Source organism: Streptosporangium sp. NPDC006930 (assembly GCF_040635605.1).
Classification (GTDB): domain Bacteria; phylum Actinomycetota; class Actinomycetes; order Streptosporangiales; family Streptosporangiaceae; genus Streptosporangium.
This window is the reverse complement of the sequence record NZ_JBEYID010000006.1, coordinates 173,015-229,497: the sequence shown is the minus strand read 5'-3', so window position 1 is coordinate 229,497 and position 56,483 is coordinate 173,015. Positions and strand designations below refer to the sequence as shown.

The window sequence follows — 56,483 nt, the reverse complement described above, 5'->3', positions numbered from 1 at the left end:
GGGAGCGGGCCCGGCACGCGCTCTCGGCGCGGTACGCGGCATGGTCGGCGCCGACAGGAGCGCCACCCAGGGCGTATCGGTCGAAGTGGGCGAGCGGCAGGCCGCCGCCGACCTGGAAGTGGTCGTCGAGTACGGGATCGCGATCCCCGACCTGGCCGCCGCCGTACGCCGCAACGTGATCACGGCGGTCGAGCGCATGACCGGCCTTGAGGTCACCGAGGTCAACATCAAGGTCTCCGACGTCCGCATGCCCGACCAGGACAGGGACTCCTCGGAGGAGTCGTCCGAGTCGGAGCCCCGCGTCCGGTGAGAGGCCCGGAAGGCGGTGCGGCGGGACCGGGTCGCGAGCCGAAGGACCCGGGCCGCGAGATCATCACGCCCCCGGCACCGGCTGATCCCGGCCGCGGGACACCCACGCACGCGCACGGGGAACCCGGACGAGGAACAACAGAGCCCGCGCGCGGGCCGGAAGCGCATAAACCGGAGGCACGAAGACCGGACACCCCGACACCCGCGACGGCCATGCCGGCTCACAGGCCCGAGGATCCGTCCCGCAGGCCGCCCGCCATACCCCGGCAGAAGGCCGCACCCACGCGCGGACCGGAGGCCTCGGCCCGCGAACCGGCCGGTCGGAGCCGGGAGGCCACGAGTGCGCCGCGCGGGACGGTCGCCACCCGTGAGCAGGAGGCGCCGGCCCGCGAGACGGCCGGCCTCGCCCACAGGATCGCCGACGCCGTACTGCGCTGCCCCGACGTCGCGGATCTGTCGGGCGGGCCGTTCGGGACCGTGGCGACCTATCTGCCCGGCGAACGGTTCCCGGGTGTCGCGCTGCGCGAGAACGAGGTGGAGGTCTCGGTCGTCGTCAGGCTGGGGCGCCCGATTCCGGAGATCGCCGACGCGGTGCGAGCGGCGGTCGCCCCAATGGTGGGCGATCGACCGGTAAACGTCCATATCGGAGGTTTGAGATGAGCAGTTTCCCAGTGTGGTCCGTAGTCGGCATGATCGTCGGTGTCCTTCTGGGCTTCGCCGCGGCCTTCGGCGGCCTCAGCGCGTTCCTGCTGGTGCTCGTACTGGGCGCCATCGGACTCCTCATCGGTCGCTTCGCGGAGACCGGAGAGGTCGACCTCTCCCGGCTGGCGGCGAGACGGCGATGAACACCCCCGTCGAGCACCGTCCCGCGTCCTCGGGAACGGCCGCGCCGCCCGCAGGGCGAGAGGACCCCGTTCCCGGCGAAACCGGGCTGCCCGCCGTGCCCGCCCAGCCGTCATGGCGGGGCGTACCGGCCGAGCGACGCGGCAGGACCGAGATATCCGACCAGGTGGTGTCGCGCATCGCGGCCCACGCGGCCGGAGAGGTGCCACGGGTACGGGAGGTCGGTGAGTGGAAGCCGCTGTTCTTTCGCGGCGGCACCCACGCCACCCTCGACGGTGAGCTCGCGACGCTCCAGCTCGACGTGACGGTCGAGTATCCGGCCCCGATCCGTGAGGTGGCCGAGGAGGTCAGACGCCACGTCGCCGAACGGGTCATGACCCTCACCGGCAAGGACGTCGGTCACATCGACGTCAACGTCACCAGCGTGGCTCCCGCCCGCGGCGACCGTGAGACCTCGCGGGCCCCGGACGCCGTACCGGCCGAAGAGAACCCGCAGGAGCGCTCACCGGAACGCTCGGCGGAGAACCCGCAGGAGCCACCGTTGGAACGCTCGGCGGAGAACCCGGCGCGCGACACCGGGCAGTCCGTCGCCAGGCCCTCGCAAGGGGCCGCGACACCCACCGACGATCCCGACGACAACCCCACCGAGGACATCGTCCCGCTACGTGAGGAGCGATGATGGCCAGGCAGGTACCCGACCCGGCGGAGCCGGTCCCCGGCGCGGAACCGGCCGGCGAGACGACGCCCCCACCCCGTGCGCGACCGGCCGCACCACCGGAGTACGACACCGGCACACCACGGGCATACGGCGACACGGAACCCGCCACATCACCGGCGCACGGCACCACCGAACCCACCACGCCGGCGTACGGCACCGCCGCGCCGATGTACGGCACGACGGAACCGGCGCCCCCGACGTACGGCACGGTGGCGAAGAACTCCTCCGCGGATCGCGCGGCGATCAGGGCCTTCCGCCCGCGCCGGGTACTTCCCTCGGTCATCACGGCCGTCCTGATGACCGTGATCGGCCTCCTCCTCGCGCTGGAGGTCATCTCCGCGCTGCTGGGCCGCCCGCTCCGCCTGGTGCCGTACGACCGGATCCTGGCCTGGGCGACGTCGACACCGTGGAACGACCCGCGAATGATGGCGGGCGCGGGCCTGGTCGGCCTGCTCGGCCTGCTGCTGGTACTGCTCGCGATCATCCCGGGGAGGCCCACGATGATCCCGGTGAGGACCGGGGACAAGGATCTGGCCATCGGCATGCAGCGCCGGGGCTTCGCCCGGTCGCTGGCTCACGCGGCCGAACAGGTGCAGGGGATCGAGCATGCCCGGGTACGGCTGCACGGGAAGGCCGTGCACGTCGCGGCCGACAGCGGCATGCGGGACACCCGCGGGCTGGCCGACGCCGTACGGGAGGCCGTGAACATGCGGATCACCGCGCTCTCCCCCGTCTGGAAGTATCCCGTCCACGTGCATCTGCGAGAGAAGTGAGCCTCATGGACGACAAGACCGCCCAGGGCAACCGGTTGGGACTGCTGATCGTGGGGCTGGCGCTGATGGTCCTCAGCGCCCTCGCGATCGCACGGGGCGCGGGAGCGTTTCCGCGGACGGTGGCTCCCGCGGACAGCCCGCTCGTGGACAGCCTGGTACGCCAGCCGTTCGCCACCTACGACCCGTGGATGTGGTGGCTGATCGCGGCGGCGGGCATCGTGCTCGCACTGTTCGGCCTGCGCTGGCTGCTCGCACAGGGACGTCGCGGGAAGCTGGGCGGCATGCGCCTGGACGGCGGCCCCGGCGGGGTGACCGAGGTCGACACGGGCAGCGTGACCGACGCGGCGGCCGCCGAGGCGGGCACGCACCCCGCGATCATCAACGCCACCGCCGCGATGGTCGGTACGAGCGAGCACCCGGCCGTACGAATGCGGATGACGGTCGCCGAGGACGCGCCGATGAGCGCGGTCCGCGAGCAGCTGGGCGGAGTGGTCATCCCGCACATGCGCCAGGCCCTGGAGACCGAACACATACCCGCCGTCGCCCGGGTGAGCCTGGAGAACGCGCCGCGCCGCTCAAGGACCGTCGTCTGACCCGCGTGACGGAGCGCCGATCATAGAGTGATCAGGGAAACCAACGCTTCGAGGAGACGATGTGCCTTCGGTCGTGAAGATAAACGTGCTGACGGTGCCCGAGGAGATGCGCGAGCAGCTGGAACGCCGCTTCTCCGGGCGGGCGGGGATCGTCGAGTCCGCAGACGGATTCGAGTGGTTCGAGCTGCTTCGCCCGGTGGACGGCGGCGACCGGTATCTGGTCTACACCCGCTGGCGCTCCGAGGAGGACTTCAAACGCTGGACCGAGAGCCAGGCCTTCCAGCGGGGCCACGCCCAGGCCGCCGCCGAGGCGGGCGAGGGAACAGGACAGGGCGACGCCCACGGCACGGCCCAGGGGCACGGGCACGGCCAGGGCGCGGGTCCGGCCCAGGGACACGGCCACGGGCAGGGGCCCGCCGCCACCGAAGCCGAGCTGTGGTCCTTCGAGGTCGTCCAGAACACCGGTCCCGCACCGGGAGCCTGACGGGGGCGACGAGGGCTCCCGGTGGGGAGTCCTCAGCGGTCAAGGGGGTTGGCGGCGATGCGCTCGGCGACCCCCGCGCGGACGAACCGCCCGGCCAGACTGTCCGGCTTGCGCGCGGCCTGGTCGACGAAGCACGCGGTGAACTCCGGGCCGATGCCCAGCCGGGGGTGGCGTTCCAGCACCTCGGCGCGGAGCTCCGCGGGAAAGTTCTCCACTCCCCGCCCCGAGATGTCGAGTCCGGTGGACAGTTCGAGAAGGTGCCCTTCGGGGTCCTGCTCGGGATCCACCTTGTCCCACATATGGCGTACGACGATCTCCGACGCGCGTATGCGGCGCTCCACGGGCCACCCGGCCCCGGCGGCGAAGACCCACGCGACGTGACCCCCCGCCTCCTCGAACGGCACGGTGTGGCTGTCGAACTCTTTCACGAGGCCGATGTCGTGCATCATCGAGGCGACGTACAGCAGCTCGTCGTCGAAGGCGATACCGTTCATCGCGCCGTAGGCCGCCGCCCACAGGTAGGCGCGGACGGAGTGGTTGAGCAGGGCGGGCGAACAGTAGGCGGTCGCCACCTCCAGCGCGCCGCGTGCGGCCGGTGTGCCGGGGATGACGATGTCGGCGAGTCTCATGCCCCGAGCCTGCCGAAACGCGAGGACCTGCGCGAGTGGTCGGAGGGCCATCGATCGATGGAATCACGCCACGGAACGAACGTGGGCCCATCGCCCGTACCGTGAGGGTGGAGAGCGGCGCAGGCGACACCGGACGCGGCGCGGCGACACGAGCGGGCACAGACAAGCATGGGCAAGCATGGGCAAGCACGGGCAAGCATGGGCAAGCACGGACATGAGCGGCGCGGACGATACAGGCAGCACGGCGACACGAGCGGCACCGACCGCACCGACCGCACCGACCGCACCGACCGCACCGACCGCACCGACCGCACCGACGCTGTGACCTCTGTGGATCGCGTGACGGCTGTGAGGAAACTGGGAGACCCGCATCTAGTTGCTAACGATGTTCCGGAAGGGACCATCCCAGCTTGACCGGTTTGGTGGGATTCGGACAGCATGATCCACCTCCCTCGTTCGGCCCGGAAGGAACTGGCGTGCGCCGCCGCACACAAGCACTCGCTCTCTCCCTCATCCTCCTGATGACCTGCGGCGTCACAGCCGGTACCGCGGAGGCGAGGGAGGCGAAACGCACCACCGAGTGCCAGGGCGACTGGCTCCCCGCCACCCCGACGGGGGCGGACATCATGAACGGCGAGCTCGCCTTCCTCGCCCTGGACCCGGTGAAGATCGGCAAGGACGTCAACTGGCGTACCGACCCCTACCGCAACCGCTCGTGGAGCATGGTCTTCCACTCACTGCGCTGGATGGGCCGTCTCGTCGCCGACTACGAGACGAACGGCAACGAGGCGTACCTGGCGCGCGCCGTCGAGATCGCGAAGGACTGGGTGGCGGACAACCCCCGTGGCGGCGCGAAGACCAGCCCGTACGCCTGGCAGGAGCACCCGATCGCGCTGCGCGCCCCCGCCCTGGTCTGCCTCAGCAAGCACGTCAGTGGGTCGTGGCTCTCCGGCAGCCTGGCCGAGCACGCGAAGATGCTCTCCGACCCCAAGCTTTACGAGAAGGGCCACAACCACGGGATCGACCAGGACATCGCGCTGCTCGGCATCGGCTGCCGCTACGGCCGCGACCAGTGGTCCAGCCTCGCGATCAGGCGGCTCACCGAGACCGTGAAGCTCGACGTCGACTCCCAGGGCGCGCTGCGCGAGCAGGCCCCCCGCTACGCGCTCTACGTCTACGACCGCCTGAAGGTCGCGATGGACGACATCAGGGCCTGCAAGCGGAAGGTGCCCGCCGACATCTCCAGACGCTGGAAGTCGCTGGAGGACTTCATCTCCCACTCCACCCAGCCCGACGGGTTCATGGTCCCGATCGGCGACGGCGGCGCGGACGTGCGGCCGGTCGGCTACAGCCACCCGAAGCAGGCCGTACGGGTGTTCCGGGGCGGCTACGTCTACGGGCGCACCGCCTGGGACAAGCCCGAGTCGGCGTTCTACTCCATCCGCTTCGGGCCCGGCATGAAGTATCACGGCCACGAGGACCACCTGGGCGTGACCTACTACGCCCAGGGCCGTAACGTCCTGGTCGACGCCGGCTTCGACTCCTACGAGAACAGCGGCTACCGCCACTGGACGATGTCCCCCGAGGCCCACAACACCTCGATGGTGGCCGGGGCGAAATTCCGCGGCAAGACCGCCACCGCACTGAGCAGGTCCTCGATCGGGACTGACCGGCAGAGTTACCGGCTCACCGACAGGGCCTACGGCGTGCCCAGGACCCGCTCGGTGCTCGTCAACCACCGCGAGGACGTGATGGCCGTGCTGGACACGGTTCCCAAGGGCTCGAAGGTCCGCAACCTCTGGCACTTCTCCCACGAACTGTCCACCGTCTCCAGCAGTGGCGGCCAGGTCGTGGTGAAGGACAAGACGGGCTGGAAGGCGACGCTCGTCCAGGTCTCGATGCCGTCCTGCAAGCCGGTCTCGGGACTGAAGGTGGTCCAGGGGCAGAAGAACCCCTACCAGGGCTGGGTCTCCTCCTCCTACCTGCTGAGACACCCCGCCCCCACGGTCGTCTCGCCCGCCTCGGGCAACGCCGTGCTGACCGTGGTGGTGCCCGGCACCAACAGGCCGTCGCTCTCCTGCTCGGGCGGCAAGGTCAGCCTGGAGACCTCGGAGGGCCAGGTGAGCTTCCGCGTGCGCGGTGCCGACCTCTCCTGACGGCCTTCCCCGCCGCCGCCCGAGAAGAGTCCTCTCCGGCGGCCTTCCCGCCGAGCCTGACGGCTCTCCTCGCCGGAGACGACACGGGCGGATGCCTACCGGCACCCGCCCGTTCACCGTGGGGAGGTCTCCCAGCGGCCCTTTCCCGACAGCGCCCGCCGCCCCCGAGGGCTGTGGCGGGCGGCTGTCAGACGGCGTGACCCGCGCGCAGGAGCCCGAAGGTCACCGCCTGCTCAAGCGCCTGCCAGGAGGCCTCGATGATGTTCTCGTCGACGCCGACCGTGGACCACTCCCCGGCCGCGTCGCTGGAGGTGACCAGCACGCGCGTGACGGCGTCGGTGCCGTGCGTACCCTCCAGGATCCGCACCTTGAAGTCGATCAGCTCGACCCCCGCCAGCTCGGGGTAGAGCCGCTCCAGGCCCAGCCGCACGGCCCGGTCGAGGGCGTTGACCGGGCCGTTGCCCTCGCCGGTGGCGATGATCCGCTCCCCCTTGGCGTGCAGCTTCACGGTGGCCTCGCTCACGACCTCGCCGCCTCGCGCCCGCTCGACGATCACCCTCCAGGACTCGACCTGGAAGTGGCGCCTGCTCTCGCCCGCGACGGTGTCGCGCAGCAGGAGCTCGAAGGAGGCGTCGGCGGCCTCGAAGGTGTAGCCCTTCGACTCCATCTCCTTGACCCGGTTCACCAGCTCCCGCGAGGTGTCGGAGGACAGCTCGTAGCCCAGCTCACGCCCCTTGAGCTCGACCGAGGCGCGTCCGGCCATGTCGGATACGAGCATGCGCATGTCGTTGCCGACCTCGGCGGGGTCGATGTGCTGGTAGAGGTTGGGATCGACCTTGATCGCGCTGGCGTGCAGCCCGGCCTTGTGCGCGAAGGCGGAGACGCCCACGTAGGGGGCGTGGGAGTTGGGGGTGACGTTGGTGACCTCGGTGATCGCGTGGGCGATCCTGGTCATGTCGGCCAGTGCCTCCTTGGGCACAAGGTCGAATCCCCGCTTGAGCTGCAGGTTCGCCACCACGGTGAAGAGGTTGGCGTTGCCCGAGCGCTCACCGTAGCCGTTGGCGCAGCCCTGCACGTGGGTGGCGCCCGCCTTCACCGCGGCCAGGGAGTTGGCGACCGCGCAGCCGGTGTCGTCGTGGCAGTGGATGCCGATCCTCGCCGACGTCCCGACGGCCGCGTGCACCACCTCGGCCAGCTCGTCGGGGAGCATGCCCCCGTTGGTGTCGCACAGCGCGATGACCGAGGCTCCCGCCTCGGCGGCGGTGCGCAGGACCTCCAGCGCGTAGTCGGGATTGGACTTGTAGCCGTCGAAGAAGTGTTCCGCGTCGAGGAAGACTCTCTGGCCCTCCGCACGAAGGTGGGAGACCGTGTCGCGGATCATCGCGAGGTTCTCCTGAAGGGTCGTGCGGAGGGCCAGCTCCACGTGCCGGTCATGACTCTTGGCGACAAGGGTCACGACCGGCGCGCCGGATTCGCGCAGCGCGGCCACCAACGGGTCGTCGGCTGCCTTCACACCTGCCCGGCGGGTCGCGCCGAACGCGGCGAGCTGCGCGTGCTTCAGGTCGAGCTCTGTTTGAGCGCGCCTGAAGAATTCCGTGTCCTTGGGGTTGGCTCCCGGCCAGCCTCCCTCGATGAAGCCGACGCCCAGACCGTCCAGGTGACGCGCGATGGCCAGCTTGTCGGCCACCGTGAGGTTGAGCCCTTCCTGCTGGGCACCGTCACGGAGAGTCGTGTCGTACACGTGGAAACGATCGTCGGCCATGTCAATCTCCTTCGCGGTTCGATGATTCGCCGCGCGCTCTTCGGCTTCTGGAAACAAAAATGACCCCTCACGGACGTGAGAGGTCTGCGCGCCGGCGGTGTCCCTTTTCAGCCGGCGCGCCTGCCGATAATGAGCAGACCGTAGAACATGATGCTTCGGAGTCTGCCACACGCCGACGCCATCTGACACATTGATCTCAGGATCCGAGACCTACGGCGTGCCCGCACGGCACCGGACACGACCTGGAATCACCCCCGTCGCCGTCCGGCACGGGCGAGAATGGGCCCCATGAAGGCGACTTACCTCGACCCCACCGTGGGGCAGTATCTGCTCGCGCACACCAGCCAGCCCGACGACGTCCTCGACGCCCTCGCCGTCGAGACCCGCGAGCTGACCGGCGACAACGCGTCCATGCAGATCTCCCCCGACCAGGGGCGTTTCCTTACCATGATCGCCCAGCTCTGCGGCGCCAGGAACGCGGTGGAGGTGGGCACCTTCACCGGCTACTCCTCCATCTGCCTCGCCAGGGGGCTCGCCCCCGGCGGCGGGCTCACCTGCTTCGACGTGAGCGAGGAGTGGACGGCGATCGCCCGGAGTTACTGGGAGAAGGCGCAGGTCGCCGACCGCATCGAGCTGAGGATCGGGCCCGCGGCCGAGCGGCTGCGCGAGCTTCCAGAACACCCGGCCGTCGACCTGGCGTTCATCGACGCCGACAAGGTCAACTATCCCGTCTACTACGAGATCCTCATGTCGCGTCTGGCCCCCGGCGGGGTGATCCTCGTCGACAACACCCTGTGGAGCGGGCACGTCGCCGATCCCACCAGGGACGACGAGACCGTGCGACACATCCGCGAGTTCAACGACATGGTGAGCGCCGACGAGCGAGTCACCTCGATCATGCTTCCCATCGCCGACGGCCTCACCATGATTCGAAAGCACTGACGAAAACTTTCCCCAATCGTGGGCAGAAGAAAACCCTTCCGATTACTGTAAGCGATGTGACAAACACGTTGCGCCCACCCGCGCGGAGGGAAGGATGAGCTCATGGCCAAGACCCTGGAACGCCGCGAGGCGAAGCTCGTGTCCACCAACCATCAGGAGCTCGAAGCGCACTACCAGAGGACCTGCGACCAGTGGCCCGACCGTAAGGTCGAAATCATCAACGGCCGGATCGTGGTGAGGGAGTTGCCCACACTCAACCACGCCAAGAGCATCCTGCAGTTGTTGATCCAGCTCATTCCGTTCGCCACCGAACAGGGCTGGCACCCCGTATACGACGTCAAGCTCTTCCTGGGCGTCCAGAAAGATCGTTATCGGCCCGATCTCCTTGTCGTGCCGAAGTTTCCCCGCATGTGGGACGAGGAGAACGTCTATGCGGAGGAGACGCTGCTCGTCGTGGAGGTGGTCTCCCCCAGCAGTCGGAGCGACGACCACGTCACCAAACCAGAAAACTGCGCGATCGCGGGGGTTCCGCTCTATCTGGTGATCGACGCCACCCAGAATCTCGCCCGGCTCCTCAGCCATCCCGGGGAGAGGGGCTACCAGCAGCAACACCAGGTGACCCTTGGAGAGCCCCTCGAGCTCCCCGCTCCCTGGAACCTCACGATCGACACCGGCAAGCTGACCGAAGGGTAGGCCCGCTCGGTGGGAGACCCGGCCGGGTGGGAGGCCGGGGCTCCTGCCGAGCGAGGTCCCCGGACGCCTCGACCGGGCCCCTCCTGCACGGGATCGGCCCTGTACTCCGCACGCGACCTCGATCAACCTGAAGCGATCACTCGTCGCACCGGATCGGACACGACCGCTGACCGGCGACGACGCGACGCGTGCGGAAAACGGGGGCAACGGATCGTGTGGACCCAGCCGCACGCTCCGTCGCCCTCGACGTCGATGGAAGGTGGTCAGCAGATCTTGTGGACCCAGCTGTGCGGGTCGGGACGGGTCCCGTACTGGATCCCCACGAGCTCCTCGCGGATCTTCGAGGTGACCGGCCCCTGGGTGCCGTCGCCGATCGTCCAGGCGCGGTCGGCGCCCTTGACCGAGCCGACCGGGGTGACGACCGCGGCGGTGCCGCAGGCGAAGACCTCGGTGAGCTCGCCCGTCTCGCAGCCCTGCTGCCACTCCTCGACCGACAGTCGCCCCTCCTCGGCCTGGAGGCCGAGGTCGGAGGCGAGGGAGAGGATCGAGTCACGGGTGATGCCGGGCAGGAGCGTGCCGGTGAGTGCCGGGGTGAGCAGGCGGTCTCCGTAGACGAAGAACAGGTTCATCCCGCCCATCTCCTCGACGTAGCGGTGCTCGCCCGCGTCCAGCCAGACCACCTGGTCACAGCCCTGCTCGACGGCCTGGCGCTGGGCGACGAAGGCCGCCGCGTAGTTGCCGCCGCACTTGGCGAAACCGGTGCCGCCGGGGGCCGCGCGGGTGTACTCGGTGGAGAGCCAGACCGTCACGGCCTGCCCGCCCCCGAAGTAGGCCGCCGCCGGAGAGGCGATGACCATGTACTTGTAGCTCCTGGACGGGTAGTTGACACCGAGCGCCGGCTGCGTGGCGATCATGAAGGGGCGCAGATAGAGGCTGTGCCCCGGCGTGGTCGGGACCCACTCGCGGTCGGTCTGGACGAGCAGCTCCAGCGACTCGACGAACGTCTCCTCGGGCAGCTCGGGCATGGCCATCCGCAGCGCGGAGCTGTTGAAGCGGGCGGCGTTCGCCTCCGGCCGGAAGGTCACGATCGCGCCGTTCTCCTGGCGGTAGGCCTTGAGTCCTTCGAAAAGCTCCTGCGCGTAGTGGAAGACCGACGTCGCGGGGTCGAGACTGAGCGGGCCGTACGGCATGAGCCTGGCGTCGTGCCAGCCCTCCCCCTCGGTGTAGTCGATCGAGATCATGTGGTCGGTGAAGACCTGACCGAACCCGGGGCTCGCCATTACCTGCTCGCGCTCTGCCGCGGTGCGAGCGTGGTCGGAGAGCTGCACGTCGAAGCTGAGCTTCTGAGCGGTGGTCATCGCACGGATCCTTCTCTTGAGGTCTGGCTTACCCTTGGGTCCATTCTGCGTCGGACCGGGTAACGGGAAACTACTCCATCTATGCCGAAAACCGGCAGTGCTGGAGAAACAAAAAACGCGCCTGGCGGCTCAGGTGAGCCGCCAGGCGCGTCGGGGTCGAGGGAGGCGGCTTCCTCAGCCGGCTACTCGGGCGGTGATGTCGTCGCCGATCTCGCGGGTGGTCCGGCCGGCCCGTCCGGCAGCCCGGTCGACCAGGTCGTCGGCGACGGCCTGCTCGACCCTGGCGGCCTCGGCGGCCATGCCGAGGTGGTCGAGGAGCATGGCGACCGACAGGATCGTGGCGGTCGGGTCGGCCTTGCCCTGGCCCGCGATGTCGGGGGCGCTGCCGTGAACCGGCTCGAACATGCTCGGCGCGGTGCGGTCGGGGTTGACGTTGCCGCTCGCCGCCAGGCCGATGCCACCGGCGATCGCCGCGCCGATGTCAGTGAGGATGTCGCCGAAGAGGTTGTCGGTGACGATCACGTCGAAGCGCTCCGGCTGGCTGACGAAGAACATCGAGGCCGCGTCGACGTGGCAGTAGTCGGTCTGGACCTCGGGATATTCCAGGCCGACGCGGTCGAAGGTGCGGGCCCAGAGGTCGCCGGCATAGGTGAGCACATTGGTCTTGTGGACCAGCGTCAGCTTCCTGCGGGGGCGGCCGAGCGCCTTGTCGAAGGCGTAACGCACGACGCGCTCGACGCCGTAGGCGGTGTTCAGCGACTCCTGGGTGGCGATCTCGTGCGGCGTGCCCCTACGCATCACGCCACCCGCTCCGGCGTACGGGCCCTCGGTGCCCTCGCGGACGACGATCATGTCGATGTCCTCGGGGCCGGACCTGCCCAGCGGCGTCTCGACGCCGGGGAAGAGCTTGACCGGGCGCAGGTTCACGTAGTGGTCGAGCTGGAAGCGGAGCTTGAGCAGCAGGTCGCGCTCCAGGATGCCCGGGGGCACGCTGGGGTCGCCGACCGCGCCGAGCAGGATCGCGTCGTATCCGCGCAGTTCGTCGAGGACCGGGTCCGGCAGGGTCTCGCCGGTTTCGTGGTAGCGCTTGGCACCGAGGTCGTAGGTGGTGGTCTCCACCTTCGTGCCGACCGCTTCGAGGACCTTCAGCCCTTCGGCGACGACCTCGACTCCGATCCCGTCCCCGGGGATGACCGCCAGGCGAATGTTACGCGAATCCATGCAGGCACCTTACCGGCCCGTCTCGGTGATCGAACACCGGTCTCACTCTGCGGACGTGTCCACATGGCGAGCTCTCTGATCGTTTTATCCTTTTTTGCTATGCATTGACCGTTTCGGGAGGTTTCGTTATTGTCCTCCCATTCACATCACTGCCTAATCCGTACGGGCCACCCCCTGACCGAGCCCACACGGAGCCGGGGAACCACTTTTTTACGGGATCTACCGCATCCCGAGAACGCCGCTCCTCCCCCGGAGCGCGTTCCCGGTCGTCATCAGGTGGATCCCTTGGGGCGAATCAGCGCGTTCTCGCGCCGTAGGGCGACCTCCACGCCCGAGCCCGACAGCTCACCCGGCCGGCCTTATGGAAGGAATCATCCTGTCCGGCACAGTTCTCCCCCGCATCCTGTCCATCTCCGCCTCCCTGATCCTCACCGGCGCCGCGGTGTGCGCGACCTCGACCGCCGCCCTGGCCGCCTCCCCGCCCCCCGCCCCCGGGCCCGCGGCGCTCAAAACCCCCACGCTGAAGGAAACGCTGAAGGCCATGGCTGTCAGGCCCGCCTGGCAGAAGGCCGTGAAGTGGGCCATGTCCAAGCGCGGAACGCCCTACGTCTGGGGCGGCACCGGCAACGGCGGCTTCGACTGCTCCGGCCTGATGCTCCGCGCCTACGGCGCCGCCGGGATCAAGCTCCCCCGCGTCACCAACGACCAGTACGCCGCCTTCTCCAAGAAGATCGCCTGGAAGAATCTCAGGCCCGGTGACCTGGTCTTCTTCAGCGGCCTCGGCCATGTCGGCATGATCACAAAGCCCGGCTACATGGTTCACGCCCCGCGGAGCGGCGACGTCGTCAAGGAGGAGAAGCTCAGCTCCTGGCGCCGCGCCGCCTTCTCCGGCGCGGTCCGCCCCGACCCGCAGGGGGTCCAGCTGGCCAAGCGGGTCGAGCTCGCGACCGAAATCGTGCCCGGCGGATGAGACACGCCGGAGGATCGCCGCCGGGAGGCCGTGGAGACCCCGGTGACGGCGAGAACGGGCTCAGCGGGTGGGGGCACCACCGTTGTCCCTGCGGTCCAGAGCGGTCTGGAGCGCGTCGATGGCCTCGTCCTCTGTCTCCTCGGGACGGTTCCAGGGATACATGTCGTACATGGCGAATCTCGTCTCGGTCGCACGCGAGCAAGGAAGGTGGTCAAGTCTCCGGTCGGGACTCCGACCAGGCCTGATGTCGAGGGCCCGGATCACGGACCGGTGACGGGGGCTTGGAGCCGGCAAGCGCCACGACACCGCGGCGAGTCGCCGGCCTGCCCCTGTCAGGCCTCGCCGCGGCAGGTAAGAATTACGAGAACCTGGCGCATTTGATTCCAGGTTACCTGCTCACGGAAACACCGTCTCGTCCGGCGTACACACTTCTCACATACTGAGACGAGGTGTGGCCGCCGCCCCGGTCATCGGGGCGGCGGCCACACCGGTGGACCACCGTCGCGTTTCCCGCACGCGCTCCCCGATCGGTCCGGGGTGATCGCATGTCGTCCTGGATCAAACCGCGACGACGCGGCACGCGCGGGAAACGGGGCTAGTCGGCCAGGTCGGCCGAGCGACCGCTGTCGGCGCCGATCTCCGCGCTGATCTGGTCGATCACCTCGGCCGGGATCGCGGTGTCGACGGTGAGGGCGATCAGCGCCTTGCCGCCCTTGGCGTCACGGGCCACCTGCATCGAGGCGATGTTGATCGAGTGGTCGCCGAGAATGCGGCCGACCACGCCCACGATGCCGGGACGGTCGGTGTAGGTGAAGAACGAGAGGTGGTCGGTCGGCTCGATCTCCATCTGGTAGCCGTTGACCTCGACGATCTTCGTGATCTGCCTCGGCCCGGACAGGGTGCCGGAGACCGAGACCGTGCGGCCGTCGGCGAGAACGCCGCGGACCGTCACGACGTTGCGCCAGTCGGGGCTCTCGGAGCTGGTAACCAGCTCGACCGACACGCCCCGGTCCTTGGCCAGCAGCGGGGCGTTGACGTAGGTGACCGAGTCCTCGACCACGTCGGTGAAGACGCCCTTGAGCGCTGCCAGCTCCAGCACGCGGACGTCGTGGGAGGCGATCTCGCCGCGTACCTCGACGTCGAGCTTGGTGGCGACCTCGCCCGCGAGTGCGGTGAACACCCGGCCGAGCTTCTCGGCGAGCGGCAGACCCGGCTTGACGTCCTCGGCGACGGCACCGCCCTGGACGTTGACCGCGTCCGGCACGAACTCCCCGGCGAGGGCGAGCTTCACGCTGCGCGCGACCTGGGTGCCCGCCTTCTCCTGGGCCTCGTGGGTGGAGGCGCCCAGGTGCGGGGTGACGACGACCTGGTCGAGCTCGAAGAGCGGGCTGTCGGTAACCGGCTCCTTGGGGAACACGTCGATGCCGGCGCCGGCGACGCGGCCCTCCTTGATCGCGGAGTAGAGGGCGTTCTCGTCGATGATGCCGCCCCGGGCGACGTTGATGAGGCGCACGTTCGGCTTGACCGCGTGGAGCTCCCTGTCGCCGATGAGACCGATGGTCTCCTTGGACTTGGGCAGGTGCACCGTGATGAAGTCGGCCTCGCTCAGAGCCTCCTCGAGCGAGACCAGCCGGACGCCCATCTGCGCGGCGCGGGCCGGCTGCAGGTAGGGGTCGTAGGCGATCAGCTCGACACCGAACGGCTGGAGGCGCTGCGCGACCAGCTGGCCGATCTTGCCGAGGCCGAGGATCGCGACGACCTTCTCGTCGAGCTCCACCCCGGTGTACTTCGAGCGCTTCCACTCGCCGCCCTTGAGCGCGGAGTGCGCCTGGGCGACGTTACGGGCGGAGGCGAGGATGAGGGCGACGGTGTGCTCGGCGGCGCTGGTGATGTTGGAGGTGGGCGCGTTGACGACCATGACACCGGCCTTGGTGGCGGCCTCCACATCGACGTTGTCCAGGCCGACGCCCGCGCGGGCGACGACGCGGAGCCTGGGAGCGTTGGCGATCGCCTCGGCGTCGACCTGCGTGGCGCTGCGCACGATGAGCGCGTCCACGTCGGCGAGGGCGGGCAGGAACTGGGCGCGGTCGGCGCCGTCGGTGTGGCGGACTTCGAAGTCCGCGCCCAGAACCGCGAGACCAGCCTCGGAAAGTTCCTCAGCGACCAGTACTACGGGCTTGTTCACAGGCTGGATCCTTACTAGACGGTGAGGGGTGCACGGACCTCACGTAGTCTATCGGCGCTTGTGAACGCGTTCACGAGTGTCCCGCGATCCGAGACGCCTCGCGCCGACGGAGAACCCCTCGGAAAGGCTCCGGCGACTCGTGGGACGTGAGGGGACCTCGCGACCCACGAGGCGATTACCCGTCCTTGACAGATCTCATGCACCAAAACTCAAGTTGGTATTGATCCCAAGAAAACTTCGCGATTACCCTGATAAGCCGTGGTCCACTACCTATCGTTCCTCATATGAGCATCGGGAACCCCGCTCTCGGCAACGTGCTCGCGCAGCACGGCGACCCGCACCGGCTGCTTGCGGCGCTGGCCGAATGGGGACTCCTGGTTGCCGTGCGACCCGACCGATCCGTCGTGCTCGGCACGACCCAGGCCGGTGATCGTGTCCTGCTCGGATACACCTCGGCGGACACCTACGCGCGGCACCGCGGCAGCCACTCGCTGTCGGCGTGCGACGCCGACACCATCCTCGACATCCAGCGCGTCACCGGCGTGCGGGAGATCGTGATCGACGCGGCGGGTCCGGCGGCCGCGGCCGTGCCGATCGAGGACCTCCAGCGATACCTGCTCTCGACGCGCAGCGGCCCCACGCCCGCGCTGTCGAGCGCGGCGCCGACGGCGTACGCGACCGGGGCGATGGCCACGGTCTCGCGTCCCGCGCCCGCGCGCCCGCAGAGAACGCCGGTGCCGGCGGCGCCCTCCCAGCCGTGGATCCCGGCGCCTCGGCCCCACCTGTCGGGCCCGATGCAGATGGTGGACCCGGGATACCGCCGGTGCGACCACCCGATCCTGCCCGCGCTGCGTGCCGCGATCTCGCACCTGCTCGTCGACTACCCGCTCGTCCACCACGTGTGGATCTCCGAGGCCGGCACCTCCTCGGGCGCCCCGGGGATCATGCTGCACGTGAAGGTCCACATGTCGGCGGCCGAGGACGTGGTCAGGGACATCCACCGCGGGGTGCGCGCCAGGCTGCCCCAGCTCGCCGCGAGCGAGGCGCCGATCCTGATGGCCAGGGTCGCCGACGCGCGCAGCGAGCAGCGGATGGTCGAGCTGGGCGCCCACGTGGTCTGCGCCGACGTCACCGACTGACCGGTCACCACGGCGCGTCCCACGGTGGTGACGTGCTGGAAAGGCGGTCCCGGAGAACGGCCGCGGACGAGGTGGCGCGAGAAGGCGCCTCCTCGTCCGCCACGAGACGTCACGGCCGCTAGCCCGGTTTTCCGCATGTGCCGCATCATTGCGGGTCAGAAGCCGTATCCGATCCGACGGGGCCGGGGCATCTCCGGTTCGGACGGCGGCACGTGGGGCTAGCCGGTTCTGCGGGTCAGGGTCACCTTCGGCCGGGTGAACGCCCCCGCCACCAGGGCGGCCAGCACCGGCAGGCCGACCACCACGGCCGCGAGGAGGAGCCAGGGGATCTCGACCGTCGGCGACATCGGTGAGAAGGACGAGAGCTCGCCGGACCGGATGAGGACGGTCCCGGGTGCCCCAACCGTGAGGGGCCAGGTGGCGGCGATCCCCGTCACACAACCGGCCACCGTGCCGACCAGGACACCGAGCCCGGCGATGAATCCGGCCTGCCCGGCGACGACCAGCCGGTGCGTGCCCGGCGGCGCCCCGACCGCGGCCATCGTCGCGAGGTCGGGCCGCATGTCGGCCGCGGCGAGCCCGGTGGCGACGAAAGTGCCACCGAGCACCAGGACGAGCGCCGCCCCCAGGAGCAGCACCAGCCAGGAGGTGTTGTCGTCCTGGAATCCGCTCGTGACCTCGACGTAGAACTCGGCTTTGGGGACCGCCGTCACAAGATCCCACTCCAGCGTCGCCACCTGCTTGGCGGTGAGCCTGTGCGCAGCCGGGTCGATGTACAGGACGCGCGGTTCGGCTCTCAGCCCGGCGTTCTCCGCGACGGAGAGCGGCAGCACCGCCACACCGTACCCGGGGTCGGCGGGACGGGCCAGGACGGCGGGAACCGCGATCTCAACAGGATCGGCTTCCCCTCTCCTCCCTTCCAGGATCAGGGTGATCTTTCCGTTCCGTACCATCCCGGGGTCGAACACCACGGCCTTGCCCGAGGCGAACGCGGCCGCCGCCGCCGGGTCCCGCCGCCCCTGCACGAGGGTGAGCAGCCGCTCGTCCCCGATCGGAAGACCCGCGACGGAGTACTGCGGACCGTACTCGTCGGCTCGCTGGATCGCCATCTCGACGTTCTCCCCTTCGGCGTTCCTGAGCTTGGCGGCCTCGATGAGCGGCACACCGGGCAGCGTCCGCTCGACGGCGGCCCTCAGCGCACTCCAGCGGTCGGCGTCGAGTCCCTCGCCGTCGATCCTCGTGGTTCCTGCTGGGGCGATCACCTGGAAGGCGTCCCGGCGCTGGGCGAAGGAACTGGTGGTCGCGATGCCGGCCACGACGACCGTGGCCGTGGCGGTCATGACCGCCGCGACCGCGGACGCGGTGCGAACGCGGTGGCGGGCGGCGTCGCGTGCGGCCAGGCGTAAGGGCAGCGAAAGCCGCGCGACCAGGCTCGCGGCCCCCTTGACCAACCTCGGCGTCAGCGCGACCAGTCCCAGCTGCGACAGGACCGCGGCGGCGAGGACCCAGATGACGTCGTACCTGACGGCGAAGACGGTCGCCGCGACCCCCGCGGCGACCAGGACCAGGCCGAGCACCGGGCGGCCCACCCGGTCGCGCACCGCGCTCCGGCGCCCGCCGATCACCGCCGCCGCGTCCTGCCTGGCCGCCTGCACCGCGGGGATCAGGGCCGCGATGAGCCCGCTGCCCGCCCCGAGCAGGGCGACGGCCACGACCGGAATCCAAGGGATCTCCAACGGGCCGACCGCGCCGACCAGCCTGCCCGCCCCCAGCGCGGCCGAGAGCGCGACCAGGCCCAGGCCCAGGATCAGTCCCGCGAGCGCGGCCCCGCCGCCGAGGACGACGCCGTCGGCCAGGACGATGAGGCGCAGGTGGGCCGGAGAGCCGCCCTGCGCGGTGATCAGTGCGAGTTCCCTGCGGCGGCGGCGCAGGCCGACCGCGAAGGCGGGGCCTGCGAGCAGCACCACCTCCAGCACGATCATGACCGCGGCCAGCCCGATCGCCACGGTCCTGTCCACCTGGTAGGAGTCAGGGGTGAAGAGCCAGACGCGGTCGGGCGGATCCTCGATGACGGCGCGGGACCCGGCCAGCAGCCCGGCCGCGTTCAGCCGCTGGACGGTGGCCCAGGTGACCGGCTGCGGCGCGTCGGCCAGCCAGCCGGTGCCGCGAAGGCCGTGGCCGGCGAAGAGCAGGGTGCCGGGGAGTCCGACGATCTTCGCCCCGCGGGTCCGGTGCGGGTGCTCGACGACGCCGACGACCCTCATCGCCTTCCTGTCCCGCGTGACCTGCAGCGGGGCGTCGAGGCGGGCTCCCCTCTCCAGGATCTCCGGAGTCACCGCGATCTCCTGGGCGGAGGCCGGGAAGCGGCCCCGGAGCAGGTGGTACATGCCCGTCGTCATGGGGTCCCGCAGGTCCGTCTCCAGCACGGAGACGTGGTCACGGCCATCACTGCTCAGGTAGTCGACGCTGCCCTCGTTCAACGGGAGGAGCCGGGTGCCTGGCTCCAGGAGTTTCGCCACCTCCCCCTGTGTCCAGGGCCGCGTCGCGGTGTGAGGGGGCTGGCCAGAACCCACCCATATCCGACCTTCGACGTCCTGTTCCACCTTTCCCCGGACTCCGCTCACCGTGATCCGGGCGTCGGCGGCGCCGATGTTCGCGGTGAGGCCCTCGCGGGGGTTGATGTTCGAGGTCTCGAGAAAGGCCAGGAGGCCCGTGATGACGAGGACCGGCAGGCCGATCATGACCATGATCAGGGCGCTGCGCCCCCTGGCGCGCCGGATGTCCCTGCGGGAGATGCGCAGCGCGGCGAGCAGGGCGCTCATGCGACCGCCCCACCCGGTGACCGGAGGGCCGCTTCACCGTACGGTGGCCGGAGATCCGCACACGTGTCCCGCGCGTCCGTTCGCTCGCTCATCGGGCGCTCTCCAGGGGGGTGACGGTGGAGTCGGCGATCTCGCCGTCGCGCAGGAAGACCACCCGGTCGGCCCAGGCGGCGTAGCGGGGTTCGTGGGTGACGAGCAGCGCGGCGGCTCCCGCGTCGCAGCGGGTGCGCAGGAGCTGGAGGATGTCGTCGCCGGTCGGGGTGTCGAGCGCGCCGGTGGGCTCGTCGGCCAGGATCAGCCGCCGCTCCCCCACCAGCGCGCGGGCGATGGCGACCCGCTGACGCTGGCCGCCGGAGATCTCTTCGGGGAAACGGTCGGCGATCTCGCCCAGACCGACCTCGGTGAGCACCTCCATCGCCTCGCGGCGGGCGTTCCCGAAGGCGATCCCGTCCAGCTCGCGCGGGAGGGTCACGTTCTCCAGCGCGGTGAGCGACGGGATCAGGTTGAGGTCCTGGAAGACGTAACCGACGTGCCTGCGCCGGAGCCCGGCCAGTTCCCCGGCCCGCAGGCTCGCCAGCGGCGTGCCCTCCACGACCACGGAGCCCGAGGTGGGCAGGTCGAGGCCCCCGGCGAGGTTGAGCAGGGTGGACTTACCTGATCCCGAGGGGCCCATCACCGCGACGAGCTCTCCGGCGCCGACGTCGAGGCTCACCCCGCGCAGCGCCGTCACGCGCTGTGGCCCGTCGCCGTGCGTGCGGGTCACGTCCGCGAGCCGGACGACCGGTTCGAAGGTCATCTGGGCACCCCCGGCGCGCGGGTCCCTGGCCGTGGTCGTGGTAAGGATGTCAACTGTCCGTCTCCTGTGTCTGGGGATCACGCGTCGGGAGGTCACCCGCACGGGGATCTCGCATCCGGAACTTCCGTGTCCGGGACCTATGCGTCCGGGACCTATGCGTCCGGGTTTTCCGCGGCCGCGGGCCTTCGCGGCCGAGGCGAGGCCGTGAGCACGGCCTCGCAGTGGTCGAGCCAGCGTTGCTCGGCCTCGGCCTGGAAGATCATCGAGTCGAGTACCAGCCGCTGTGCGGGGTTCTCGACGCTCGCGCGCCTGGCCTGGACGAACGCCTGCAACGTGCGCATGGTCGCGGTGCGCTGGGCCTGGATGATCGGCCGCACGTCCGTGGCGGCGGTGACCGCCAGGGCGAGCTTGATGACCAACTCGTCCCGAGGCCGGTCCGACTGGGCGACGGGGGTGCTGAACCATCGCCCCATCTCGGCCAGACCGGCCTCGGTGATCGAGTAGACGACCCGGCCCTGCTCGTCCTGCTCACCGGGGCTCACCAGGCCGTCGCGTTCCAGGCGGGAGAGCGTTGTGTAGACCTGGCCGATGTTGAGCGGCCAGGTCGCCCCCGTCGACGCCTCGAACTCGGCACGCAACTGATAGCCGTAACGAGGCCCCTGACTCAGCAGGGCGAGAAGCCCCTGTCGGATCGCCATGGATACCGAGTATGCATACGCAGTATTCATGACGCAAGAGATCTGCATATTCTGGACAGGCTCCGCCCTCGGGGCCGATACTCGGAGGATGAGCTCGACGCATCCCCCGGCCCGTGCCTCCGACGGGGACCGTGATCGCGCGATCAACGAGCTGCGCGACCGTGCCGTCGAGGGGCATCTGTCGCACGACACCTTCCTCGGCCGCGTCGACATGGCCCTGCGCGCACGCAACCAGGGCGAGCTCGACAATCTGGTCGCCGATCTGCCGCAACGCGGCCGGTTTCGCCGCATGGTCACCGAGGCCGTCGCCTCGGCCTCCGACTTCACCAAGCGGGTGGAGTCGGCCTGGCGGCGCCCTCGACTGCCCCGGCTCGCGCTGCCCGGCGACGGCAGGACCCGCTACGTGGTGGGCCGGGGGTCGGCCTGCGATCTGGTCCTCGCCGACCTGACCGTCTCCCGGGTGCACGCCGAGCTCCGCCGCGACGAGGAGGGCTGGGTCCTCGTCGACCTCGGCTCGCTGAACGGCACCCGCCTGAACGACTGGCGCCTGGTCGGCCCGGCCAAGGTGCGGCCGGGCGACGTCGTCTCCTTCGGCGACTGCGGCTTCCTGATGATCACGCCTTAGACGCTTTGGCCGGCCACCTCCCGGCCGTCCCTGGATTGATCTCCGCCCTGGACCCGCGTCCGGGCCGCCCTGAGCCGCACACCGCGTCCCCTGGCCGGGACCCGTGCGCGACTACGGGCTTTGGGTGGGAGCCCTCTCAGCCCTCCTGAACCTCGGCCGCTCCGGCCTCCTGAGCCTCCTGGGCTTCCTTGATCTTCGCCGCCGTCAGGGTGTAGCGCATGGTCAGCAGGATGCTGAGCCCCATCAGGATCGCGGGCAGCAGCGTTGAGCCGTACAGTGCCGCCGTGGTCGCCGACTCGGGCTGGGCGACCGGTGTGGAGGGGTCGGACTCGACGAATCCGGTCGCGCCCAGCAGCCAGCCGAGTACGAGCGCGCCGAACGCGAAGACCACGGTCTCCGCGGCTGTCCAGAGCCCGGTGAACACCCCTGCCCTGCGCTTGCCGGTGACCAGGGCGTCGTGGACGATCACGTCGGAGAGCATCGAGAACTGCAGCAGCTGCAACCCGGCGTAGCCGATGCCGACGAGGAACACGCACGCGTGCGCGTACGCCCAGCCGAGCGGACCGGCGAAGGCCATCCCGACGGCGCCCACCATGAACAGCGCCGACGCCAGGATCATCGCGCCGCGCTTGTCGTAACGCTTGGACAGCCGGACCCAGAGCGGCATGGTGATCAGCAACGGGCCGACGATGCCCAGGAAGAGCGTGGTGGTCGCCGCCGGGTCACCCAGCGTGTAGGTGGCGAGGTACGGCGCTCCGGCGAGCATGGCTCCGGCGGCGAACATCTGGGCGCAGCTCAGGCCGAGCAGCACCATGAACGTCGTGTTCGAGCGGGCGGCGGCGAACTGGGCGGCGATCGACGGCTCCGTCTCGGCCCGCGCGATCATCGGGGCCCGGGCCGTGCCGAAGAAGGCGCCGAGCATCGACAGCAGCAGCACGGCTCCGACGACCAGACCCATGGTCCGGTAGCCGGAGGCCTCAGTGCCCGCGATCACCGGCGCGACCGCCCCGGAGAGCAGGATCCCCAGGCCGACGAAGACCATCTTCCACTGCAGCAGCGAGGAGCGCTCGTGGTAGTCGTCGGTCATCTCCGCGGGCATCGCCTTGTAGGGAACCTCGTAGAAGGCGTAGGCCGTCGCGGTGAGGAAGTAGAAGAAGGCGACGTACAGGGCGGCGGACAGGCCGGTGAGCGGGGGGCCCGCGAAGGTGAGGGCGAACGTCACCGGCAGGGTGACCGCGCCCATGAGCAGCCAGGGACGGCGAGCGCCGAAGCGGGAGACCGTCCGGTCGGAGCGTTGCCCCACCCAGGGGTTGATGAACATGTCCCAGAGCTTGGGCAGGAAGACCACGATGCCGGCGATCCACGCGGGAACCGCGAGCACGTTCGTCATATAGAACAGCAGCAGCAATCCGGGGACCGTGGAGAAGGTCGCCGTGCAGATCGAGCCGACACCGTAGCCGACGCGCACGCCGCGCGACACGGTGACGACGGCGGGTGAGGGCGCCGGGGAGACCATGCCACATTCAATCGCAGCGAGTGTGCGCCCGGTAGGCCCCGGAACCTCGTGATCGCCGGAAGGCGAGAATATTTCGCCTCTTGTCGGTCCGGGAGAGTCCGGCGACGAAGCAGCCGTCCGGCCCGGGTGATCCCCACGGGACCGCATCCCTCCATACGGCATATATCCAGTTCAGGGGGTCCGTGGAGGGATATTTCAGCTCTCGGGCGTCCCTGACGCCGACAGGGACACCACCGGCCCCAGACGCCTGGGCGATCACTCTGGTTTACCTGGGGCTCACAGTAAATGTCCGGAATTTGCTGACAAGACGGATCTGTCACCGACAGAATGCGGGGGCCATCCAGCGTCTAACCAACCGGAGGAACCGACATGCGCAGACCGCTAGGGGCGGCACTGCTCTGCCTCGGGAGCCTGGCGGCCATCAGCACGCCGATCGCCACGGCTCACGCCGCGTCCGCTCCCCAGGCCGAGTGCCGTGTGTACGCCGCCAAGCCGTACGTCACCGCGGCGGGACGGATCCAGGCCTCCGCCGCGCGACTCGGCTGCGACGACACCGCCCTGGTCCGCATCCGCGTCAAGCGCGCCGTGCCCGGGGCCGACCCGATCGTGAAGAGCGCGTCCCGGAAGGGCACCAACGGACGGGTGACGGTGAGACTGCGTTGCGCTCCCGGCGTCTACTACGCCGTCGTCACCGACTACCGGGGAAACAGCGGCCGCTCCAAGCCCGTCAGGCTCGGCTGCTCCCCCACCGACGCCCCGGCCCCCGCCCCCACGCCGACCACTACCACCACCCCCAGGCCGACCCCGACCCCGTCGGCCACCCCCACCAAGCCCACCACCGCTCCCACCCCCGCCCCCAGCTCCACTCCCAGCTCCGCACCGGGATCCTCCCTGTCCGAGGAAGTGGTGCGCCTGACCAACGCCGAGCGGCAGAAGGGCGGCTGTGGCCCGCTCATCTCCGACCCGCAGCTGCGTTCGGCCGCGCAGGGCCACTCGGACGACATGGCGGCCAAGAACTACTTCAGCCACACCTCGCAGGACGGCCGTGACATGACCGCCCGGATCAAGGCGAGCGGATTCAGCCCGATGCGCGCCTGGGCCGAGAACATCGCGATGGGCCAGCGCACCCCGGCCGACGTGGTCACCGCCTGGATGAACAGCTCCGGGCACCGGGCCAACATCATGAACTGCGCCTACACCCACCTCGGGGTGGGCGTGGCGAACAGTTCCCGGGGCATCTACTGGACCCAGAACTTCGCCAAGCACTAGAGATCAGGCACAACCGGACCGCGAGGCACCCGGTGTGAAACGGCCCGTGCCCCTGGTGACGAGAACTCGTCACCAGGGGCACGGGCCGCTGCTTTCGGCTCGGCGCCGTCACATGAGCGCCGTCACCCGAACCTTTACTTGAGCCAGCTCATCATCGGGCGGAGCTTGGCGCCGGTCTTCTCGATCGGGTGCTCGGCGAGCTCGTCGCGGTAGGCGGTGAACTTCTTCTGGCCGCCGTCGAACTCGTCCACCAGCTCCTTGGTGAACTCGCCGGACTGGATCTCGGCGAGGATGCGCTGCATCTCCTTCTTCGTCTCCTGCGTCACGATGCGCGGGCCGCGGGAGTAGCCGCCGTACTCGGCGGTGTCGGAGACCGACCAGTACATCTTGTGGATGCCGCCCTCGTACATCAGGTCGACGATCAGCTTCATCTCGTGCAGGCACTCGAAGTAGGCGACCTCGGGCTGGTAGCCCGCCTCGATCAGGGTCTCGAAACCGACCTTGATCAGCTCGGAGACGCCGCCGCACAGCACGGCCTGCTCACCGAACAGGTCGGTCTCGGTCTCCTCCTTGAAGGTCGTCTTCAGCGCGCCGGCGCGGGTGCCGCCGATGCCCTTGGCGTACGACAGGGCGAGCTCCAGGGCGTTTCCGCTCGCGTCCTTCTCGACCGCGACGAGACACGGCACGCCGCGACCCGCCGTGTACTGACGGCGTACGAGGTGACCGGGACCCTTGGGAGCGACCATGGCCACGTCCACGCCCTCGGGCGCCTCGATGAGGCCGTAGCGGATGTTGAGGCCGTGCCCGAAGAAGAGCGCGTCGCCCTCGACGAGGTTCGGGGCCACGTGGTCGGCGTACAGGTGGCGCTGGATGTGGTCCGGCGCGAGGATCATGGTCAGGTCGGCCTCTTCGACGGCCTCCGAGGGAGTGAGCACGCGCAGGCCGTCGGCCTCCGCCTTCTCCTTGCTCTTGGAGCCCTCGGGCAGGCCGACCCGCACGTCCACACCGGAGTCGCGCAGCGAGAGCGCGTGGGCGTGGCCCTGGCTGCCGTATCCCAGAACGGCGACGTGCCGGCCCTGGATGATCGACAGGTCGGCCTGGTCGTCGTAGAAGATCTCAGTCACTTGCTTAACCTTTCGGGTTTCTCGTAAGCGTTACGCGGTCCGGTCCAGGGCCCGGAGAGAACGGTCGGTGATGGAACGGGCACCGCGGCCGATGGCCACCATGCCCGACTGGACGAGCTCCTTGATGCCGAACGGCTCCAGGACCTTGATGAAGGCCTGCAGCTTGTCCGGAGTGCCGGTGACCTCGATGGTCACCGCGTCGGAGGAGACGTCGACACAGCGTGCCCGGAACAGGTTGACCAGCTCCAGCACGCTGGACCTGTTGTCGGAGTCGGCCCGCACCTTGATCAGCGTGAGCTCGCGCTGCACCGACTGCGCCGGGTCGAGCTCCACGATCTTCAGCACGTTGACGAGCTTGTTGAGCTGCTTGGTGACCTGTTCCAGCGGCAGGTCGGCGACGTTGACCACGATGGTCATCCTGGAGATGTCCGCGTGCTCGGTCGGGCCGACCGCGAGCGAGTCGATGTTGAAACCCCTGCGGCTGAACAGCGCCGCGACGCGCGCGAGCACGCCGGGCTTGTTCTCCACCAGCACGGAGAGCGTGTGCCTGCTCATGCCTAGTCCTCGCTGTCCCAGACCGGCGCCATGTCGCGCGCGAACTTGATGTCATCGTTGCTGGTCCCGGCCGCGACCATCGGCCACACCATGGCGTCCTGGTGCACCACGAAGTCGACGACCACCGGCACGTCGTTGATCTCCATGGCCTTCTTGATCGTCGCGTCCACGTCCTCGGGACGTTCGCAGCGCAGCCCCACGCAACCGTAGGCCTCGGCGAGCTTGACGAAGTCGGGGATGCGGCGGACCGTCTGCAGGTCGGTGTTGGAGTAACGCTGGTTGTAGAACAGCGTCTGCCACTGCCTGACCATGCCAAGGTTACCGTTGTTGATGATCGCGACCTTGATCGGCACCCCCTCGATCGTGCAGGTGGCGAGCTCCTGGTTGGTCATCTGGAAGCAGCCGTCGCCGTCGATCGCCCACACCGTGGTGTCGGGGCGGCCCATCTTGGCCCCCATCGCCGCCGGGACGGAGAAGCCCATCGTGCCCGCGCCGCCGGAGTTGATGAACGTGCCGGGGTTCTCGTAGCCGATGAACTGCGCGGCCCACATCTGGTGCTGGCCGACACCCGCGGTGTAGATCGCGTCCGGGCCGACGAGCGCGCCCAGCCGCTCCATGACGTACTGCGGGGCGAGGGAGCCGTCCTCGAACTCGGTGTAGCCCAGCGGATAGGTCGCCTTGTAGGCGTTGAGCGCCGTCCACCAGTCGGCGTAGTCACCCTTGCGCCCCTCGCCGCGCACCGCGGCGATCAGGTCGGAGATGACCTCCTTGCAGTCGCCCACGATCGGGACGTCCGCGTGCCGGTTCTTGGAGATCTCCGCCGGATCGATGTCCGCGTGGACGACCTTCGCGTGCGGCGCGAAGCTGGACAGCTGGCCGGTGACCCGGTCGTCGAAGCGGACACCGAGCCCGATGATCAGATCGGACTTCTGCAGCGCGCCGACCGCCGACACCGAGCCGTGCATGCCGGGCATACCCATGTGCTGCGGGTGGCTGTCGGGGAAGGTGCCCCGCGCCATCAGGGTGGTGACCACGGGGATGCCGGTCAGCTCGGCGAACTCCAGCAACTCCGCCGACGCCCCCGCCCGGTGCACGCCGCCGCCCACGTAGAGGACGGGCCGCCTCGCCTCGGCGATCAGCTTCGCCGCCTCGCGGATCTGCTTGGAGTGCGGCCGGGTCACCGGACGGTAGCCGGGCAGCTGCATCGCGACCGGCCACTCGAAGGTCATCTTCGCCTGGAGCGTGTCCTTGGCGATGTCGACCAGCACCGGCCCGGGACGCCCCGTCGAGGCGATGTGGAATGCCTCCACGATCGTCCTGGGAATCTCGTTCGGGTCGATGACCAGGAAGTTGTGCTTCGTGATCGGCATGGTGATGCCGGAGATGTCGGCTTCCTGGAAGGCGTCGGTGCCGATGGCGGCGCTGGCCACCTGACCGGTGATCGCGACCATCGGGACCGAGTCCATGTAGGCGTCGGCGATCGGGGTGACCAGGTTGGTGGCGCCGGGACCGCTGGTGGCCATGCACACCCCGACCTTGCCGGTGGCCTGCGCGTATCCCTGAGCCGCATGCCCCGCGCCCTGCTCGTGCCGTACGAGCACGTGCCGGACCTTGGTCGAGTCGTAGAGAGGATCGTAGGCGGGGAGAATCGCGCCGCCCGGGATCCCGAACACGGTGTCGACCCCGACGAGCTCCAGCGCCCTCACGAGGGCCTGGGCTCCTGTCATCTGTTCGGTCATCGGCTCGTTCCTTGTGGCTGAACATGCTTAATGGCATAAAAAATGCCCCATCCCGCCTGGACGGCGGAGCTGGGGCGGCGCGCAGGTCGTAGTGATTCGCTATCGGCCCGCGCGCCGGCGAAGTACTACGAGAATCCCACGGTGAATCTGCATGCCTCCACCTTGGCCGACGGAGTACCCCCGCGTCAAATTCATGGGACACATATCTCAGAGTCCGAGATGTGAGGTCACGCGGGAGTCCCGAGGGTGGAGAGGCTGGTGCGGATCAGCGAGTCGACGCCGCGCGCGGCCATCGGGCGCGCCACCAGGAACCCCTGGCCGCGGGTGCAGCCCATCTCGCGCAGCAACTCCAGCTGCTCGGGCCGCTCGATGCCCTCGGCGACCACGATCAACCCCAGGTCGTGCCCCAGCCGCACGATCGTACGGGTGAGCAGGGTGAGCGTCTCGTCACGGCCGAGCCCGGACACGAAGGACGGGTCGATCTTGATCATGTCGACCGGGAGCTGCCGCAGGAACGCCAGCGAGGCGTACCCGGTGCCGAAGTCGTCGATGGCGAGCCGGACGCCGAGGGCACGCAGCTCGGAGAGCCGGGTGATGGTCTCCTCCGCGTCCTCGACCAGCATCTCCTCGATGACCTCCAGGGTGAGCGCGCTGGGCGGCAGCTCGCTCTCGGCCAGGACCGCCTCGACGGTCTCCACGAAGCGCGGCGCCATGATCTGCCGGGCCGAGAGGTTCAGCGAGAGCCCGATCTCCCAGGAGGAGGCACGCCAGGCGGCCACCTCCCTGCAGGACTCGCGCAGGATCCACTCGCTCAGCGGCACGATCAGGCCGGTGTCCTCCGCCGGGCCGAGGAACTGCTCGGGCGGGACGAACTCGCCGCCCCGGCACCAGCGCACCAGCGCCTCGACGGCGGTGACGCGCGAGGTGGCCAGGTCGACCACCGGCTGGTACTCGATCGCGAACTGGTTCTCCAGCAGCGCCCGCTGCAGGTCGGCGGCGAGTTCCAGGCGTCGTACCACGTCGGCGTGCATGTGCGCGGCGAACACCTCGACCCTGCGCCCGCCCAGCTCCTTCGCCCTCGCCATCGCCACGTCGGCGTTGCGGATCAGGTCGGCGGAGGAGACGTCCGCGGTGGAGAAGGCCACCCCGACGCTCGCGGTGAGCGCGACGTCGCGGTCGGCGACCCGGAACGGCTCGGACGAGACCGTACGGACCAGCAGCTCGGCCAGGTCGACCGCCGTCTGGGCGTCGACCGGCGCCTCGAGCAGCACCGCGAACTCGTCGCCGCCCCAGCGCGCCAGGGTGTCGTCGGCCCGTACGGCGGCGCGGAGCCTGCGGGCCGCCTGGCCGAGCAGGTAGTCGCCGCTGGCGTGGCCGACCGAGTCGTTCACCGCGGTGAAGCCGTCCAGGTCCAGGAAGACCACGGCGACGTTGCTCGCGCCGGGACGGGCCAGCACCTCCCGGGTGCGCTCCTCGAAGTAGGCCCGGTTGGGCAGGCCGGTGATGCCGTCGTGGAAGGTGAGATGGGCGACCTGGCTGCGCAGGGCCTCCTGGTCGCTGATGTCGCGGGTGGTGACGAGGAGCAGGTCGTCGCCGCGCACGTGCCGGGTGGCCACCGACTCGGCGGGCCGCCACGTCCCGTCGGAGGCCCGGACCCGGCAGGCGACCATGCAGGCGCCCGGCCCCTCCTCGGCCTCCTCCTCCAGGCTCATCGCGCTCAGCGCCGCCTGGATCCCCGGCACGTCCTCGGGGTGGATGTAGTCGAAGATCTTCCGGCCGACCAGGTCGTCCGGACGGTAGCCGTACGTGATCTCGACGCCCTCGCCGATCTCCCGCACCACGCCGTCGTAGCCGCACAGCATGACCACGTCTCCCGCGCTCTCCGCGAGGTCCCGCAGCTGCCGCTCGCCGAGATGCAGCAGGCTCCGCATCCGCCCGGTCTCCATCAGCATCACGAACAGGCGTACCGTCAGGACGGCGACGATCGACGCGCACACCGAGGCGAGGACCGCCGGGGGTCCCTGCACCCCGCCGCTGATCACGCGCAGGAGCACGACGACGGTGGCCGCCCCCACGAGGAACAGCGGCACCGCCGCGATCAGCGAGGACGTGCTCTCCCTGACGAACGGCTCGTCGTCACTGGGCTCGGGAGAGCGCGTCGCGGGCCCGCTCCACGGGACCGCGGCGAGCACCAGGAACGCGGCGGGGGCGAGCCACACCCAGGTCAGGGACGGCGTGTCGCCGTTCACCCGGGCCACCGCAGTGATCGTCTCGGAGGTCGCGATCGCGGCGAGCACGGCGAGCGCGGCCAGGCCGACCGGCCAGGCCGAGCGCCGGATCGGCACCACGGCGGGGCCCACGACGCTGGCGAGGATCAGGCAGAACAGCGGCGAGGCGAAGGTGACCGCGGCGTCGCCCGCGTCACCGCCGGTGCCGTAGAGCGGACCCACCAGCGACACCCAGACGATCACCATGATGGCCGCGGCGCACACGTAGGAGTCGGCGAGGTCACGCAGCAGGGCGTGCCCCCGCGCGGGTCTCGCCGCCGACAGCGCGGTGCCGACCGCGAGCATCGCCGTACCGGCCAGGAGCACCAGATCGGCGAAGGTCACCACGAAGGGCGTGCCTTCCGCGATCGGCCGCACCCCCACCCCTGCCAGCCAGGTGAGCGATCCTCCGGCCAGCCAGCGCCAGGCCAGCGCCCTGCGCCGGTCGGTGAGTCTGGAGGCGGCGGCGAACAGCGAACCCGCGGCCGCCGCGGCGGTGACGACGCCCGCCACCGCCTCGACGACCACGGCCGGAGCGCCGCTGACGAGCGCGGCAACGAGCCCCGCCACGCCTGCGGCGGCGGCGGTCAGCGGTACCCGGGGGTCACGCCAGCGGATCAATGTCGTCTGCCCATCAATGTCGTTTGGTGTTTTTCGCTTTCGCAGCTTCCCTTGCTCGCTGCGCCCGCGCTGCCGGTGCGAGCGCGTCGTCCTTCGTCCTCGGCGCTCGTACCGGCACAGGGCCAGTGTGTGCCGTCCGACCCGCGCGGGTGGTGACAACGCCGTAGTCGTCACCGATCTGATAACCACGCGAGCAACGGTGATCGCTTTTACCGACGGTACGCACCGCAGGTCACGGGGCAGCCACGGCCCGGATTCCTTTGCCGGTCAGTACGAACCCGTGATCACATCTTTGAGCGGCTCACCCGCGGGGTGACGCAACGGCTGGGAGCGGAGAGGCTTCGGCGTGCGCCGCAGGGACGCGGCCCGGATTCCCCCGCCCGTCAGTACGAACCCGTGATCACATTCTTGAGCGGCTCACCCGCGAGGTAACGCAACAGCTGGGAGCGGAGAAGCTTCAGCGTGCGCCGTACGGACGCCGGATTGCTGCCCGCGACGTGCGGGGTGATGAGAACCCCCGGTGCCGTCCACAGCGGGTGGCCCTCCGGCAGGGGCTCGGGGTCGGTGACGTCGAGCGCGGCGAGGAGCCGGCCCTCCCGCAGCTCGGCGACGAGCGCGTCCGTGTCGACCACCGTGCCCCTGGCCGCGTTCACCAGGAGGGCGCCGTCCCTCATCGCCGCCAGGAACCCGGCGTCCACCATGCCGGTGGTCTCGGGCGTCGAGGGTACGAGCAGCACCACCACGTCCGCCTCCGGCAGCAGCCCCGGCAGCTCGTCCAGGCCGTGTACACCGGGCCTGGCGGTCCTGGCCACCCGGACGACGTCGACCTCGAAGCCGTCGAGCCGCCGCTCCAGCGCCTCACCGATCGAGCCGTAGCCGACGATCAGGACCGTGGAGTCGGCCAGCACCCCGGTGTGGTGGTAGGTCCACTCGCCCTCGCGCTGCGCGTGGACGAACCCGGGAAACTCCCGCAGCACGGAGATCATGGCGCCCACCGCCCACTCGGCGGTGCCCGCGTCGTGCACACCCCTGGCGTTGCACAGCGTCACCCCCTCCCGCACGTGCGGCCGGTAGGCGTCGACACCCGCGGTGACGGTCTGCAGCAGTCGCAGGCCGGTCATGCGGGCGAGCAGACCGGGAAGATCCGTCAACGGCGTGAGCGGCGGGATCCAGACCTCGGCCTCCTCCACGCCCTCGGGCACCGGCTCCGTGCCGTCGTAGACGACGCACTCCACTTCCGGGAGATCACACAGGACATCGGCGACGGCTTTGGAAGGTACCCAGATCTTCATGTGCGCATTATCCAGCCGTACGGCCGGTGGCGCCGCCCCTCGCGACCGCACCGTCCGGCCGTGCAGGGCGCGCCGGCACCGTGATTATTCGGACACGCACTTCAGGTCGAGCTCGGGACGGTAGACCGTGGTCTTCTTGACGCGCTTGATCTCCTTGCCGTCCTGCTTGAAGACGCGCCAGACGTCGATCGTGAAACCGTTCTGGCCCACCATCGGGATGCAGGTGGGGCCGCTGTCGGTCTCGCTCTTGAACGGGGTGACGTTGTATCGCTCCGAGGAGATCGACTCGATCTCGTAACGCTTGGTGCTCCAGAAGGCGACGGTGACCCCGCTGTCGTTGTAGGAGGTCTTCACCAGCACCCCGTACGGCGAGTCGTTCTTCCAGCGGAAGTCGGGCTGGGGCCAGGAGACCGTGGACTCGCGCCCGGCCGGGTAGCGGGAGATGTAGAACTCGTGCGCCATGTGCTGGACGTCCTCAAGGCCGCCGAAGAACACCGCGTTGTACATGGTGGTGACGAACTGGGAGATGCCGCCGCCGACCGAGTCGACCAGCCTGCCGCCCTGGATCATGGGGGCGGGGACGAAGCCGCGTGCCGTGTCGCGCTGGCCGATGACGCCGTTGAGCGAGAAGGTCTCACCCGGCTTCACCAGGTGGCCGTCCAGGAGCTTGGCGATCGTCCTGATGTTGGTGACCCGCGGCGGGCAGCAGGTGTAGGGGGTGGTGAACTGGCTGATCCGCTCCTTGATGCCGAGCTTGCGCGCGTCGGCGTCGGACATCCTCGGCTTGACGGTGGCGAGGAAGACCGGGATCGTCCGGTCGCCGTCACGGGCGACCATGTTCGCCACGTCGGTGGCGAGCCGCTCGTCGTCGACGCCCTTGCCCTTGCGTCCGGGCACCAGCTTCGGCTTTCCCCCGACGATCTGGAACGTGGGGTCGCGAGGGGCGAGGGCCGAGTCGATCAGGTCCCCCTCCACGGAGGCCACCGCGTTCTTGGCGTCGAACTTCGGGCTCATGCCGCCGGAGCTGTCCGGCTTGAAGGACAGGTGGGCGGCGAGGGTCTCCACCGGCAGCTGGGTCTGCTTGCCGGCGAAGGTCAGTGTGACCGGTCCCGACAGCGCCTTCCGTGCACTGGCCGCGGCCTGCTTGACCGTCTCCGCTCCGGCCATCGGCTTGATCACCGAGACCGGGAGGCGGACCTCCTTCTCCGGGCCGAGGAAGGCCTTCGTGATCGCGGCGACCGCGGCCTCCCGCTCCAGCTCCCGGCCGTCGCGGGGCGTGACGACGACGGGCTTGACGTTTTCGAACGTGACCGAGCCCTCGCGGACCTTGAGGTCGACCCTCTTGGCCAGGCCGGCGACCGCGGCTCTCATCTTCTCAAGATCGGAGGAGACCTTGGGCTCCAGGTCTGTGGTGCCGGTGAAGGCCCGCCAGACCTCGGCGGGGCTGGGGAATCCGCTGGGCGCCTGGGCGATGGTGGCGACCACGTCGAACTCCAGGCCCGACTTCGCGGGGTCGAAGTCGTAACGCTTGCCCGCGGCCAGCAGGGTCATCTTCTCGCCGGCCTTGCCCGACAGACGGTCCCTGAGCTTGTCGGCCGCCTCGGTCGCGGTCAGGCCGCCGATGTCGATGCCCCGCACGGTGGTGCCCGGCAGCATCTTGCCGGACATGATGACGGCGGGCACCGCGTAGGCGAGCGCGACGACGAAGAGCACGGCGAAAACGATCAGGAAGAGCCTGCGGGCCTTACGGCGACGCGGAGGCGGCTCCTCGTAGCGGAGCCCTTCCGGTTGCGGGAACCCGCCGTCGCCACCGGGGACGAGCGTCGGCTCGTCGCGCCGGAAGGGGCGTTCCGGCGTGGCCATCTGCCAGGGCTGCGGGGGCTGGGCCGCGGGGGGAAGCGTCGTCCCACGGGGCGGTGGCGGACCACCGGGGCCGGGCCTGCCGGGGCCCGAGGATCCTCCGTGGCCGGTGGGACCGAAGATGTCGGGCGAGACACCGGGGGGAAGGCGCGAACCCCCCTGGGGCTGGGCGGCCTGAGTGCCGGGAGCTCGTCGCGGGTCGCGGGCGCCCGGTGGCACGGGGCGTGAAGGAAGGGGCATTGCCTCAAAGGGGTCCGTCGGTGGGTTCACAGACGCTCCGGCGTTCCGCACGGCCTCCGCATCCTCCTGCTTCGCAGCTTCCACCTCCGGCAACCTTAAACCACATTGGTCAGCCTCCGCCCAGAATGAAATAACAAATCATCCTGTCCATCGGTAGCGATGCTCGGGTCTCCCCGCCGTGCCGTACTTCGGGCGGAGCTCCGCCTGGCCCACCGCGCACAGGTGTTCCAGATACCGGCGGGCGCTCACCCTGGACAGACCGGTCACCGTCGCCGTCTCGGTCGCCGACAGGTCGCCGCCGCTCTCCCTGAGCGCCTCGGCGACGAGGGAGCACGTGGTGCCCGACAACCCCTTGGGCAGCGGTGGCGGAACCCCCCTGACCGCGCCGAAGAGCCTGTCGACCTCGTCCTGGCGGGCCTCGTCCCCGAGGGTGGCGAGGCGTCTGCGGGTCTCGGCGTACTGTTCGAGGCGCTCGGTCAGGGCGCGGGCGGTGAAGGGCTTGATCAGGTAGTTGACCGCGCCGCCGCGCATCGCCGCCCGGACCGTGGTGACGTCGCGCGCGGCGGTGATCATCAGGATGTCCACCGGTTGCGCGGCCCCCCTGAGCTTCCTGAGGACGTCGAGTCCCGACATGTCCGGCAGGTAGATGTCGAGCAGCACCAGGTCGGGCCTGCGCGCCGCGGCCGAGGCGATCGCGGCGCCCCCGGTGTGGACGACACCGGCGACCGTGAAGCCCGGCATCCTGGTGACGTAGCCGCCGTGGATCCTCGCCACCATGAAGTCGTCGTCCACGACCAGGACGCGAATGTCGCCCACGTGCGTGTCCCCGGTCAACTCGGCACCTTCCGTTCCGTGGAGGCGGGCTCCCCCGCTCCTTCCGCAGGGGGCGGGGCGGGCGCCGGCGACGCTCGATCGACCCACCCGCCGGGGGTTCCTTCCGCGGAGGGCGGGGCGGGTTCCCTGGTGGGAAGGAGCGCGGTGAAGACGGCGCCGCCCGCGTTGTGTACCCGCACCCAGCCACCCCGGCGTGAGCACGTCTGGCGGGTGAGGGCGAGGCCCAGGCCGCGCGGCCCCGCGTGGGCCGCCTTCGTGGTGAAGCCCTCCCTGAACACCTCGTGGACCAGGCCGGGGGTGATCCCGGGACCGGAGTCACCGACCCGGACGCACAGCCCGTCCACCTCGGTACGGACCGAGACCTCCACCGTTCCCCCGGTCTCCTGCAGCGCGTCGAGGGCGTTGGCGACCAGGTTGCCGACGACCAGGACCGCGTCGTGCGGGTCGCCGAGCATGCCCTCCTCCACCCGGGAGTCGTCGGACAGCACCAGGGTGGCGCCCCGCTCGGCCGCCTCGGCCGACTTGGCCAGCAGCAGGGCGGCCAGCGTGGGGTCGGCGACCTTCTCCCTGATGCCCGAGGCGTGCCTGCTGTAGGCCTCGGTGGTCTGGGTGATGTAGCTGACGGCCGTCTCGTACTCGCCGAGTTCCAGCAGGCCGACCACGGTGTGCATCCGGTTGGCGAACTCGTGGGCCTGCGCGCGCAGCGCGCCGGTCGTGGTGCTCGCCCGGTCGAGCTCGCGGGTCAGGCGCACCAGTTCGGTACGGTCCCGCAGGGTGACCACCCAGCCGCTCTGCAGTTCCCGTACCGCCACCGGGGTCCGGTTGAGTACGAGCACCCGGTCTCGGTGGAGCACCACCCTGTCGTCGCCGGGGTCCACGCCGTCGAGCACGTCCCGCATCCGGTCGGACAGGGGCATCTCCCGCAGGCTCCGGCCGACGTCGTGCCGGGAGAGGCCGAGCAGTTCGCGCGCCGCGTCGTTGACGAGCGTGACCCGTCCCTGGAGGTCGAGGGCGAGCACCCCCTCCTTGACGCCGTGCAACACGCCCTCGCGCTGTTCGAGCAGGGCCGCGATCTCTCCCGGTTCCAGGCCGAACGTCTGGCGGCGTACCCGCCGGACGATCAGCGCGGCGGCGCCCGACCCGGCGACGAGGACGGCGAGGACCGTCCACAGCAGCGGCGGGAGCGCCTCGCCGAGCTGGTCGGCGAGGCGCTCCTCCAGGATCCCGACCGAGGCCAGGCCGATGACCCGTCCCGAGGAGTCGAAGATCGGGGCCTTGCCGCGTACCGAGCGGCCCAGGGTGCCCGTCTGGACGCCGGTCCAGCGCCGCCCGTTCGTGAGGATTTCCGAGCCGTCGGTGGACAGCCTCTTGCCGATCAGGCTCGGGTTGGGGTGGGCGTAGCGGATCTGGTCGCGGTTCGCGATCACCACGTAGTCGGCGCCGGTCGCCGCCTGCACCCCGAGCGCGATCGGCTGCAGGCTCAGCTCGGGCCTGGGCAGGGCGAACGCCTCGCGCACCTGGGGAAGCCCCGCCACCGACTCGGCGATCGCCAGGGCGCGCTGCCGGTACTGACGGTCCAGCAGGGCGCGGGTGTGCTCCATCCAGACACCTGCCGTGCCGGCGACCGCGAGGAACACGATGACGGTCTGCAGCACGAAGAGCTGGGTGCCGAGCGAGGCGTCGAGTAAGCGTCGCACGAGTTGACTCCTGGTCGGAGACCTCGATGAAAGCAGCCCGAGATAACGGCGCGGTCGAGGACGCGTGACCAATACGACCGATACGACGGCAACCACGCAAAGCATCGACAGGGCGACCTCCCGGGGTCACCATCCTCACCACGCTTTATTGACGTTTGTTTGGAGCTGACCATGCGACTTCGGAGACTGGCCGCCCTCGCGGTGCTGTCCCTCGCCGCCCTCACCGCCTGCGGTTCCGATGGTGGCTCGGGAACGAGCGCGCTGAGAATCATGGCTCCGGCCTCGCCCGGAGGCGGCTGGGACCAGACCTCCCGTGTCGCCGGCGAGGCGCTCAAGACCGCCGAGCCGTCGCGCAAGATCGAGGTCTACAACGTGCCCGGCGCGGGCGGCACCATCGGCCTGGCCCAGCTCGCGGGCGAGAAGGGCAACGGTGACCTGCTGATGACCATGGGCCTGGTCATGGTCGGCGCGATCGAGCAGAACAAGTCGAAGGTCACCCTGGCCGACACCACGCCGATCGCGAAGCTCACCGAGGAGTACGAGATCGTCGTGGTCCCCGCGGGGTCACCGTACAAGACGCTCGGCGAGCTGGTGGCGGCGTGGAAGGCGGACCCGACGAAGATCGCCATCGCGGGCGGCTCCGCCGGGGGCACCGACCACATCGTGGCGGGCCTGATGGCCAAGGCCGCGGGCATCGACCCCAGGCAGGTCAACTACATCGCCCACTCCGGCGGCGGCGAGGCGCTCAACGCGCTGCTCGGTGAGAAGGTCGCGATGGGGATCTCCGGCATCGGCGAGTTCGCCGAGCACGTGAAGTCCGGCAAGCTGCGCGCTCTCGGCGTCAGCTCTCCGGCGCGGCTCGGCAACGTCGACGCCCCCACTCTCAAGGAGGGGGGCCTGGACGTGGAGCTGGCCAACTGGCGGGGTTTCGTCGCGCCCGGCGGGCTGGACGACGGGGCGAAGAAGAGCCTCACCGACCTGGTCACCAAGATGCACGATTCCTCCGCGTGGAAGGAGGCGGTGCTCAAGAACGGGTGGGCCGACGTCTTCCAGACCGGTCAGCCGTTCGCCGACTTCCTCGCGGCCGAACAGACCAAGGTCAAGGGCATCATCGCGGAGATGGGCCTCGTCTCCTGATGCTTCCCGTAGAAGACCCGTCTGATCGCACCGGCACCGGCACCGGCACCGGATCCGAACCAGCCGCCGTCGCCCGCGCGGGCGACGGCGGTACCGGTGTGTCCCCGGGGCCGGGCTCGGATTCCGGTCCCGATCCCGTCCTGGATTCCGCCCCGCCCTCGGAAGGCGGGGCGGCGACCGAGACCGCGGCCGGGTGGTCGTGGCGGCGGCCCGAGCTGGGGCCGGCGGTGCTGGTCCTCGCGCTGGGGGTGTTCGTGATCGTCGGTACCGCCGACGTCACCGCCGCGGGCTCCGTCCTCGGTCTCGGCCCCCGGTTCTTCCCCGCCCTCGTCGGGGTGGCGATGCTGTTGATCGGGCTGTTCTACGTGGTCGACGTGCTCAGGGGAGGTCACGGCGACCCCGAGGACGCCGAAGACGCCGACTCGGCCGCGCGGGCCGACTGGCGTACGGTCGCGTTGGTCAGCGTGATCTTCCTGGCTTTCACCGGGTTGCTGGACCTGCTCGGCTGGATCATCGCGGGCGCGCTGCTCTTCTTCGGCCTGTCCGTGACCCTCGGGGCGACCCGGCGGCTGCGCGCGGGGGTCGTCGCGATCATCGTGTCCTTCCTCACCTACCTGCTGTTCGTCAAAGGCCTCAGCGTGACGCTGCCGGCCGGACTGCTGTCCGGGGTGATCTGAGTGGACTCCCTGCAGTTGTTGCTGGACGGCTTCGTGACCGCGCTCACCCCGGTGAACCTGCTCTACGCGCTGGTGGGCGTCACGCTGGGCACGCTGGTGGGCGTGCTGCCCGGCATCGGCCCGGCCATGACCGTGGCGCTGCTGCTGCCGATCACGTTCACCGTCCCTCCGGAGAGCGCGTTCATCATGTTCGCGGGGATCTACTACGGCGGCATGTACGGCGGGTCGACCACCTCGATCCTGCTCAACACGCCCGGCGAGAGCTCCTCGATGATCACCGCCCTTGAGGGCAACAAGATGGCCAAACGCGGCCGGGCGTCCCAGGCGCTGGCGACGGCCGCGATCGGCTCGTTCGTCGCGGGCACCATCGCCACCGCGCTGCTGGTCGTCGCCGCGCCCCTGGTGGTGGACTTCGCGATCTCCTTCGGCCCCGAGGACTACTTCGCGCTCGCCGTCCTCGCGTTCACCGCCGTGTCGTCGGTGCTGTCCCGCTCCGTCGTACGAGGGCTCGCCTCGCTCGGCCTCGGCCTGGTCATCGGGCTCATCGGCATCGACCAGCAGACCGGGCAGGCCAGGCTCACCCTGGGCGTCCCCCAGCTGCTCGACGGCATCGACGTGGTGATCGTCGCGGTCGGGCTCTTCGCCATGGGCGAGGTGCTCTACGTCGCCTCGCGGCTGCGGCACGACCGGCCGGAGGTGATCCCGGTCGGCCGGGCGTTCCTCGGCCGCTCCGACTGGTCGCGTTCCTGGCGGCCGTGGCTGCGCGGCACCGCGCTCGGCTTCCCGTTCGGCGCGCTGCCCGGCGGCGGCGCGGAGATCCCCACGTTCCTGTCGTACTCGGTCGAGAAGCGGCTGGCACGCGGGGTCGCCCGCGAGGAGTACGGCAAGGGCGCGATCGAGGGGGTCGCCGGTCCCGAGGCCGCCAACAACGCCTCGGCGGCGGGCACGCTCGTCCCGCTGCTCACGCTGGGCCTGCCCACCTCGGCGACGGCCGCGATCCTGCTCGCGGCCTTCCAGCAGTACGGGCTGCAGCCGGGCCCGCAGCTGTTCGACCACAACCCGGCGCTGGTCTGGGGCATGATCGCCTCGCTGTTCGTGGGCAACACCATGCTGCTGGTGCTCAACCTGCCGCTCGCCCCGCTCTGGGCGCGGGTGCTGCAGATCCCCCGGCCCTACCTCTACTCGGGGATCGTGCTGTTCGCGGCGCTCGGCGTCTACGCGCTGAACTCCTCCTGGGTGGAGCTGGTCATCCTCTACGTCCTGGGCATGCTCGGTTTCGCGATGCGCCGCTTCGGCCTGCCGGTGGCCCCGGCGGTGATCGGCCTGATCCTGGGCCCGATGGCCGAGATCCAGCTCCGCCGGGCCCTCGCGATCGGTGCGGGTGACGTGACGGTCCTGGTCAGGAGCCCGATCGCGGCGACGCTGCTGGTCATCTCGCTTCTGGCGCTGTTCACGCCCCTCATCAGGAGGGTGGCCGCCCGTCGCCGCAGCGCCTGATCGGAACCGGCCGCACCGGATGCGGCACACGCGGGCACGGACGGACGCCCGTGCCCGTTTCCTTTCCCGCGCCTGTTTCGGCTTGCGTTCTCCGATGACGGTCGCGGGCACGTTCCCCGCCCGGTCAGGTGGAGTGGCCTGCCTCCGTCGCAGGGTCTCACGCGGGCGTCCTCCGGTGGTTCTCGCGGGCCCACGCTCCGCGCGCCCCACCCTCGAACCACCGAGGAGCCCGCGCGCTCAGGGAGTGAACGCGGCCAGCAGGTCGTCCAGCCCCGCCTTGACGCGCTCGACCGTCACCCCGTGCTCGCGCAGGCGGTGGGCGAGCAGCGGCGCGGCGAGCGGGGCGAGAAGGGCGTCGGCGAGGACGTAGGCGTCGGAGCCGGGTCTGGCCTGGGTGACGAGCATCGACAGGTGGGCGTGGTAGGCGTCGTAGGCGCCCCCGAAGCGGGCGAACGGTGTCGCCGTCTCGGCCATCACCAGCAGGTCCAGCTGTTCCACCGTCCTGTCGGCGAGGGCGTGCAGGAAGCCGCGGATGCGGGCGGGCGCGTCGGCACCGGGGCCCAGGGGCGGCGGTCCTTCGATGAAGGCCGCCTGGAACTCGCGTTCCCGCTCGTCGATGAGCGCGTACGCCAGGCCTGAGCGGTCGCCGAACCTGCGGTACAGCGTGCCGACACCGACCCCCGCCGCGGCGGCGACCTCCGCCATCGACAGCCCTTCGACGCCGTGAGCGGCGACGATGCCGGCGGCCGCGGCGAGGATCTTCGCCCGGTTGCGCGCCGCGTCGACCCGTTCGCGGCGGGGATTCGTGACGACGTCCACGATCACAGGCTACTGGAGGCTTGTAAGCGGAATAAGTTCCGCTTTATGGTTAAGCGGAACCAATTCCGCTTAAGGAGCACACCATGACACGCAGGGTCGCCCTCGTCACCGGGGGAAGCCGTGGGATCGGCGCCGCCATCGCCGTACGCCTCGCCGCGGAGGGCACCGACGTGGTGATCACGTACGCGCGCTCGGAGGAGCGGGCGGCGGCGGTCGTCAAGGAGATCGAGGCCGCCGGCGCCCGTGGGCTGGCCATGGCGGCGGAGGCCACCGACGCGGGCGCGCTCGTCGCCGCGGTCGAACGGACGATCACCGAGTTCGGGCGGATCGACATCGTGGTCGGTAATGCAGGCATCGCCCCGTTCGGACCGCTGGAGGAGGTGACGCTCGCCGAGGTCGACCGCACGCTCGCGATCCACTCGCGCGCCTCGTTCGTGCTGGCCCAGGCCGCCGCCCGGCACATGGGCGAGGGCGGCCGGATCATCTGCATCGGCAGCAGCCTCGCCGAACGCGTGCCGTACCCGGGGTGGACCCTTTACGCGATGAGCAAGTCCGCACTGGTCGGCCTGACGAAGGGCCTCGCCAGGGACCTGGGCCCGCGGGGCATCACGGCCAACCTCGTCCAGCCCGGCTCGACCGACACCGAGATGAACCCCGCCGACGGCCCCGAGGCGGAGGAGGAACGGCGCCTCACCGCCCTGGCCCGCTACTGCGACCCCGGCGACATCGCCGCCACCGTCGCGCACCTGGCGGGAGAGGGTGGCAGGAACATCACCGGCGCCACCATCACCGTCGACGCGGGCAGCACGGCCTGACCGCCATGGCCTGGGTTCTGCTTCTCACGGCGGCCGCACTGGAGATCGTCTGGGCCACCGCGCTCGAACGCTCGGACGGGTTCACCCGGTTCTGGCCGGCGTTCTTCGGGGTGACGGCGGCGGTCCTGAGCTTCGTCATGCTCACCTTCGCGCTCAGGACCCTGCCCCTGGGCACCGCGTACGCGGTCTGGGTCGGACTCGGCGCGCTCGGGGTCGCCGCCGTGGGCGTCGTCGCCCTGGGCGAGAGCGCGGCGCCCGCCAGGCTCGGCTGCCTCGCGCTCATCCTGGTCGGCGTCATCGGCCTCAAACTCCTGGACGGATGACGCGACGGCGGGGCGTCACGACGTGCTGCCGGACCCCTGCGCCGGGCCCACGACGGGCCCACGACGGGCCTACGACACGCCCGCGAGGGCCCGCGACGGGAAACGGGGGAACGGGAAACGGGAAACGGCCGCCCGGTTGTGGGGAGCCGGGCGGCCGGGTCTTGTCCGGGAAAGGAGGCTATTCCCGCAGGGTGTCGACGGCCGGTCCGTTGAATTTCCAGCCGTCCTCCCTTGCCAGATAGCTGCACGAAACCCATCCCGTGGTGCCGGAGGGCAATCCCGAGGCCGACCTGGCGCCCAGCCGGAAGTTGCACCAGCCGCCCGTCGAGTTCGGGTTGAGAATCTGCCCGTAATCGCCGTAGTAGAGATAGCCGATGACCGTCGACCCTCCCGGGCTCGATCGCAGGCGCACCCCGTCCGCCACAACCACCGCGTCCACGGCCGGGGCCGCCGACAGGACGAAAGCACTGCTCACCGGGTCCGCATGAGCGGGAACGGCCGCAACGGCCATCCCTGCGGCGGCCGTCAACGTCGCGGCGGCGAATGCCAGGAGCTTTTTCATTCGACGTTCTTCCGATCGTGAGGTCAGGTCATGCCGGAGTTAAAGGTGAGACTGCAGTGATTACTGTGCAAGCCATCAAGAATTTCGTCAACACCTGTTCAGTTTCAGAAATGTGAATTACCACATAAAAGAGGCCCTTCCGATTAGGGGCACGCAGGCGACCGAAAGGATCCTCGACATCCGTCACCGGGCCGGTTCCGCCGGTGGTCCAGGTGGCGTTGCGGGCTTTGTTCCGGGCGGCCACGGCCCCCGGCCCCTCGTGCCCCCAAGCGGAACACAAGTGGTCCACAAGTGATCGTTCCTAGGTTCCTCCGTAGAACCGGGGGCCGAAAGCGGGAACCCGGTGACCGGCTCTCTACACCGAGGCCGGAGGACCAGTCGGGGCCGCGACGACGCGGCCGAGAGGAATGATCATGTCGAAGATCACGATTGACGACCTGCCCTTCGAGGGTGCCGAGCTCGCCGAGGCCGAGCTGGGCGAGGTGTCCGGCGGCAAGTGGTCGGTCAGCGCGTGGAAGAAGGACCTGCCGTGCGAGTGGTGGCAGTACTAGTCCGCGGATCCAGCGGCTGATCGGGCCGGCCCACCGACGGGACCTCACCCCCGGTGAGACGGGCCGGCCCTCGGCGGACGGCGCATCGGACGAACACGGCGCGGCGGGACGGGAGGCCCGTTCCGCCGCGCCTTCGAGACGGGACCGGACAGTGATTCTGATCATCAGCAGGCGGGGTGACGGGGCGGTCGAGAGGGTCGTGGCCGCACTCCGGCGGCGCGGCGCTCACCTGGTGGGAGCGAACGGCGACGCGAACACCACCGCGACCTGCTCGGGGACGCCGGTGCTGTGGTGGGACACCGGTGACTTCCCGAGCCGCAGCCGGATCACCGCGTCGTTCACCGGCGGGGAACGACGGCTGCTGCTGGACACCGGCGCGGAGACGATCGATCTGTCCCGGATCACCGCGGTCTGGCGCAGCCGTCCGGGCGCGCCCTCCGCGGCCGACACCGTGGCCGAGCCGAGTCACCGCGCGCACGTCGACCGGCAGGCGGAGTTCATGCTGGACGGGGTGTGGAGCCTCCTGCCCGCGCGCTGGCTGCCCGGACGCCGTGCGGACGAACGCCGCGCGCACAACAAGATCTTCCACATGGCGCGTGCGATCGAGCTGGGCTTCTCCGTACCCGACACGGTCTACACCAACGACCCCGCCGAACTCGCAGAAGCGTACGAATCGGCGGAGCGGCTGGTCGCCAAGCAGATCACCGCCGAGCCGTTCCAGGTCGACGGCGCCGAACACCGCGCGTTCACGACCGTGGTCACCCGCCGCCACCTGACCTCCCGGCACCGCCTCCAGCACGAGCCGGTGATCCTGCAGCCCTACGTCCCCAAGGCGGTCGAGCTGCGGGTGATCGTCGTGGGAGAGCGCGTGTTCGCCGCGGAGATCGACGCGTCGGCCTCCAGGACGGCGAGGGACGACTGGCGGCACTACGACAACGACCGGGTCAGGTACGGCGTGCACGAACTGCCCGCCGAGGTGGCGTCGCGCTGTGCCCGGCTGGTCGCCGACGTCGGCCTGACCTACGCGGCCCTGGACCTCATCGTCACCCCCGGCGGCGAGTACGTCTTCCTGGAACTGAACTCCAACGGCGCGTGGGGGTTCGTCGAGCTGTGGAGCGGACTGCCCGTCAGCGACGCGATCGCGGGCTGGCTCATGAACGGAGAGAAACCGTGACCGATTTCGCGCAGGCCCTGCGATCCGGGGTCTCCCTGCTCCGTACGCTGCCCCGCCGCGACGCGGGCGTCGCCGACGCCCACCGTGCCGTCGGCGAGTGGGCGGCGCGGCACCCGGAGATCCGGGCACAGCTCGTCGTCGACCGGCGCCCCGGAACCCCGGTGGTCGACTACGACCTGCTCCTCGACCATCCCGAAGGCGGCACGGTCGCGCTGACCGCCCCTCCCGAGGACGGGGTGCCCTGGCTGATCGACCACTCGACGCACTGGGCGGCCGGGTATCTGGTCAGCGTCAACGACGTGGACGTGACGGTTCCCCAGGCGCTGACCATGCTGCGCTCCCTCTCCCGGAGGGACGCGTCGCCGTACCAGGAGATCGTCGACCAGTGCCTGCTCGTCGAGGCCGCCGAAGAAGCCGCCGGCGCCGAACCGCTCACCGCCGCCGACCTCCAGGCGACGGCCGACGAGTTCCGCAGGGGCAGAGGGCTGCACGACCGCGCGTCGACCCTGGCCTGGATGACCGAGGCCGGGATGTCCGGCGAGCAGTTCGAGGCGTACATCACCGGGATCGCCCGCCGCCGCCGCTTCCGCCGGGACAAGGAGGCGGAACTCGCCCCGGGCCACCTGGCCGCGAACCCCGGCGCCTTCGCCCGGGTCAGGGCCGTGTGGATCACCGGCGAAGAGAAGGTGACCGCCGCCGCCACGGCCGACCTCCTCGCCGCCCTGACCTCCTTCGGGGAGGGGACGCCAGCGGAGGAGACGGTGGTGACCTTCGCGACCCGCTGGGAGACGGATCTGCCCGAGGCACTGCGCGGTGCGGTGCCCGGCCGGGTCGTCGGCCCGGTGGAGCTGCCCGACGGCGGCTTCCTGACCGGCGCCGTCCTGTCCAGGAGCCCGGCCACCGACGACGCCGAGACCCTCGCCGCCGCCGGACGCGCCGCGTTCGCCCGCTGGCTGGCGGAACGTCGCGCCTCGGCCACGATCGAGTGGCACTGGTCGTGATCGATCCGGACAGCACACAGGCCGTCCCGGCGCCCGGCCGGCACCGGGTGAGGCACTGGGAGGACAACGAGGGGTACCGTACGCGGCCCCCCTCCGCGGCCGGCCCCGCCGCGCCGACACCGTCCTCACCGGCCGGTCCCCCCTCGGGGAGCGGCCACGGGCGGCCCATCTACCGGGAGGAGGCGCTGCGCCGGCATGCCCGGTCCCGCGCCGCCGCCAGGATGCCGCTGGTGATCAGCGGTCCGTCGTTCCTGCTGCTGTGGATCGTGGTGGCCGCCATCCTGGCGGCCGGTGCCACGCTGATCACGCTCGTGCTGGGAGCGGGCGGATGAGGAACCGCGTACCGGTCCTGCTGCAGAACAGCGTCACCGAGTGCGGCGCGGCGTGCCTGGCGATGGTGCTCTGCCACCACGGCCACCGCACCACGCTGCACCAGGTGTCCGAACGGCTCCAGGTCGGCAGGGACGGACTGAGCGCCAAGGCCATCGTGGAGGGTGCCCGCGAACACGGCCTGAAGGCGCGTGCCTTCTCCCTCGCCCCCGAGGACCTGGCGCGTGTGCCGCTGCCCGCGGTCGCACACTGGGAGTTCAACCACTTCGTGGTGGTCGAGCGCTGGTCACCCGACCGGGTGGACCTCGTCGACCCCGGGCAGGGCCGCCGCCGCCTCACCGCGGAGGAGTTCGGCGCCGGGTTCACCGGCGTACTGCTGGTCTTCGAACCCGGCGAGGGGTTCCATCGCGGCACGTCCTCGATGGCGAGCGCCTGGCGGCGCGAGTTCGTCCGCACCCTGTTCCGCCGCCGCCGCGGCCTGCTCGCGCAGGTCATCGCCGCCTCGCTGTTGCTGCAACTACTGGGCCTGGCCCTGCCCCTCCTCTCCCAGCTGCTGATCGACAAGGTCATTCCTTCGCGGGGAGCCGACCTGCTCCCCCTCCTCGGCGGGGCCGTGCTGCTGGCCGGGGTGGCCCAGTTCGTGATCGGTTACCTACGGGCGGCGCTGCTGGTGGCGGTACGAGCCCGCGCCGACCAGGAACTCACCGAGGGGGTGATCGGCCACCTGGTGACGCTGCCGTACCGGTACTTCGCGCAGCGCGGCAAGGGCGACCTGCTGACCAGGGCCGCCAGCGTCTCCACACTGCGCGACATCCTCACCGGCCAGATCGTGGCGGCGCTGCTGGACGGCCCGCTCGCCATCGGCTACCTCGTACTCGTCTACGTCTGGGATCCCGTCTTCGGGCTCGCTCTGACCGGGGTGATCGTGGCTCAGGGGCTCCTGGTGCTGGCCACCACCCGCCGGATCAACCTCCTCACCCAGCGGGAGCTGACCGCCTACTCCGCGTCGCAGAGCAGCCTCATCCAGGCGATCACCGGCATCGAGACGCTGAAGGCCTCCGGGGCCGAGAGCCGGGCGGTGGAGCAGTGGTCGGCCCACTTCACCGAGCAGCTCAACGCCGACGTGCGCAGCGGCCTCACCCGGGGCCTGGTGGAGGCGGCGCTGTCCGCGATCCGGGTGGTCGCCCCGCTCGGCCTGCTGTGGCTCGGCACGTGGCGGGTCCTCGACGGGGAGCTGACCGTGGGCGCGCTGATCGCGCTCAACGCCATCGCGCTCGGCGCCCTCACTCCGCTGGGCTCGCTCATGACCGGCCTGCAGAGCCTGCAGCAGGCGGGCGCGCACTTCGACCGGCTCTCCGACATCCTGGCCTCGGAACCCGAACCCAGCGAAGGCATCGAGGTGCTCCGGCTGCGCGGCGCGGTGGAGTTGCGCGGCGTGGGCTTCCGGCACGACCCCCGCGGCCCGTGGGTGGTGAGGGACGTCTCGGTCTCCATCCGGCCGGGTCAGAAGGTCGCGCTGGTGGGCGCCTCGGGCTCCGGCAAGAGCACGCTGGCCAGGCTGCTGCTCACCCTGCACACCCCGGTGGAGGGCGAGATCCTGTACGACGGCGTTCCGGCCTCCGAGCTCAACCTGCGCACCCTGCGCCGCCAGTTCGGCGTGGTCGGCCAGGACTCCTCCCTGTTCAGCGGATCGATCAGGGAGAACATCGCACTGAACCTCCCGGACGCCCCCCTGGAGCGGGTCGTCGCCGCGGCCGAGGTGGCGGCGCTGCACGAGGAGATCATGGCGATGCCGATGAAGTACGAGACGATGCTGACCGACGGCGGCGGCCTCTCCGGCGGCCAGCGTCAGCGGCTCTCGCTCGCCCGCGCGATCCTGCCGCGGCCGAAGATCCTGCTGCTCGACGAGGCCACCAGCAACCTGGACAGCGCCACCGAGGCGACCATCGAGTCCAACCTGTTCTGGCTCACCCAGACCCGCATCGTGATCGCCCACCGGCTGAGCACGATCAGGGACGCCGACCTGATCCTGGTGATCGACTCCGGACGCGTCGTGGAACGCGGCACCCACGACGAACTGATGGCCACCGCCGGCAGGTACGCCGAACTCGTAACCGCCCAGACCACATCGAACTAACCTCACGCACCCCGCGCGACATCGAAGAGACCTTCGCGCGGACCGGCCGTGAAATCTCCGGCGCGGGCTCTCGGACGCCGTCGCGCGATCTTTTCACGGAACCTCCGGCGCGACCTCTCGGACGCCGTCGCGCGAGATCCTCGCGGCACCTTCCGCGTGGGCTTCCCGGAAGCCTCACGCGCGGGCCACTCTCAGCCCGTCGCGTGAGCCTCCGGGAAACCCCGCACGCGGATCGCCCGGTCAGCCGGAGACGCCGAGGCGCTCCAGGATGAGCTCGCGGGCGCGGCCCGCGTCGGCCTTGCCCCTGCTCGCCTTCATGACGCCGCCGACCAGGGCGCCGACGGCGGCGACCTTGCCGCTGCGGACCTTGTCGGCCGCGTCGGCGTTGCTCGCCAGGACCTGGTCGATGATCTCCATGAGCTCGCCCTCGTCGTTGACGATCTGCAGGCCGCGGGCGGCCACCACCTCGTCGGGAGAGCCCTCGCCGTTCAGCACGCCCTCAAGCACCTGGCGGGCCAGCTTGTCGTTCAGCGCTCCCCCGGCGACCATCGCGCACACCCTGGCGATCTGGTCGGGGGTGATGCTCAGCGCGCTCAGCGGGAGCCCGGCCTCGTTGGCGCGGCGGGCCAGCTCGCCCATCCACCACTTGCGGGCGTCCGCGGGCGGGGCGCCCGCGGCGACCGTCGCCTCGACCAGGGAGATGGCGTCGGCGTTGTGCATGGAGGCCATGTCCAGGTCGGAGACGCCCCACTCCTGCTGGAGCCGCTTGCGCCGCGTGCCCGGCAGCTCGGGCAGGGCGGCCTTGAGGGTCGCGACCCAGGCGGGGTCGGGGGCGATCGGCACCAGGTCGGGCTCGGGGAAGTAGCGGTAGTCCTGCGCCTCCTCCTTGGACCGTCCCGAGGTGGTGGTGCCGGTGTTCTCGTGGAAGTGGCGGGTCTCCTGGATGATCCGGCCGCCGTCGGCCAGGATCGCGGCCTGGCGCTCGATCTCACCCCGTACGGAACGCTCGACGCTGCGCAGCGAGTTGACGTTCTTGGTCTCGGTGCGGGTGCCCCACTCCGAGGAGCCGCGCGGCATGAGGGAGACGTTCACGTCGAAGCGCATGGAGCCCTCCTCCATGCGCACGTCGGAGACACCGAGACCGCGCACCAGCTCGCGCAGCTCGGTGCCGTAGGCGCGGGCGACCTCGGGGGCGAGCCTGTCGGTCCCCGGGATCGGCTTGGTGACGATCTCCACCAGCGGGATGCCCGCCCGGTTGTAGTCGACGATCGAGTAGTCGGCGCCGTGGATGCGGCCGGTCGCGCCACCCACGTGGGTGGACTTGCCGGTGTCCTCCTCCAGGTGGACACGCTCGATCTCGATCCTGACGGTCTTGCCGTCGACCTCGACGTCGAGGTAACCGTCGAAGCAGAGCGGCTCGTCGTACTGGCTGATCTGGTAGTTCTTCGGCATGTCCGGATAGAAGTAGTTCTTCCGGGCGAAGCGGCACCACTCGGCGATGGAGCAGTTGAGCGCGAGGCCGATGCGGATCGTCGCCTCGATCGCGGCGGCGTTCGCCGTCGGCAGCGAGCCGGGCAGCGCCAGGCAGACCGGGCAGACGTGCGTATTCGGCGGGGCGCCGAACGCGGTCGGGCAGCCGCAGAACATCTTCGACGCCGTACCCAGCTCGACGTGTGTCTCCAGGCCGAGCACCGGCTCGAAGCGCTCCAGCGCCTCGTCGTACGGCATCAACGTCTCAGCGCTCATTGTCGTTCACCACTCCTCGCTCGCTACGCGGAGCGCTCGTTCCTCGCGCGCCACTACGCTCACTGCGTCGGGCTCTCTCGGCGCTCAATTGTCGTTCACCGCTTCCATAGAAAACGTCACAGATATCCAAGTCCCTTCAACGCGTTCCTCGTCTCGGCCACCCAGTTCGCGTAGGCGGGCACCTGGGCCAGAACGGCGAGGTCGATGTTGCGTCCTATGTACTCGAAGTAGTCGCGGGCGGGCTTGCCACGCCGGGGGACGGTCGTGGCCAGCACCCCCGCGGGGTCGGAGATCCTCTCGACGTCGCGGGGTCGCGTGGGCAGCCTGCCGAGGTCGCTGCCCTCCAGTTTCGCCCACGCGGCGGGGTCGGCGAGCATCCAGCCCTCGGTCTCACCCAGCCCGATCACCGGCACCAGGTAGTGCGAGTGATAGCGGACACCGTCTCTGCGGCGGCGCTCCCGCTCGTCCTCGTGCGTGAAGACCAGGTGGCAGTCGGCCGCGAGCTCCTCCAGCGCGGCGACCAGGTGCTCCCGGTCGCAGGAGACGACCTTCGTCGCCTCGACGTCGACGGCGTACGGCGACATCCAGGTGAGCTCGCGCAGCTGCCTGGAGATCACGATGCCGAGAAAGCCCTCGTCGACCTCCCCTTCCGCGATGAGTCCCGGCACCAGGGGGCGGCTGCTCATGCCGCCGCTCCCAGGTATTCGCGGACCTGCCGGGGCGAGACGAACGTTCCGGGCTCGCCGTCCGGCTGGATCGACTTGGCCACGGTCACCCGCGAGACCCGGTCGTTGTCGGGGTCGACGCGGACCGCGGTGTCGAGGAACGTGAGCGCGTCCGGCTCGGTCCGGTAGACCTCGGCGACGACGATCGGGGACTGGCTGGTGAGGATGAGCTGCCGCAGCGGCTCGGAACCTCCGGGCACGGTGATCCGGCGGCGCACCCGCCGGAGCAGCTCGCCGAGACGAGCCGGGTGGACACCGTTCTCGATCTCCTCCACCAGCAGCGTGCCCGGGTGGTCGGGATCGTGCAGGGCGGTGAGGAGACCGAGGATCCGCAGGGTGCCGTCGGACAGCAGCGCCGCGGGAACCACTCCCTGGCCGTCGACGAGCAGTTCGAAGGAGCACTCCCCGCGCTCGACGCGCGGCACCAGGCCGATGACGTCGGGAACCACCCCGGCGAGGTCGGCCGCGAGGTCGGCCAGCGCCCCCGTGCCCGCCATCCGTCCGAGCACCGCGGCCAGGTTCGCGCCGTCGGCCGCGAGCGGCCCCCGGTCGGCCAAGGGGCACCGGCGGCGCATCGCCGCCGGTGACGGCGAGTATCGGCGCCACGACTGGACCGTACGGCGAGGTGTGCCCTCCGGGTCGGGGTCCTCGACCATGAGCTCCAGCAGCTCCTCGGGGATCCGCTGGACCGCGTGGCTGACGACGGCACCGCTGGATCTGGGGATCTTCAGCACCATCTCCGCGCCCACGTCGAACCTGACCGGGACCACGGAGCCCGGCTCCGGGGTGACCAGTGCCTCCACCGAGACGACGAACCCCGGCACCGCCGAGCCGTGGGCGACCCGGTGGAACTGCTCTCCGGGCAGCCCTCGGGTCGCCCCGAGCAGCCCCCCGGAACCTTCGATCTCGGCCGCCACGAACCCCACGGCGTCGAAGAGGTTCGACTTGCCGCTCGCGTTGGGACCGACCAGCGCGAGGAAGGGCGGCACATCGAGATCGAAGCTCAAGAAGGACTTGAACCCGTCGATCTCGATCCGAGTGATCATGCCACCGTTCTCCCTGTCACCTGTCTCCCCCTAGCCCCACGAACCCTCGCCCCACGGTCCCGGAAAAGCCCTACAGCTCCGGCGCTTTGGACAGCAGGTCGCCGCCCCACCGGCTCTGGAGTGCCCTCTCCACCGCGGCGCCGACCCGGTAGCAGCGGTCGTCGCCGAGCACCGGGGCCATGATCTGCAGACCGACGGGCAGTCCGTCCTCGTCGGCCAGGCCGCACGGCACGGAGATCGCCGCGTTGCCCGCCAGGTTGGTCGGGATGGTGCACAGGTCGGCCAGGTACATCGCCATGGGGTCGTCGGCGCGCTCGCCGATCGGGAACGCCGTGGTGGGCGTCGTCGGCGAGATGAGCACGTCCACCTGCTGGAAGGCGGCCTCGAAGTCGCGTGCGATGAGCGTGCGGACCTTCTGCGCCTGCCCGTAGTAGGCGTCGTAGTAACCGCTGGACAGCGCGTACGTGCCCAGGATGATGCGGCGCTTGACCTCGGGGCCGAAACCCTGGGCACGGGTCAGGGCCATGACCTCCTCGGCGCTGCGGGTGCCGTCGTCGCCGACGCGCAGGCCGTAGCGCATCGCGTCGAAGCGGGCCAGGTTGGAGGAGCACTCCGAGGGGGCGATGAGGTAGTACGCCGGGAGCGCGGTGGTGAACGACGGGCAGGAGACCTCGAAGACCTTCGCGCCCAGCGACTCCAGCAGCTCCACGGTCTCGTGGAAGCGCGCGAGCACACCCGCCTGGTAGCCGTCGCCGCCGAACTCCTTGACCACGCCGATGCGCAGCCCCGCCACGTCGCCGTTGCGCGCCGCCTCGACGACCGAGGGCACCGGGGCGTCGACGGAGGTGGAGTCCATCACGTCGTGCCCGGAGAACGCCTCGTGCAGCAGCGCCGCGTCGAGCACGTTGCGGGCGAAGGGGCCCGGGGTGTCGAGCGAGCTCGCGAAGGCGATCAGGCCGTATCGGGACGAACCGCCATAGGTGGGCTTCATGCCCACGATGCCGGTGACCGCGGCGGGCTGGCGGATCGAGCCGCCGGTGTCGGTGCCGGTGGACAGCGGGGCCTCGTACGCGGCGACCGCGGCGGAGGAGCCGCCCGAGGAGCCACCGGGGATGCGGGAGAGGTCCCAGGGGTTGTGGGTGACGCCGTACGCCGAGTTCTCGGTGGAGGAGCCCATCGCGAACTCGTCGAGGTTGGTCTTGCCGAGGATGACCAGCCCGGACTCGCGCAGGCGGCGGGTCACGGTCGCGTCGTACGGCGGCCTCCAGCCCTGGAGGATCTTCGATCCGGCCGTGGTCGGCATGTCCCTGGTGGTGAAGACGTCCTTGTGCGCGATCGGCACCCCGGCCAGCGGGCCGAGCTCCTCGCCGGCGGCCCTGCGGGCGTCGACGGCGCGCGCCTGTTCCAGGGTCGTCTCGGCGTCGACGTGGAGGAAGGCGTTCACCTTCGGCTCGACGGCGGCCATCCGGTCGAGGTGGGCCTGGGCGACCTCGACGGCGGAGACCTCGCCGCTCGCGATCAGCGCGCCGAGGTCCGCGGCGGACTTGCGGATGAGGCTCATGCTTCCTCCCCGAGGATGCGCGGGACGCGGAAGCGGTCGTCCTCGACCGCCGGGGCGCCGGACAGCGCCTCCTGCGGCGTCAGACTGGGTCGCACCTCGTCGGGACGGTAGACGTTGGTGAGGGGGAGCGCGTGCGAGGACGGCGGGATGTCGTCGGCCGCCACCTCGGCGACGCGGGCGACCGCACCGATGATCACATCGAGCTGGGCGGCGAAGTGGTCGAGCTCCTCGTCGGCCAGCGCCAGCCGGGACAGCCGGGCGAGGTGAGCGACCTCGTCGCGGGTTATGGCGGACATGAGTCGTTGAACCCGTTTCGTGGAATGGCAATTGGACACTGTCATCCTATGGCTCGCGACCTGAGGGTCCCGACTCATTACACCGCCGCAACCAAGCGAAGATCTCTTACTCAAGGCGGTCAGACCGTATCCCGGCCGTCGCCTCTCGCGGGAAGCCTCCTGAAGTCCGCCGGTGCGGGTCCGGACGGGGCCACGACCACGGTCCCGGCGGGCCACCGATCGCGAATCGTCTTTCATCACGGACCCGGGCGACATCCGGCGAGAACCTTACGCGCCGGAGGGAGCCGCCCGTCTCGTCCCGTGCGAACGATCGGCCGTGCGCCCTTCCGGAGGGGAACGCGGACCACGCTCCTCATCGCACAGAAGCGCACTTGTTGGAAGTACGCTTCCATTTTCGCTGAAGATACTATCGCTGTCGATAGTATCTTCAGCGATAGTATCGCCAATGGAAGTATTGGAGGAGGCGTGGGCGAGTTCATCGGCAGGGAGCGCGAGCTGGCGGCTCTCGCCTCCCTGCTCGACCGCGTCCGGACGGAGGCGACGACCGGGCGTCCCGGGCGGTGCGTGCTGATCCGAGGGCGCAGGCGAATCGGCAAGTCGGCCCTGGCCGAGGAGTTCATCGCCCGCAGCGGCCTGCCGTCGCTCTTCTACACCTCGGCACGGGCGGACGCCCAGAGCGAGCTCCACCAGATCATGGCCGACGTCGCGATGTCGGACCTGCCAGGCAGGAACGCGTTCTCCGATGCGGCACCCGGCACCTGGAACGGAGCACTGCAGCTGCTGGCGGACGCGCTTCCCGACGACAACCCGTCCATCGTCGTGATCGACGAGGTCCCCTATCTCATGGACCGCGTCGACGCCTTCGAGGGACTGCTCCAGCGCGCCTGGGACCGGTTTCTCAGCCGCAAGCCTGTGCTGCTGATCCTCATCGGATCCGACCTGTCCATGATGGAGGCGCTGAACAGCTACGAGCGCCCCTTCCACCAGCGTGGCACCGAGATGGTCGTCGGGCCCCTCAACCCCCGTGAGATCCAGCAGATGCTCCGCCTCACGGCCGCCGACGCGTTCGACGCGGCCCTCGTCACCGGCGGTCTCCCCCTTATCTGCGGGGAGTGGCCTCGTGGGGCGTCGCTCTGGGAATATCTGCACGCCGCCCTGACGAACCCGGTCTCGGCCCTTCTGGTGTCCGCCGAGCGCTCCCTCGCGGCCGAGTTCCCCTCCACCGCCCAGGCGAGTGAGGTGCTCCGGGCCATCGGCAGCGGCGAGCGCACGTTCACCAACATCGCCAGAGGCGCGGGCGGGATCTCGCACAGCACCCTCTCCAGGGCGGCCGAGCTCCTCACCTCCAAGGGGATCGTCACCGGTGACCTGCCGCTGTCCACCCGCCCTTCCAAAGAGCGCCGATACCGCGTGACCGACCCCTACCTGCGCTTCTGGCTCCACTTCGTCCGGCCGCACATGCCCGAGATAGAGCGTCGCAGGGGTGACCTGACCATACGGCGGTTCGCCTCGCAGTGGAGCACCTGGCGGGGCCGAGCCGTGGAACCTCTCATACGCGAGTCACTGGCCCGGCTGCTCCCCGACGACCGGCTGCCGGAGGCGCCGGCGATCGGCTCCTACTGGACCAGGAGCAACGACGTGGAGATCGACCTCGTGGGTGCGGACAGGGGGCCGATCGCCCGGCGGCTGTGCTTCCTGGGGTCGATCAAGTGGCTGGAGAACGCCTCGTTCGACGACCACGACCTCGCCGCCCTGGCCAGACACCGAGCGGTCCTGACGGACGAGCTCGTTCCGCTCGTCGCGGTCTCACACGGCGGAGTCTCCTGCACCGGTCTCACCGCCGCGTACGGCCCCGACGATCTCATCCGGGCTTGGAGCTGACCCCGTCGCCGGTACGCACCGCATCGTCGCGAGCCGGCAGCCGTATCCGCTCCCGCCCAGCGGGTGATCACCCCCGTGCCGATCGGGGGGCACGTGCGGAACGCGGGGCCGTACGGCCGGGACATCCGGGTGCGTGGACGTCCCCGACGGCATGGCGGCCCGTCCTCGATGCCGCCCCGATGCCGACCTAGGCCCTCTGGGGGTCGAGGATCTCGGTGCGGCGCAGGAAGCCGAGGTCGTGGGTGGCGATGGCTCGATGTTCGCGCAACCATACGGTCGCGTCAGCAGCGGACATGGGTTCGGCGAACAGCCAGCCCTGGCCGAGATCGCAGCCCATGTCGGCCAGACGCTTGGCGACCTCCTCCGACTCGACGCCCTCGGCGACCGAGCGCAGCCCGAGGGAGCGGACCAGGTCGATGATGGAGCGGACGATCCGCTCGTCGTCCTTGGACTCGCCGATGCGGCGGACGAACGAGGAGTCGATCTTGACCTCGGCGACGGGAAGGCGCTGCAGGCGCACCAGCGAGGAGTAGCCGGTGCCGAAATCGTCCAGCGCGAGCGGCACTCCCAGCGAGGTGAGGGCTCGAACGGCCCCGTCGGTGTAGGCCTGGTCGGTCATCAGGATGCGCTCGGTGACCTCCAGCTGGATCGCCTTGGGCGGCAGCCGGTATCGCGCCAGCCCCTCCCCCAGTTGGTCGGAGAGAGCGCAGTCGAGCAGGTCGCGGGCCGAGATGTTGACGGAGATCTGCTCGTGCAGGCCGGTGTGCCACCAGTGGGCGGCCTGCTCCAGCGCGGCGTCGATGACGTATCCGGTGAGATGGCGCATCAGGTAGGACTGCTCGGCCATCGGCACGAACTCCCCCGGAGGGATCATCCCCCGCTCGGGGTGGCGCCACCGCAGCAGCGCCTCCACACCCCTGACCTGCCCTCCTGCCAGGTCAAGCTTGGGCTGGTAGTGCAGCCGGAGCTCGGAGCGGTCGATCGCCCTGCGCAGGTCGCCGAGAAGATTGAGACGTTCCGGACTGTTGCGGTCCTTGTCGGCGGCGTAGATCTCGACCCCGCTCCTGCTCTCCTTCGCGAGGTACATCGCCACGTCGGAGCGTTGCAGGAGCATCTCGAAGTCGGGCGCGTGGTCGGGGTAGATGGCGATGCCGAACGAGGCGTCCAGGTCGAAGCTCATGCCCTCCAGCCGGACCGGCTCGGTGATCGCCACCCGCAGGCGGGCCGCCACCTCCCTCGCCGCAGCGGCGTCCCTCACCGAGGGCAGCAGGACGGCGAACTCGTCGCCGCCGAGTCTGGCGACCACGTCGCCGGGCCGGACGCTGTGGGTGAGGCGGTGCGCGACCAGCTGCAGGAGCCGGTCGCCGACCGGGTGCCCGAGGGTGTCGTTGATCTCCTTGAACCTGTCGAGGTCGAGCAGGAACAGGCCGACCCGCTCGCCGTCGCGCGCCTCGGCGAGCGCCTCCTCCGTGCTG

49 protein-coding genes, 1 pseudogene and 1 riboswitch (2 of these 51 running past the window's edge) are annotated in these 56,483 nt (G+C 70.2%); of the genes and pseudogenes, 25 read left to right on the top strand and 25 right to left on the bottom strand.

The features are described 5' to 3' along the window. From ABZ664_RS13440 to ABZ664_RS13410, 7 genes are all read left to right on the top strand, one after another. A protein-coding gene (locus tag ABZ664_RS13440; protein ID WP_362508258.1) for an Asp23/Gls24 family envelope stress response protein crosses the window boundary here: on the top strand, positions 1–310 show its 3' portion. It extends 95 nt beyond the left edge of the window; only the last 310 of its 405 coding nucleotides appear in the window; the start codon falls outside the window, past its left edge; it ends in the stop codon at positions 308–310. A 212-nt stretch (positions 311–522) separates the two neighbouring features. Continuing rightward, complete coding sequence (locus ABZ664_RS13435; RefSeq protein ID WP_362507832.1) at positions 523–969, top strand: hypothetical protein; 447 nt, start codon at positions 523–525, stop codon at positions 967–969. Then, the gene (locus ABZ664_RS13430; protein WP_362508282.1) at positions 966–1,154 is read left to right on the top strand and encodes a hypothetical protein; all 189 of its coding nucleotides are present in this window, start codon (positions 966–968) and stop codon (positions 1,152–1,154) included. Before ABZ664_RS13435 ends, ABZ664_RS13430 begins: the two co-directional genes overlap by 4 nt. Then, entirely contained in the window at positions 1,151–1,831 is a 681-nt protein-coding gene (locus ABZ664_RS13425) for an Asp23/Gls24 family envelope stress response protein (RefSeq protein ID WP_362507829.1), read from the top strand. The genes ABZ664_RS13430 and ABZ664_RS13425 overlap by 4 nt, the downstream gene beginning before the upstream one ends. Then, positions 1,831–2,643: a DUF6286 domain-containing protein gene (locus ABZ664_RS13420; RefSeq protein WP_362507826.1), complete on the top strand. Its 813-nt coding sequence runs from the start codon at positions 1,831–1,833 to the stop codon at positions 2,641–2,643. The genes ABZ664_RS13425 and ABZ664_RS13420 overlap by 1 nt, the downstream gene beginning before the upstream one ends. A 5-nt stretch (positions 2,644–2,648) precedes the next feature. Beyond that, positions 2,649–3,236 (top strand): hypothetical protein, encoded by a 588-nt coding sequence (locus tag ABZ664_RS13415; protein WP_362507822.1) that lies wholly within the window; start codon positions 2,649–2,651, stop codon positions 3,234–3,236. Between the two features lie 61 nt (positions 3,237–3,297). Further along, a complete protein-coding gene (locus ABZ664_RS13410; RefSeq protein ID WP_362507819.1) occupies positions 3,298–3,720 on the top strand; it encodes an antibiotic biosynthesis monooxygenase in 423 nt (140 codons plus the stop codon). A gap of 32 nt (positions 3,721–3,752) precedes the next feature. Here the strand turns inward: ABZ664_RS13410 and ABZ664_RS13405 are convergent, their stop codons facing one another. Next, entirely contained in the window at positions 3,753–4,349 is a 597-nt protein-coding gene (locus ABZ664_RS13405; RefSeq protein WP_362507816.1) for an HD domain-containing protein, read from the bottom strand. Positions 4,350–4,825: 476 nt separating this feature from the next. Here ABZ664_RS13405 and ABZ664_RS13400 point away from each other — a divergent pair, with 476 nt between their 5' ends. Beyond that, entirely contained in the window at positions 4,826–6,505 is a 1,680-nt protein-coding gene (locus ABZ664_RS13400; RefSeq protein ID WP_362507813.1) for a heparinase II/III family protein, read from the top strand. A gap of 187 nt (positions 6,506–6,692) precedes the next feature. On the opposite strand, the gene cimA is transcribed toward ABZ664_RS13400, so the two are convergent. Continuing rightward, a complete protein-coding gene (gene cimA, locus ABZ664_RS13395; protein WP_362507810.1) occupies positions 6,693–8,267 on the bottom strand; it encodes a citramalate synthase in 1,575 nt (524 codons plus the stop codon). A gap of 288 nt (positions 8,268–8,555) precedes the next feature. Here cimA and ABZ664_RS13390 point away from each other — a divergent pair, with 288 nt between their 5' ends. Both ABZ664_RS13390 and ABZ664_RS13385 read left to right on the top strand, forming a co-directional pair. Next, positions 8,556–9,209, top strand: coding sequence for an O-methyltransferase (locus ABZ664_RS13390; RefSeq protein WP_362507807.1), 654 nt, complete (start codon positions 8,556–8,558; stop codon positions 9,207–9,209). A 102-nt stretch (positions 9,210–9,311) separates the two neighbouring features. Then, positions 9,312–9,902: a Uma2 family endonuclease gene (locus ABZ664_RS13385; RefSeq protein ID WP_362507804.1), complete on the top strand. Its 591-nt coding sequence runs from the start codon at positions 9,312–9,314 to the stop codon at positions 9,900–9,902. A 263-nt stretch (positions 9,903–10,165) separates the two neighbouring features. Here the strand turns inward: ABZ664_RS13385 and ABZ664_RS13380 are convergent, their stop codons facing one another. Both ABZ664_RS13380 and ABZ664_RS13375 read right to left on the bottom strand, forming a co-directional pair. Next, the gene (locus tag ABZ664_RS13380; RefSeq protein WP_362507801.1) at positions 10,166–11,260 is read right to left on the bottom strand and encodes a branched-chain amino acid aminotransferase; all 1,095 of its coding nucleotides are present in this window, start codon (positions 11,258–11,260) and stop codon (positions 10,166–10,168) included. A 174-nt stretch (positions 11,261–11,434) separates the two neighbouring features. Continuing rightward, positions 11,435–12,481, bottom strand: coding sequence for a 3-isopropylmalate dehydrogenase (locus ABZ664_RS13375; protein ID WP_362507798.1), 1,047 nt, complete (start codon positions 12,479–12,481; stop codon positions 11,435–11,437). 140 nt (positions 12,482–12,621) lie between these two features. Beyond that, positions 12,622–12,855: riboswitch (cyclic di-AMP (ydaO/yuaA leader) on the top strand. Here ABZ664_RS13375 and ABZ664_RS13370 point away from each other — a divergent pair. Next, positions 12,843–13,451 carry a C40 family peptidase gene (locus ABZ664_RS13370; RefSeq protein ID WP_362507795.1) on the top strand — a complete coding sequence of 203 codons (609 nt, stop codon included), beginning with the start codon at positions 12,843–12,845 and terminating at the stop codon, positions 13,449–13,451. Its footprint overlaps the riboswitch before it by 13 nt. Positions 13,452–14,046: 595 nt before the next feature. Here ABZ664_RS13370 and serA read toward each other — a convergent pair. After that, on the bottom strand, positions 14,047–15,636 hold the full coding sequence (serA, locus tag ABZ664_RS13365) for a phosphoglycerate dehydrogenase (RefSeq protein WP_362507793.1): 1,590 nt from the start codon (positions 15,634–15,636) through the stop codon (positions 14,047–14,049). A gap of 284 nt (positions 15,637–15,920) precedes the next feature. Between serA and ABZ664_RS13360 the strand changes: the two genes are divergently transcribed. Next, positions 15,921–16,775 carry a hypothetical protein gene (locus ABZ664_RS13360; protein WP_362507790.1) on the top strand — a complete coding sequence of 285 codons (855 nt, stop codon included), beginning with the start codon at positions 15,921–15,923 and terminating at the stop codon, positions 16,773–16,775. Between the two features lie 218 nt (positions 16,776–16,993). Here the strand turns inward: ABZ664_RS13360 and ABZ664_RS13355 are convergent, their stop codons facing one another. From ABZ664_RS13355 to ABZ664_RS13345, 3 genes are all read right to left on the bottom strand, one after another. After that, positions 16,994–19,597: an FtsX-like permease family protein gene (locus ABZ664_RS13355; protein ID WP_362507787.1), complete on the bottom strand. Its 2,604-nt coding sequence runs from the start codon at positions 19,595–19,597 to the stop codon at positions 16,994–16,996. An 88-nt stretch (positions 19,598–19,685) separates the two neighbouring features. After that, positions 19,686–20,393: an ABC transporter ATP-binding protein gene (locus ABZ664_RS13350; RefSeq protein ID WP_362507784.1), complete on the bottom strand. Its 708-nt coding sequence runs from the start codon at positions 20,391–20,393 to the stop codon at positions 19,686–19,688. A gap of 152 nt (positions 20,394–20,545) precedes the next feature. Next, on the bottom strand, positions 20,546–21,091 hold the full coding sequence (locus ABZ664_RS13345; RefSeq protein ID WP_362507781.1) for a PadR family transcriptional regulator: 546 nt from the start codon (positions 21,089–21,091) through the stop codon (positions 20,546–20,548). A gap of 88 nt (positions 21,092–21,179) precedes the next feature. Between ABZ664_RS13345 and ABZ664_RS13340 the strand changes: the two genes are divergently transcribed. Then, positions 21,180–21,716 (top strand): DUF1707 and FHA domain-containing protein, encoded by a 537-nt coding sequence (locus ABZ664_RS13340; protein WP_362507778.1) that lies wholly within the window; start codon positions 21,180–21,182, stop codon positions 21,714–21,716. Between the two features lie 136 nt (positions 21,717–21,852). On the opposite strand, the gene ABZ664_RS13335 is transcribed toward ABZ664_RS13340, so the two are convergent. Beyond that, on the bottom strand, positions 21,853–23,232 hold the full coding sequence (locus ABZ664_RS13335; protein WP_362507775.1) for an MFS transporter: 1,380 nt from the start codon (positions 23,230–23,232) through the stop codon (positions 21,853–21,855). Positions 23,233–23,601: 369 nt separating this feature from the next. On the opposite strand from ABZ664_RS13335, the gene ABZ664_RS13330 reads away from it, so the two are divergent. Next, entirely contained in the window at positions 23,602–24,501 is a 900-nt protein-coding gene (locus ABZ664_RS13330; RefSeq protein ID WP_362507772.1) for a CAP domain-containing protein, read from the top strand. Positions 24,502–24,635: 134 nt separating this feature from the next. Here the strand turns inward: ABZ664_RS13330 and ilvC are convergent, their stop codons facing one another. From ilvC to ABZ664_RS13290, 8 genes and pseudogenes are all read right to left on the bottom strand, one after another. Then, positions 24,636–25,616 carry a ketol-acid reductoisomerase gene (gene ilvC, locus ABZ664_RS13325; RefSeq protein WP_362508255.1) on the bottom strand — a complete coding sequence of 327 codons (981 nt, stop codon included), beginning with the start codon at positions 25,614–25,616 and terminating at the stop codon, positions 24,636–24,638. Between the two features lie 39 nt (positions 25,617–25,655). After that, complete coding sequence (gene ilvN, locus ABZ664_RS13320) at positions 25,656–26,180, bottom strand: acetolactate synthase small subunit (RefSeq protein WP_362507769.1); 525 nt, start codon at positions 26,178–26,180, stop codon at positions 25,656–25,658. Positions 26,181–26,182: 2 nt separating this feature from the next. Next, positions 26,183–27,922: pseudogene (locus tag ABZ664_RS13315) on the bottom strand (acetolactate synthase large subunit); the annotation flags it as partial. 224 nt (positions 27,923–28,146) lie between these two features. Next, entirely contained in the window at positions 28,147–30,807 is a 2,661-nt protein-coding gene (locus ABZ664_RS13310; RefSeq protein ID WP_362507766.1) for a GGDEF domain-containing protein, read from the bottom strand. 383 nt (positions 30,808–31,190) lie between these two features. After that, the gene (locus ABZ664_RS13305; protein WP_362507763.1) at positions 31,191–32,099 is read right to left on the bottom strand and encodes a 2-hydroxyacid dehydrogenase; all 909 of its coding nucleotides are present in this window, start codon (positions 32,097–32,099) and stop codon (positions 31,191–31,193) included. An 84-nt stretch (positions 32,100–32,183) separates the two neighbouring features. Further along, a complete protein-coding gene (locus ABZ664_RS13300; RefSeq protein ID WP_362507760.1) occupies positions 32,184–33,962 on the bottom strand; it encodes a VanW family protein in 1,779 nt (592 codons plus the stop codon). 375 nt (positions 33,963–34,337) lie between these two features. Beyond that, positions 34,338–35,033, bottom strand: coding sequence for a response regulator (locus tag ABZ664_RS13295; protein ID WP_362507757.1), 696 nt, complete (start codon positions 35,031–35,033; stop codon positions 34,338–34,340). Next, positions 35,030–36,730 (bottom strand): sensor histidine kinase, encoded by a 1,701-nt coding sequence (locus ABZ664_RS13290; protein ID WP_362507754.1) that lies wholly within the window; start codon positions 36,728–36,730, stop codon positions 35,030–35,032. The genes ABZ664_RS13295 and ABZ664_RS13290 overlap by 4 nt, the downstream gene beginning before the upstream one ends. 171 nt (positions 36,731–36,901) lie before the next feature. Here ABZ664_RS13290 and ABZ664_RS13285 point away from each other — a divergent pair, with 171 nt between their 5' ends. From ABZ664_RS13285 to ABZ664_RS13275, 3 genes are read left to right on the top strand one after another with little or no spacing between them, the layout of a single operon-like run. Further along, complete coding sequence (locus ABZ664_RS13285) at positions 36,902–37,867, top strand: tripartite tricarboxylate transporter substrate binding protein (RefSeq protein WP_362507751.1); 966 nt, start codon at positions 36,902–36,904, stop codon at positions 37,865–37,867. Next, positions 37,867–38,544 (top strand): tripartite tricarboxylate transporter TctB family protein, encoded by a 678-nt coding sequence (locus ABZ664_RS13280; protein ID WP_362507748.1) that lies wholly within the window; start codon positions 37,867–37,869, stop codon positions 38,542–38,544. The genes ABZ664_RS13285 and ABZ664_RS13280 overlap by 1 nt, the downstream gene beginning before the upstream one ends. After that, positions 38,545–40,041: a tripartite tricarboxylate transporter permease gene (locus ABZ664_RS13275; RefSeq protein WP_362507745.1), complete on the top strand. Its 1,497-nt coding sequence runs from the start codon at positions 38,545–38,547 to the stop codon at positions 40,039–40,041. Between the two features lie 237 nt (positions 40,042–40,278). Here the strand turns inward: ABZ664_RS13275 and ABZ664_RS13270 are convergent, their stop codons facing one another. Next, positions 40,279–40,860, bottom strand: coding sequence for a TetR family transcriptional regulator (locus tag ABZ664_RS13270; RefSeq protein WP_362507742.1), 582 nt, complete (start codon positions 40,858–40,860; stop codon positions 40,279–40,281). Between the two features lie 83 nt (positions 40,861–40,943). Between ABZ664_RS13270 and ABZ664_RS13265 the strand changes: the two genes are divergently transcribed. Both ABZ664_RS13265 and ABZ664_RS13260 read left to right on the top strand, forming a co-directional pair. Next, positions 40,944–41,675 carry an SDR family oxidoreductase gene (locus ABZ664_RS13265; protein WP_362507739.1) on the top strand — a complete coding sequence of 244 codons (732 nt, stop codon included), beginning with the start codon at positions 40,944–40,946 and terminating at the stop codon, positions 41,673–41,675. Positions 41,676–41,680: 5 nt separating this feature from the next. Beyond that, positions 41,681–41,998, top strand: a complete 318-nt coding sequence (locus ABZ664_RS13260; RefSeq protein ID WP_362507736.1) for a multidrug efflux SMR transporter — start codon at positions 41,681–41,683, stop codon at positions 41,996–41,998. 178 nt (positions 41,999–42,176) lie between these two features. Here ABZ664_RS13260 and ABZ664_RS13255 read toward each other — a convergent pair whose 3' ends face one another. Next, positions 42,177–42,560 carry an SH3 domain-containing protein gene (locus ABZ664_RS13255; protein ID WP_362507733.1) on the bottom strand — a complete coding sequence of 128 codons (384 nt, stop codon included), beginning with the start codon at positions 42,558–42,560 and terminating at the stop codon, positions 42,177–42,179. Positions 42,561–42,973: 413 nt separating this feature from the next. Between ABZ664_RS13255 and ABZ664_RS13250 the strand changes: the two genes are divergently transcribed. The 5 genes from ABZ664_RS13250 (at position 42,974) to ABZ664_RS13230 (ending at position 47,753) form a co-directional block, all read left to right on the top strand. Further along, positions 42,974–43,111: a putative ATP-grasp target RiPP gene (locus ABZ664_RS13250; RefSeq protein ID WP_350947614.1), complete on the top strand. Its 138-nt coding sequence runs from the start codon at positions 42,974–42,976 to the stop codon at positions 43,109–43,111. 151 nt (positions 43,112–43,262) lie between these two features. Further along, complete coding sequence (locus ABZ664_RS13245) at positions 43,263–44,285, top strand: MvdC/MvdD family ATP grasp protein (RefSeq protein ID WP_362507730.1); 1,023 nt, start codon at positions 43,263–43,265, stop codon at positions 44,283–44,285. Then, positions 44,282–45,286, top strand: a complete 1,005-nt coding sequence (locus ABZ664_RS13240; RefSeq protein ID WP_362507727.1) for a TIGR04500 family putative peptide maturation system protein — start codon at positions 44,282–44,284, stop codon at positions 45,284–45,286. The genes ABZ664_RS13245 and ABZ664_RS13240 overlap by 4 nt, the downstream gene beginning before the upstream one ends. After that, positions 45,283–45,618, top strand: a complete 336-nt coding sequence (locus ABZ664_RS13235; RefSeq protein WP_362507724.1) for a hypothetical protein — start codon at positions 45,283–45,285, stop codon at positions 45,616–45,618. The genes ABZ664_RS13240 and ABZ664_RS13235 overlap by 4 nt, the downstream gene beginning before the upstream one ends. Further along, positions 45,615–47,753 (top strand): peptidase domain-containing ABC transporter, encoded by a 2,139-nt coding sequence (locus tag ABZ664_RS13230; protein ID WP_362507721.1) that lies wholly within the window; start codon positions 45,615–45,617, stop codon positions 47,751–47,753. The genes ABZ664_RS13235 and ABZ664_RS13230 overlap by 4 nt, the downstream gene beginning before the upstream one ends. Before the next feature lie 240 nt (positions 47,754–47,993). Here the strand turns inward: ABZ664_RS13230 and gatB are convergent, their stop codons facing one another. The 5 genes from gatB to gatC all read right to left on the bottom strand — a co-directional run bounded on the left by gatB (position 47,994) and on the right by gatC (position 53,127). After that, the gene (gene gatB, locus ABZ664_RS13225; protein WP_362507718.1) at positions 47,994–49,499 is read right to left on the bottom strand and encodes an Asp-tRNA(Asn)/Glu-tRNA(Gln) amidotransferase subunit GatB; all 1,506 of its coding nucleotides are present in this window, start codon (positions 49,497–49,499) and stop codon (positions 47,994–47,996) included. Positions 49,500–49,615: 116 nt separating this feature from the next. Continuing rightward, positions 49,616–50,185, bottom strand: a complete 570-nt coding sequence (locus tag ABZ664_RS13220) for a hypothetical protein (protein WP_362507715.1) — start codon at positions 50,183–50,185, stop codon at positions 49,616–49,618. After that, complete coding sequence (locus ABZ664_RS13215) at positions 50,182–51,270, bottom strand: AAA family ATPase (protein WP_362507712.1); 1,089 nt, start codon at positions 51,268–51,270, stop codon at positions 50,182–50,184. The genes ABZ664_RS13220 and ABZ664_RS13215 overlap by 4 nt, the downstream gene beginning before the upstream one ends. Positions 51,271–51,340: 70 nt before the next feature. Then, positions 51,341–52,831, bottom strand: a complete 1,491-nt coding sequence (gatA, locus tag ABZ664_RS13210) for an Asp-tRNA(Asn)/Glu-tRNA(Gln) amidotransferase subunit GatA (protein ID WP_362507709.1) — start codon at positions 52,829–52,831, stop codon at positions 51,341–51,343. Further along, entirely contained in the window at positions 52,828–53,127 is a 300-nt protein-coding gene (gene gatC, locus ABZ664_RS13205) for an Asp-tRNA(Asn)/Glu-tRNA(Gln) amidotransferase subunit GatC (RefSeq protein WP_350947603.1), read from the bottom strand. Before gatC ends, gatA begins: the two co-directional genes overlap by 4 nt. Positions 53,128–53,592: 465 nt before the next feature. Here gatC and ABZ664_RS13200 point away from each other — a divergent pair, with 465 nt between their 5' ends. Beyond that, positions 53,593–55,008 (top strand): ATP-binding protein, encoded by a 1,416-nt coding sequence (locus ABZ664_RS13200; RefSeq protein ID WP_362507705.1) that lies wholly within the window; start codon positions 53,593–53,595, stop codon positions 55,006–55,008. Positions 55,009–55,195: 187 nt separating this feature from the next. On the opposite strand, the gene ABZ664_RS13195 is transcribed toward ABZ664_RS13200, so the two are convergent. Beyond that, positions 55,196–56,483, bottom strand: partial view of an EAL domain-containing protein gene (locus ABZ664_RS13195; RefSeq protein ID WP_362507702.1) — the 3' portion only. 794 nt of this gene lie beyond the right edge of the window; only the last 1,288 of its 2,082 coding nucleotides appear in the window; its start codon lies beyond the right edge, outside the window — the gene reads right to left on this strand; the stop codon is at positions 55,196–55,198.

Excerpts from the sequence above, each read along its gene's own strand:
- ABZ664_RS13435 (WP_362507832.1), top strand. The coding sequence starts at position 523 with ATGCCGGCTCACAGGCCCGAGGATCCGTCCCGCAGGCCGCCCGCCATA.
- ABZ664_RS13430 (WP_362508282.1), top strand. The coding sequence starts at position 966 with ATGAGCAGTTTCCCAGTGTGGTCCGTAGTCGGCATGATCGTCGGTGTC.
- ABZ664_RS13425 (WP_362507829.1), top strand. The coding sequence starts at position 1,151 with ATGAACACCCCCGTCGAGCACCGTCCCGCGTCCTCGGGAACGGCCGCG.
- ABZ664_RS13420 (WP_362507826.1), top strand. The coding sequence starts at position 1,831 with ATGGCCAGGCAGGTACCCGACCCGGCGGAGCCGGTCCCCGGCGCGGAA.
- ABZ664_RS13415 (WP_362507822.1), top strand. The coding sequence starts at position 2,649 with ATGGACGACAAGACCGCCCAGGGCAACCGGTTGGGACTGCTGATCGTG.
- ABZ664_RS13405 (WP_362507816.1), bottom strand. The coding sequence starts at position 4,349 with ATGAGACTCGCCGACATCGTCATCCCCGGCACACCGGCCGCACGCGGC.
- cimA (WP_362507810.1), bottom strand. The coding sequence starts at position 8,267 with ATGGCCGACGATCGTTTCCACGTGTACGACACGACTCTCCGTGACGGT.
- ABZ664_RS13390 (WP_362507807.1), top strand. The coding sequence starts at position 8,556 with ATGAAGGCGACTTACCTCGACCCCACCGTGGGGCAGTATCTGCTCGCG.
- ABZ664_RS13385 (WP_362507804.1), top strand. The coding sequence starts at position 9,312 with ATGGCCAAGACCCTGGAACGCCGCGAGGCGAAGCTCGTGTCCACCAAC.
- ABZ664_RS13380 (WP_362507801.1), bottom strand. The coding sequence starts at position 11,260 with ATGACCACCGCTCAGAAGCTCAGCTTCGACGTGCAGCTCTCCGACCAC.
- ABZ664_RS13375 (WP_362507798.1), bottom strand. The coding sequence starts at position 12,481 with ATGGATTCGCGTAACATTCGCCTGGCGGTCATCCCCGGGGACGGGATC.
- ABZ664_RS13370 (WP_362507795.1), top strand. The coding sequence starts at position 12,843 with ATGGAAGGAATCATCCTGTCCGGCACAGTTCTCCCCCGCATCCTGTCC.
- ABZ664_RS13360 (WP_362507790.1), top strand. The coding sequence starts at position 15,921 with ATGAGCATCGGGAACCCCGCTCTCGGCAACGTGCTCGCGCAGCACGGC.
- ABZ664_RS13355 (WP_362507787.1), bottom strand. The coding sequence starts at position 19,597 with ATGAGCGCCCTGCTCGCCGCGCTGCGCATCTCCCGCAGGGACATCCGG.
- ABZ664_RS13350 (WP_362507784.1), bottom strand. The coding sequence starts at position 20,393 with ATGACCTTCGAACCGGTCGTCCGGCTCGCGGACGTGACCCGCACGCAC.
- ABZ664_RS13345 (WP_362507781.1), bottom strand. The coding sequence starts at position 21,091 with ATGGCGATCCGACAGGGGCTTCTCGCCCTGCTGAGTCAGGGGCCTCGT.
- ABZ664_RS13340 (WP_362507778.1), top strand. The coding sequence starts at position 21,180 with ATGAGCTCGACGCATCCCCCGGCCCGTGCCTCCGACGGGGACCGTGAT.
- ABZ664_RS13335 (WP_362507775.1), bottom strand. The coding sequence starts at position 23,232 with ATGGTCTCCCCGGCGCCCTCACCCGCCGTCGTCACCGTGTCGCGCGGC.
- ABZ664_RS13330 (WP_362507772.1), top strand. The coding sequence starts at position 23,602 with ATGCGCAGACCGCTAGGGGCGGCACTGCTCTGCCTCGGGAGCCTGGCG.
- ilvN (WP_362507769.1), bottom strand. The coding sequence starts at position 26,180 with ATGAGCAGGCACACGCTCTCCGTGCTGGTGGAGAACAAGCCCGGCGTG.
- ABZ664_RS13305 (WP_362507763.1), bottom strand. The coding sequence starts at position 32,099 with ATGAAGATCTGGGTACCTTCCAAAGCCGTCGCCGATGTCCTGTGTGAT.
- ABZ664_RS13300 (WP_362507760.1), bottom strand. The coding sequence starts at position 33,962 with ATGGCCACGCCGGAACGCCCCTTCCGGCGCGACGAGCCGACGCTCGTC.
- ABZ664_RS13285 (WP_362507751.1), top strand. The coding sequence starts at position 36,902 with ATGCGACTTCGGAGACTGGCCGCCCTCGCGGTGCTGTCCCTCGCCGCC.
- ABZ664_RS13280 (WP_362507748.1), top strand. The coding sequence starts at position 37,867 with ATGCTTCCCGTAGAAGACCCGTCTGATCGCACCGGCACCGGCACCGGC.
- ABZ664_RS13265 (WP_362507739.1), top strand. The coding sequence starts at position 40,944 with ATGACACGCAGGGTCGCCCTCGTCACCGGGGGAAGCCGTGGGATCGGC.
- ABZ664_RS13260 (WP_362507736.1), top strand. The coding sequence starts at position 41,681 with ATGGCCTGGGTTCTGCTTCTCACGGCGGCCGCACTGGAGATCGTCTGG.
- ABZ664_RS13255 (WP_362507733.1), bottom strand. The coding sequence starts at position 42,560 with ATGAAAAAGCTCCTGGCATTCGCCGCCGCGACGTTGACGGCCGCCGCA.
- ABZ664_RS13250 (WP_350947614.1), top strand. The coding sequence starts at position 42,974 with ATGTCGAAGATCACGATTGACGACCTGCCCTTCGAGGGTGCCGAGCTC.
- ABZ664_RS13230 (WP_362507721.1), top strand. The coding sequence starts at position 45,615 with ATGAGGAACCGCGTACCGGTCCTGCTGCAGAACAGCGTCACCGAGTGC.
- gatB (WP_362507718.1), bottom strand. The coding sequence starts at position 49,499 with ATGAGCGCTGAGACGTTGATGCCGTACGACGAGGCGCTGGAGCGCTTC.
- ABZ664_RS13220 (WP_362507715.1), bottom strand. The coding sequence starts at position 50,185 with ATGAGCAGCCGCCCCCTGGTGCCGGGACTCATCGCGGAAGGGGAGGTC.
- ABZ664_RS13215 (WP_362507712.1), bottom strand. The coding sequence starts at position 51,270 with ATGATCACTCGGATCGAGATCGACGGGTTCAAGTCCTTCTTGAGCTTC.
- gatA (WP_362507709.1), bottom strand. The coding sequence starts at position 52,831 with ATGAGCCTCATCCGCAAGTCCGCCGCGGACCTCGGCGCGCTGATCGCG.
- gatC (WP_350947603.1), bottom strand. The coding sequence starts at position 53,127 with ATGTCCGCCATAACCCGCGACGAGGTCGCTCACCTCGCCCGGCTGTCC.